This window comes from Enterobacter cloacae complex sp. P12RS, from assembly GCF_014895875.1.
GTDB lineage: Bacteria > Pseudomonadota > Gammaproteobacteria > Enterobacterales > Enterobacteriaceae > Enterobacter > Enterobacter bugandensis.
The window spans coordinates 1-56,402 of record NZ_JADBQO010000041.1 but is presented as its reverse complement, the minus strand read 5'-3'; the positions used below and the strand labels follow the sequence as shown (position 1 = coordinate 56,402).

Annotated in this window: 55 protein-coding genes (1 of these 55 running past the window's edge); 24 read left to right on the top strand and 31 right to left on the bottom strand. The window is 57.1% G+C overall.

Annotated features, from left to right (window positions below):
• Positions 1–375 carry the 3' portion of a poly-beta-1,6-N-acetyl-D-glucosamine synthase gene (gene pgaC / locus IM284_RS19630; RefSeq protein ID WP_047367404.1) on the top strand. Its footprint begins 957 nt before the window's first position, so the window shows 375 of its 1,332 coding nt (coding positions 958–1,332); its start codon lies beyond the left edge, outside the window; the stop codon is at positions 373–375.
• On the top strand, positions 372–806 hold the full coding sequence (gene pgaD / locus IM284_RS19625; protein WP_045260787.1) for a poly-beta-1,6-N-acetyl-D-glucosamine biosynthesis protein PgaD: 435 nt from the start codon (positions 372–374) through the stop codon (positions 804–806). The genes pgaC and pgaD overlap by 4 nt, the downstream gene beginning before the upstream one ends.
• A 54-nt stretch (positions 807–860) precedes the next feature.
• Here pgaD and gss read toward each other — a convergent pair whose 3' ends face one another.
• The 6 genes from gss to IM284_RS19595 form a co-directional block, all read right to left on the bottom strand.
• Positions 861–2,723, bottom strand: a complete 1,863-nt coding sequence (gene gss / locus IM284_RS19620; protein ID WP_047367403.1) for a bifunctional glutathionylspermidine amidase/synthase — start codon at positions 2,721–2,723, stop codon at positions 861–863.
• A gap of 116 nt (positions 2,724–2,839) precedes the next feature.
• On the bottom strand, positions 2,840–3,811 hold the full coding sequence (locus tag IM284_RS19615; protein ID WP_028014402.1) for an ABC transporter ATP-binding protein: 972 nt from the start codon (positions 3,809–3,811) through the stop codon (positions 2,840–2,842).
• Positions 3,808–4,782: an ABC transporter ATP-binding protein gene (locus IM284_RS19610; protein ID WP_047367402.1), complete on the bottom strand. Its 975-nt coding sequence runs from the start codon at positions 4,780–4,782 to the stop codon at positions 3,808–3,810. The genes IM284_RS19615 and IM284_RS19610 overlap by 4 nt, the downstream gene beginning before the upstream one ends.
• Positions 4,775–5,620, bottom strand: coding sequence for an ABC transporter permease (locus IM284_RS19605; protein ID WP_045630648.1), 846 nt, complete (start codon positions 5,618–5,620; stop codon positions 4,775–4,777). Before IM284_RS19605 ends, IM284_RS19610 begins: the two co-directional genes overlap by 8 nt.
• A 4-nt stretch (positions 5,621–5,624) precedes the next feature.
• Positions 5,625–6,578, bottom strand: a complete 954-nt coding sequence (locus tag IM284_RS19600; RefSeq protein ID WP_082131796.1) for an ABC transporter permease — start codon at positions 6,576–6,578, stop codon at positions 5,625–5,627.
• Positions 6,579–6,622: 44 nt separating this feature from the next.
• Positions 6,623–8,212, bottom strand: coding sequence for an ABC transporter substrate-binding protein (locus IM284_RS19595; RefSeq protein ID WP_047367401.1), 1,590 nt, complete (start codon positions 8,210–8,212; stop codon positions 6,623–6,625).
• A 245-nt stretch (positions 8,213–8,457) separates the two neighbouring features.
• Here IM284_RS19595 and yghU point away from each other — a divergent pair, with 245 nt between their 5' ends.
• Both yghU and IM284_RS19585 read left to right on the top strand, forming a co-directional pair.
• Entirely contained in the window at positions 8,458–9,324 is an 867-nt protein-coding gene (gene yghU, locus IM284_RS19590; protein WP_028014407.1) for a glutathione-dependent disulfide-bond oxidoreductase, read from the top strand.
• Between the two features lie 158 nt (positions 9,325–9,482).
• On the top strand, positions 9,483–9,815 hold the full coding sequence (locus IM284_RS19585) for a glycine zipper domain-containing protein (protein ID WP_028014408.1): 333 nt from the start codon (positions 9,483–9,485) through the stop codon (positions 9,813–9,815).
• Between the two features lie 49 nt (positions 9,816–9,864).
• On the opposite strand, the gene IM284_RS19580 is transcribed toward IM284_RS19585, so the two are convergent.
• Positions 9,865–11,412: a methyl-accepting chemotaxis protein gene (locus tag IM284_RS19580; RefSeq protein ID WP_047367400.1), complete on the bottom strand. Its 1,548-nt coding sequence runs from the start codon at positions 11,410–11,412 to the stop codon at positions 9,865–9,867.
• Positions 11,413–11,631: 219 nt separating this feature from the next.
• Between IM284_RS19580 and IM284_RS19575 the strand changes: the two genes are divergently transcribed.
• The gene (locus tag IM284_RS19575; RefSeq protein ID WP_047367399.1) at positions 11,632–12,672 is read left to right on the top strand and encodes an aldo/keto reductase; all 1,041 of its coding nucleotides are present in this window, start codon (positions 11,632–11,634) and stop codon (positions 12,670–12,672) included.
• Between the two features lie 63 nt (positions 12,673–12,735).
• On the opposite strand, the gene IM284_RS19570 is transcribed toward IM284_RS19575, so the two are convergent.
• On the bottom strand, positions 12,736–13,224 hold the full coding sequence (locus IM284_RS19570; RefSeq protein ID WP_006811956.1) for a TIGR00645 family protein: 489 nt from the start codon (positions 13,222–13,224) through the stop codon (positions 12,736–12,738).
• A gap of 81 nt (positions 13,225–13,305) precedes the next feature.
• A complete protein-coding gene (locus tag IM284_RS19565; protein ID WP_028014411.1) occupies positions 13,306–13,809 on the bottom strand; it encodes an ESA_00282 family adhesion-associated protein in 504 nt (167 codons plus the stop codon).
• Positions 13,810–13,912: 103 nt separating this feature from the next.
• Here IM284_RS19565 and IM284_RS19560 point away from each other — a divergent pair, with 103 nt between their 5' ends.
• The 4 genes from IM284_RS19560 to IM284_RS19545 all read left to right on the top strand — a co-directional run bounded on the left by IM284_RS19560 (position 13,913) and on the right by IM284_RS19545 (position 15,708).
• Complete coding sequence (locus IM284_RS19560) at positions 13,913–14,317, top strand: hypothetical protein (RefSeq protein WP_045631553.1); 405 nt, start codon at positions 13,913–13,915, stop codon at positions 14,315–14,317.
• A 1-nt stretch (position 14,318) separates the two neighbouring features.
• Positions 14,319–14,756 (top strand): hypothetical protein, encoded by a 438-nt coding sequence (locus IM284_RS19555; RefSeq protein WP_047367397.1) that lies wholly within the window; start codon positions 14,319–14,321, stop codon positions 14,754–14,756.
• Between the two features lie 120 nt (positions 14,757–14,876).
• Entirely contained in the window at positions 14,877–15,311 is a 435-nt protein-coding gene (locus tag IM284_RS19550) for a polymorphic toxin type 44 domain-containing protein (protein WP_224066002.1), read from the top strand.
• On the top strand, positions 15,289–15,708 hold the full coding sequence (locus IM284_RS19545; protein ID WP_047367396.1) for a hypothetical protein: 420 nt from the start codon (positions 15,289–15,291) through the stop codon (positions 15,706–15,708). The genes IM284_RS19550 and IM284_RS19545 overlap by 23 nt, the downstream gene beginning before the upstream one ends.
• Before the next feature lie 86 nt (positions 15,709–15,794).
• Here the strand turns inward: IM284_RS19545 and exbD are convergent, their stop codons facing one another.
• Both exbD and exbB read right to left on the bottom strand, forming a co-directional pair.
• Positions 15,795–16,220 (bottom strand): TonB system transport protein ExbD, encoded by a 426-nt coding sequence (gene exbD, locus IM284_RS19540; RefSeq protein ID WP_047367395.1) that lies wholly within the window; start codon positions 16,218–16,220, stop codon positions 15,795–15,797.
• Positions 16,221–16,224: 4 nt separating this feature from the next.
• A complete protein-coding gene (gene exbB / locus IM284_RS19535) occupies positions 16,225–16,956 on the bottom strand; it encodes a tol-pal system-associated acyl-CoA thioesterase (protein WP_047367394.1) in 732 nt (243 codons plus the stop codon).
• A gap of 251 nt (positions 16,957–17,207) precedes the next feature.
• Here exbB and metC point away from each other — a divergent pair, with 251 nt between their 5' ends.
• Complete coding sequence (metC, locus tag IM284_RS19530; RefSeq protein WP_045631555.1) at positions 17,208–18,395, top strand: cystathionine beta-lyase; 1,188 nt, start codon at positions 17,208–17,210, stop codon at positions 18,393–18,395.
• Between the two features lie 143 nt (positions 18,396–18,538).
• Positions 18,539–19,198, top strand: coding sequence for a DedA family general envelope maintenance protein YghB (yghB, locus tag IM284_RS19525; protein ID WP_028014419.1), 660 nt, complete (start codon positions 18,539–18,541; stop codon positions 19,196–19,198).
• A 45-nt stretch (positions 19,199–19,243) separates the two neighbouring features.
• Here yghB and IM284_RS19520 read toward each other — a convergent pair whose 3' ends face one another.
• Positions 19,244–20,143 (bottom strand): AraC family transcriptional regulator, encoded by a 900-nt coding sequence (locus IM284_RS19520; protein WP_047367392.1) that lies wholly within the window; start codon positions 20,141–20,143, stop codon positions 19,244–19,246.
• A gap of 195 nt (positions 20,144–20,338) precedes the next feature.
• On the opposite strand from IM284_RS19520, the gene yqhD reads away from it, so the two are divergent.
• Positions 20,339–21,502: an alcohol dehydrogenase gene (yqhD, locus tag IM284_RS19515; RefSeq protein ID WP_041908132.1), complete on the top strand. Its 1,164-nt coding sequence runs from the start codon at positions 20,339–20,341 to the stop codon at positions 21,500–21,502.
• Positions 21,503–21,607: 105 nt separating this feature from the next.
• A complete protein-coding gene (gene dkgA, locus IM284_RS19510) occupies positions 21,608–22,435 on the top strand; it encodes a 2,5-didehydrogluconate reductase DkgA (RefSeq protein WP_021242117.1) in 828 nt (275 codons plus the stop codon).
• 73 nt (positions 22,436–22,508) lie between these two features.
• On the opposite strand, the gene IM284_RS19505 is transcribed toward dkgA, so the two are convergent.
• From IM284_RS19505 to IM284_RS19485, 5 genes are all read right to left on the bottom strand, one after another.
• Positions 22,509–24,680, bottom strand: a complete 2,172-nt coding sequence (locus tag IM284_RS19505) for a YgiQ family radical SAM protein (RefSeq protein ID WP_047367391.1) — start codon at positions 24,678–24,680, stop codon at positions 22,509–22,511.
• Positions 24,681–24,811: 131 nt separating this feature from the next.
• Positions 24,812–26,224 carry a cell division protein FtsP gene (gene ftsP / locus IM284_RS19500; protein ID WP_028014423.1) on the bottom strand — a complete coding sequence of 471 codons (1,413 nt, stop codon included), beginning with the start codon at positions 26,222–26,224 and terminating at the stop codon, positions 24,812–24,814.
• A gap of 58 nt (positions 26,225–26,282) precedes the next feature.
• The gene (plsC, locus tag IM284_RS19495) at positions 26,283–27,020 is read right to left on the bottom strand and encodes a 1-acylglycerol-3-phosphate O-acyltransferase (RefSeq protein ID WP_028014424.1); all 738 of its coding nucleotides are present in this window, start codon (positions 27,018–27,020) and stop codon (positions 26,283–26,285) included.
• A 162-nt stretch (positions 27,021–27,182) separates the two neighbouring features.
• Positions 27,183–29,441 carry a DNA topoisomerase IV subunit A gene (gene parC / locus IM284_RS19490; protein WP_047367390.1) on the bottom strand — a complete coding sequence of 753 codons (2,259 nt, stop codon included), beginning with the start codon at positions 29,439–29,441 and terminating at the stop codon, positions 27,183–27,185.
• 118 nt (positions 29,442–29,559) lie between these two features.
• Positions 29,560–29,961, bottom strand: coding sequence for a YgiW/YdeI family stress tolerance OB fold protein (locus IM284_RS19485; protein WP_023309189.1), 402 nt, complete (start codon positions 29,959–29,961; stop codon positions 29,560–29,562).
• A gap of 139 nt (positions 29,962–30,100) precedes the next feature.
• Between IM284_RS19485 and qseB the strand changes: the two genes are divergently transcribed.
• From qseB to lysM, 5 genes are all read left to right on the top strand, one after another.
• Positions 30,101–30,760 carry a quorum sensing response regulator transcription factor QseB gene (qseB, locus tag IM284_RS19480; protein WP_047364588.1) on the top strand — a complete coding sequence of 220 codons (660 nt, stop codon included), beginning with the start codon at positions 30,101–30,103 and terminating at the stop codon, positions 30,758–30,760.
• On the top strand, positions 30,757–32,094 hold the full coding sequence (qseC, locus tag IM284_RS19475) for a quorum sensing histidine kinase QseC (protein WP_041908123.1): 1,338 nt from the start codon (positions 30,757–30,759) through the stop codon (positions 32,092–32,094). Before qseB ends, qseC begins: the two co-directional genes overlap by 4 nt.
• Positions 32,095–32,199: 105 nt before the next feature.
• Positions 32,200–32,781, top strand: a complete 582-nt coding sequence (locus tag IM284_RS19470) for an NAD(P)H-dependent oxidoreductase (RefSeq protein ID WP_024906501.1) — start codon at positions 32,200–32,202, stop codon at positions 32,779–32,781.
• Between the two features lie 31 nt (positions 32,782–32,812).
• Positions 32,813–33,127 (top strand): putative quinol monooxygenase, encoded by a 315-nt coding sequence (locus IM284_RS19465; protein WP_008502984.1) that lies wholly within the window; start codon positions 32,813–32,815, stop codon positions 33,125–33,127.
• 85 nt (positions 33,128–33,212) lie between these two features.
• Complete coding sequence (gene lysM / locus IM284_RS19460; protein WP_028014428.1) at positions 33,213–33,653, top strand: peptidoglycan-binding protein LysM; 441 nt, start codon at positions 33,213–33,215, stop codon at positions 33,651–33,653.
• 32 nt (positions 33,654–33,685) lie between these two features.
• Here lysM and IM284_RS19455 read toward each other — a convergent pair whose 3' ends face one another.
• Genes IM284_RS19455 through IM284_RS19445 form a run of 3 tightly spaced genes read right to left on the bottom strand, consistent with a single transcriptional unit; the run spans position 33,686 to position 38,004 of the window.
• The gene (locus tag IM284_RS19455) at positions 33,686–34,873 is read right to left on the bottom strand and encodes a glycoside hydrolase family 88 protein (protein ID WP_041908119.1); all 1,188 of its coding nucleotides are present in this window, start codon (positions 34,871–34,873) and stop codon (positions 33,686–33,688) included.
• Positions 34,874–34,890: 17 nt separating this feature from the next.
• Positions 34,891–36,156, bottom strand: coding sequence for an oligosaccharide MFS transporter (locus tag IM284_RS19450; RefSeq protein WP_028014430.1), 1,266 nt, complete (start codon positions 36,154–36,156; stop codon positions 34,891–34,893).
• A 33-nt stretch (positions 36,157–36,189) separates the two neighbouring features.
• The gene (locus IM284_RS19445; RefSeq protein WP_047367389.1) at positions 36,190–38,004 is read right to left on the bottom strand and encodes a DUF2264 domain-containing protein; all 1,815 of its coding nucleotides are present in this window, start codon (positions 38,002–38,004) and stop codon (positions 36,190–36,192) included.
• A 166-nt stretch (positions 38,005–38,170) separates the two neighbouring features.
• Here IM284_RS19445 and IM284_RS19440 point away from each other — a divergent pair, with 166 nt between their 5' ends.
• Positions 38,171–39,010 carry an AraC family transcriptional regulator gene (locus tag IM284_RS19440; RefSeq protein ID WP_041908113.1) on the top strand — a complete coding sequence of 280 codons (840 nt, stop codon included), beginning with the start codon at positions 38,171–38,173 and terminating at the stop codon, positions 39,008–39,010.
• 40 nt (positions 39,011–39,050) lie between these two features.
• On the opposite strand, the gene IM284_RS19435 is transcribed toward IM284_RS19440, so the two are convergent.
• From IM284_RS19435 to IM284_RS19415, 5 genes are read right to left on the bottom strand one after another with little or no spacing between them, the layout of a single operon-like run.
• Complete coding sequence (locus tag IM284_RS19435) at positions 39,051–39,926, bottom strand: MurR/RpiR family transcriptional regulator (protein ID WP_028014433.1); 876 nt, start codon at positions 39,924–39,926, stop codon at positions 39,051–39,053.
• On the bottom strand, positions 39,923–40,873 hold the full coding sequence (locus tag IM284_RS19430) for an iron-siderophore ABC transporter substrate-binding protein (protein WP_047367388.1): 951 nt from the start codon (positions 40,871–40,873) through the stop codon (positions 39,923–39,925). The genes IM284_RS19435 and IM284_RS19430 overlap by 4 nt, the downstream gene beginning before the upstream one ends.
• Before the next feature lie 9 nt (positions 40,874–40,882).
• Positions 40,883–41,923 (bottom strand): iron ABC transporter permease, encoded by a 1,041-nt coding sequence (locus tag IM284_RS19425; RefSeq protein ID WP_047367387.1) that lies wholly within the window; start codon positions 41,921–41,923, stop codon positions 40,883–40,885.
• Positions 41,920–42,903, bottom strand: coding sequence for an iron ABC transporter permease (locus IM284_RS19420; protein ID WP_047367386.1), 984 nt, complete (start codon positions 42,901–42,903; stop codon positions 41,920–41,922). Before IM284_RS19420 ends, IM284_RS19425 begins: the two co-directional genes overlap by 4 nt.
• Positions 42,900–43,712 carry an ABC transporter ATP-binding protein gene (locus IM284_RS19415; RefSeq protein ID WP_047367541.1) on the bottom strand — a complete coding sequence of 271 codons (813 nt, stop codon included), beginning with the start codon at positions 43,710–43,712 and terminating at the stop codon, positions 42,900–42,902. The genes IM284_RS19420 and IM284_RS19415 overlap by 4 nt, the downstream gene beginning before the upstream one ends.
• A gap of 384 nt (positions 43,713–44,096) precedes the next feature.
• On the opposite strand from IM284_RS19415, the gene IM284_RS19410 reads away from it, so the two are divergent.
• Positions 44,097–46,235 (top strand): TonB-dependent siderophore receptor, encoded by a 2,139-nt coding sequence (locus tag IM284_RS19410; RefSeq protein ID WP_047367385.1) that lies wholly within the window; start codon positions 44,097–44,099, stop codon positions 46,233–46,235.
• An 83-nt stretch (positions 46,236–46,318) separates the two neighbouring features.
• Here the strand turns inward: IM284_RS19410 and parE are convergent, their stop codons facing one another.
• Genes parE through nudF form a run of 5 tightly spaced genes read right to left on the bottom strand, consistent with a single transcriptional unit; the run spans position 46,319 to position 50,727 of the window.
• On the bottom strand, positions 46,319–48,211 hold the full coding sequence (parE, locus tag IM284_RS19405) for a DNA topoisomerase IV subunit B (protein WP_028014439.1): 1,893 nt from the start codon (positions 48,209–48,211) through the stop codon (positions 46,319–46,321).
• Between the two features lie 28 nt (positions 48,212–48,239).
• The gene (gene yqiA / locus IM284_RS19400) at positions 48,240–48,821 is read right to left on the bottom strand and encodes an esterase YqiA (protein WP_041908103.1); all 582 of its coding nucleotides are present in this window, start codon (positions 48,819–48,821) and stop codon (positions 48,240–48,242) included.
• Positions 48,821–49,648 carry a 3',5'-cyclic-AMP phosphodiesterase gene (cpdA, locus tag IM284_RS19395; protein ID WP_028014441.1) on the bottom strand — a complete coding sequence of 276 codons (828 nt, stop codon included), beginning with the start codon at positions 49,646–49,648 and terminating at the stop codon, positions 48,821–48,823. Before cpdA ends, yqiA begins: the two co-directional genes overlap by 1 nt.
• 27 nt (positions 49,649–49,675) lie before the next feature.
• The gene (locus IM284_RS19390; RefSeq protein WP_003862516.1) at positions 49,676–50,098 is read right to left on the bottom strand and encodes a DUF1249 family protein; all 423 of its coding nucleotides are present in this window, start codon (positions 50,096–50,098) and stop codon (positions 49,676–49,678) included.
• On the bottom strand, positions 50,095–50,727 hold the full coding sequence (nudF, locus tag IM284_RS19385) for an ADP-ribose diphosphatase (RefSeq protein WP_028014443.1): 633 nt from the start codon (positions 50,725–50,727) through the stop codon (positions 50,095–50,097). Before nudF ends, IM284_RS19390 begins: the two co-directional genes overlap by 4 nt.
• A gap of 204 nt (positions 50,728–50,931) precedes the next feature.
• Here nudF and tolC point away from each other — a divergent pair, with 204 nt between their 5' ends.
• The 3 genes from tolC (at position 50,932) to IM284_RS19370 (ending at position 54,400) form a co-directional block, all read left to right on the top strand.
• The gene (tolC, locus tag IM284_RS19380) at positions 50,932–52,410 is read left to right on the top strand and encodes an outer membrane channel protein TolC (RefSeq protein ID WP_028014444.1); all 1,479 of its coding nucleotides are present in this window, start codon (positions 50,932–50,934) and stop codon (positions 52,408–52,410) included.
• 161 nt (positions 52,411–52,571) lie between these two features.
• Positions 52,572–53,237: a DUF1190 family protein gene (locus IM284_RS19375; RefSeq protein WP_028014445.1), complete on the top strand. Its 666-nt coding sequence runs from the start codon at positions 52,572–52,574 to the stop codon at positions 53,235–53,237.
• Positions 53,238–53,239: 2 nt separating this feature from the next.
• On the top strand, positions 53,240–54,400 hold the full coding sequence (locus IM284_RS19370; protein ID WP_047364600.1) for a glutathionylspermidine synthase family protein: 1,161 nt from the start codon (positions 53,240–53,242) through the stop codon (positions 54,398–54,400).
• A gap of 37 nt (positions 54,401–54,437) precedes the next feature.
• Here IM284_RS19370 and ygiD read toward each other — a convergent pair whose 3' ends face one another.
• Positions 54,438–55,226 (bottom strand): 4,5-DOPA dioxygenase extradiol, encoded by a 789-nt coding sequence (ygiD, locus tag IM284_RS19365; protein ID WP_047367384.1) that lies wholly within the window; start codon positions 55,224–55,226, stop codon positions 54,438–54,440.
• Positions 55,227–55,356: 130 nt separating this feature from the next.
• On the opposite strand from ygiD, the gene zupT reads away from it, so the two are divergent.
• Positions 55,357–56,130 (top strand): zinc transporter ZupT, encoded by a 774-nt coding sequence (gene zupT, locus IM284_RS19360; protein ID WP_047367383.1) that lies wholly within the window; start codon positions 55,357–55,359, stop codon positions 56,128–56,130.
• Positions 56,131–56,402: the final 272 nt, after the last annotated feature.

The following is a 56,402-nucleotide window of genomic DNA, read 5'->3' as shown; positions in this document are numbered from 1 at the left end:
TGGCCCCTGTTTCTGGAGTACGCGCTGTCAACGCTGTGGGCCTTCGCGTATGCGATAACGGTGCTGCTGTACATCATCAGCCACGTCGCGCCCATTCCCGCCAGGCTGACCATTGAAACCCTGTTTCCCCCGGCGTTTACCGGGCTGCTGCTGGGCGTGATGTGCCTGCTGCAGTTCCTGGTCAGCTTGTACATCGAGCGGCGCTATGAGCGCAAGGTGGCCAGCTCGCTTTTCTGGGTGATTTGGTTCCCGATGGTCTACTGGATGATTGGTCTGTTCACCACCCTCGTCGCATTTCCAAAAGTCATGCTTAAACGTCAGCGCGCCCGCGCGCGCTGGATCAGTCCGGACCGGGGAAAAGGAAGCCTTCAATGAACGAAAATACCTTAATTTTGACTGAACATCGGTTGCTGCCACGACTTTTTGATGCCGCGTTAACCGTGGTGGCGTGGGGCGGGTTTCTGTTCTTCCTGTATGCCAGGCTGTGGATGCAGTTAACCGAGGAGAGCGACCACCGGTGGAGCGTGATTATTGCCTCCTTTAATACGGTGTTGATCTATTTACTGTTCGCCGCACTCAACGGCTGGCTGCTGATTTTGTGGTATCAGTACAACCGCCGCCGCGCGAACGTAAGACGACGTCAGCCAGGCTTGTTGCATCATGACGAACTTGCCCGCAGCTTTAACGTCTCACCGCAGCTCATCTCGGAGATGAGCCAGCACAACCTGCTGACGGTTTATCATGACCAGATTGGTCGCATCATCGAATTGAAAACCAGCGCGCAGCAGGACGAGGAAGCGCAGTAACAAAAAGCCCCCACAGAGAATACCCTGCGGGGGCTTTTTTAGCGCAGATGCTCGTTACTTATCCTTCAGTACAATCAGCGGCTCGATATCGCTCTCTTTTTTCACCACCAGCGAGTCATCACCGCGCAGGCAGGTCCCGCCGTAATTTCCGCCCACGGTAAAGGTACAGACCTGAATGTACTTGCCGTCGACGTTTGGCAGGCACCAGAGCTGCTGGTAGATATTTTTGCGGTCAACAAACTTGCCGCTGGATTTATCCAGCAGCTCGTCCTGGGCGCTGATGAGATCGATATTGCTGCCGCAGCGTCCGGCAATCGGCTTGACGGCGTATCCGGTCTGCTTCAGCAGGTCGTTAACCTCAAAATCGGTGTCGAGCAGGTAACGGTGGTTCGGGAACAGCTGCCACAGTACCGGAAGAATCGCCTTGTTGCCGGGAATAACGGTCCACAGCGGTTCAAAGACCAGCACTTCCGGGCGCAGCAGAACATCAATCAGGCGCACTTCGCCCTCAGGATGCCCGGTGCGGATCGGCACGGCGGCGTATTCGGTTTCGCTGACCTCGCGGATCTGCTCTATCGCCGTCTCCCACGCCCAGGTTTTCCACACGCAGTTGACGTGGCGACCCTCGTCGTCAATCAGCTGCCCGGCAGCATCCCAGCTCAGGGCGCCAAGCCCGTGCAGAATTTTGGTTTCAAACCCGGCCTGCATCAGCGAGCGCTGGATAAAGAGCGCGTGATAGTCCTCTTCGACATCGTTGTCCTGCATGATGTGGACGAACGGCCGTGCGTGGCTATGCTTCCATGCGCCGGTCAGCTCTTCCAGCAGCCCTTCTGCCGGGTTATGCCCGCTGCCGCGATAGCCGTTTTTCACCCACTCTTCGAGAATTAGCCCGCCTTCAGTGTGGCAGGACGCGGAATCGGCGTTGTATTCGTAAACCTTAATGCCGCGCTCATCCATGCAAAAATCCATACGACCGGTGATCATATGGTGGCGACGCCATTGCCAGGAGAGGCGCAGGCGCGGCCAGAGGATTTTCGGGATGTCGAACAGCGCCAGCAGATTGTCGTCTTTCAGCACCTTGTCCGTCGCGTGCAGGTACATCAGGTGCAGTTCGTTGGTGGCCTTGATCAGCTCCTGCTCGGCGCTTTCGGTAATGGTGAAGTACTGGCAGGGATCTTTGTTGATCACATGGCCGTTGGCGCGGATATATGCCTGCTGCAGCGCGTCATTTTCGTTCAGCCATTTTCCGTCGAACTGACGTTTGTTTTTCAGCCGCGCACCGCGGATTTTCAGCAGTTCACCGTCCGGTTCAGGCTGGGGAATGCTGTGCTCCGTGTCGTCCGTCTGGATCATCCAGCCGAGAATTTCGGTATCGCTGAAGGTGTCATGAAGGGTATAGCAGCCATTCTCCACGGTCATGCGCAGCTCGCGCGTCCACTGCTGCCCGAGCGGCAGCGGCGAGTGAATCACGTTCTGCTCCGCAATACGCACCTTATCGTCGAGAAGCTGGGTGATCACCGCCACGTGGCCGGTCTCGTGAAACTCGCCGCCTTTTTGCCAGATCAGTAGCGCCCCGGCGCGCGGCGCGCGCTTCGAGCCGTTGGCAAAAGCCTGAAGGGGCAGAATGTTATCGTTCACCACCTGGCGCAAAAAGCGCAGGGAGAAGATTTCCCACGCCATGCCGACATCGGTAAACACGAAGCCATAGTTGAGGAACAGGAAACGGCGGGCGAACTCAACGCACTGCCACTTGTGGCCCATGTATTCATTGCCGATATAGCTGCGGAAATCCGCGTCTTCCGGGTATTTTCGCGGATCCAGACTGCCGTAATTCGATGAGTAAATCGCCACGCCACCCGGCGCATAACCTAACAATGTCCCGAATGGCGCATCACTGCTTAACTTTCCTTTACGCATGTATCCAACCTAAAACAGGCAGGCGGCAATTTTTTATGGGTTGTCGTCGTCTGCACGTTGTAATTAACCTGACAGAGGAGCGTTTATCATACACCTGCGCGACGCGTGAATAACATTTAAAACAACCAGCATGCCGCGAAATGCCCTGGCGCAATCTCCTGCATCGCAGGCTCCTGCGTCTGACAAACCGGCATGGCGTGCGGGCAGCGGCTGCAGAACTTACAGCCCGGCAGCACGGACGTGGGGCCGGGAATGTCGCCGCGCAGGGTGGCGTCTTCGAGATTGCGGATGCGCGGATCGGGCTGGGGAACCGCCGCCAGCAGCGCGCGGGTGTAAGGGTGTGCCGGGCGCTGATACAGTTCATTCGCCGGGGCCACCTCTACCAGTTTGCCGAGATACATCACCCCAATGCGGCTGGAGATATGGCGCACCATGGAGAGATCGTGGGCGATAAACAGATAGGTTAGCCCCAACTCCTGCTGCAGGTCCTGCAAAATATTCACCACCTGCGCCTGCACCGATACGTCCAGCGCCGAGAGCGGCTCATCACACAGCACAAATTCAGGATGCACGGACAACGCGCGGGCAATACTGATGCGCTGACGCTGCCCGCCGCTGAACTCATGCGGGAACCGTTCAAGGTGTTCGTGCTTCAGCCCCACTTTGTAGAGCAGCGTTTCCGTACGTTCTCGCTGTTCTTCGCGGCTGTAGCCGTGGATCTGCATCGGTTCGGCCACCAGCTGTCGTACCGTCATACCGGGGTTGAGCGAGGAGTAAGGATCCTGAAAAATTGCCTGCATCCGCTTACGCAGCGGCTTGAGCTCTCTTTCGCGGGCGTGGGCGATTGCCTGTCCGGCAAAGTGGATCTCGCCAGAGGTAATATCGAAAAGGCGCAGTATGGCGCGCCCGAGGGTGGATTTTCCGCAGCCGGACTCACCCACCAGGCCAAACGTCTCGCCGGGCTGGATATCAAAGCTCACGCCATCAACCGCCTTCACGGCCACGCCTTTACGCAGCAAACCGCCGTTGAGCGGATAGTGCTTGCGCAGATCGCGCACGCTCACTAATGGCGCCTGTTGTTCACTCATGCCTGAATCTCCTCGGCCCATAGCCAGCAGGCGGCGCGATGGCCCTCTCCGGCGGTGTAAAATGCGGGTTGCCGTTCACACTGGGGCATGCGCTTCGGGCAGCGTTCCGCAAATGGACAGCCCGGCGGCGGGTTAAGCAGGCCAGGCGGCGAACCTTCAATGGGCGATAAACGTTGATTCACCTCATCCGGGCGCGGCAGCGAGGCCAGCAGACCCTGGGTGTAAGGATGCGCAGGGCGATAAAAAATGTCCTCCACGCTCCCCTCCTCCATCACCAGGCCGCCGTACATCACCACCACGCGGCTGCAGACCTGCGCCACCACGCCGAGATCGTGGGTGATCAGCAAAATCGCGGTCCGGGTCTGCTGTTGCAGACTTTTCAGCAGGCGCAGGATCTGCGCCTGAATGGTCACGTCCAGCGCGGTGGTCGGCTCATCGGCAATAAGAAGCTTCGGATTACAGGAGAGCGCAATAGCGATCATCACCCGCTGGCGCATCCCGCCGCTGAACTCGTGGGGATACTGGTCGTATCGGCGTTCCGCTTCAGCAATGCCCACCTGATCCAGCATGGCTATTGCTGCCGCTTTGGCCGCTTTTTTCGACAGTTTTTTATTTCGCACCAGGATCTCAGACATCTGCTTGCCGATAGTGAGCACCGGGTTCAGGGCGGTCATCGGATCCTGAAAAATCATCGCGATCTCGTTGCCGCGAATGGCACGCATCTGCGCGGGCGTTTTCTGCGCCAGGTCCTCATTCTGGAAGCGAATGCTGCCGCCGGTTATCCGTCCGTTGCTCCCCAGAAGCTGGATAATCGACTTACAGGTGACGCTTTTCCCGCAGCCCGACTCGCCGACAATACCGACGAGTTCCCCCGGCTGAACCTGAAAGCTCACGCCACGCACCGCGTGAACCTCGCCCTCGCGGGTGCGGAACGTGGTTTGCAGGTTCTCAAGCGCTAATAAGTTACTCATCGCGATTTGCTCCCGGCTCAAAGGCGGTACGGAACACATCGCCCAGCACGTTAAAGCTGAACACCGTCAGCAGGATCAGAATGCCGGGGAACATCGCCAGCCACGACGCTTCGCCAATATAAGACTGGGCGTTGTTAAGCATGCTTCCCCATGATGCCGCCGGTGCCTGCACGCCCAGCCCTAAGAAGCTGAGCGTAGACTCCATCAGAATGGCCGAGGCGATATTCAGCGTGGCCGCCACGATAATGGTCGGCAGCACGCCGGGAATGATGTGGCGCACGATAATACGCAGCGGATGCGCTCCCGACGCGCGGGCATAAAGCACGTACTCGCGCTCTTTCACCGATAGGGTTTCAGCACGCACCAGACGCGACATGTTCATCCACGTCAGCAGGCTGATAATCAGAATGATGTTATCCACGCCCGGCTTGAGGTAAGCATTCACCACCAGCAGCAGGAAGAAGGCCGGAATGGCCATCAGGATATCCACGGCGCGCATCATCAGGTTATCCAGCCAGCCGCCAAAATAGCCGCTCACCGTTCCTACTACCGTGCCGATAAGCGTGGAAAAGAGCATGGCAAGAAAACCGACCATCAGGGAGATCTGGCCGCCATACAGCGCGCGGGTAAAGTAGTCGCGCCCGTATTCGTCGGTGCCGAACCAGTGCGCGGCATCCGGCGGCAACGTGCGCGCGCCGAGCGCCATCCGATCTGGATCGTACGGACTTAACCCCGCACAGAGCGCGGCGACAACGAAAATAAAAAGCACAAACAGGGAGAACTGCGCCGGACGGTTGCGGCGCAGCTGGTGACGAACCTGCTTCCAGCGTCTGCTCATCCGGTTACCTCAGCGTACGAATGCGGGGATCGGCGAAGCGATAAAGCACGTCAGCGATCAGGTTACCGACGATCAGCATTATCGACGAGAGCATGATGATCGCCATAATCAGCGGGTAGTCCAGCGAGGCGATCGACTGGATCCCGAGCAGCCCCATCCCCGGCCAGGAGAAGACGCTCTCGGTCACATAAGCTCCTATAATCAGCTCACCGAACGACAGGCCGAACAGGGTAATCACCGGCAGCAAGACGTTTTTCAGCACGTGGCGGAACAGAATACTGAAATGCGTGGCGCCGTAGGCAAGCTGGGTCTGTACGTAGTCGGCGGAGAGCTGCGAGATGGTGTTAGAACGGATGTAGCGCACGTAGCTGGAGAGGTTATAGAACGTGAGCGCAATACACGGCAGCACGCCGTGGCGCAGCAGATCCAGCCCGTTATCCTCCATGCCGATGGTGCGCATCCCCATGCTGGGGAACCAGTTAAGCTGCACGGCAAAAACGGTGATGAGCAAAATGCCGAACCAGAAAATCGGTACCGAGATGCCGATATAGGCAAACAGGTTCAGCAGGTGATCCAGCCAGCGGTGCTTAAATGCCCCCGCCAGCAGCCCCAGCGGGATCGCCAGCACGATAGCCATCAGCAGCGACGCCCCCATCAGCCCCAGCGTGGCCGGAATGCGTTCGCCGATCATCTCCAGCACCGGGCGGTGGTAAATCAACGAATAGCCGAGATCGCCCTGCAAAACGCTTTTCAGCCACAGGACGTACTGCGTGACCAGCGGCTTATCCAGCCCCAGGCTCTGGCGAATGCGCTCAATATCTTCCGGCGCCATACGCGGCGTGATGTACGCGGCCACGGGGTCGCCGGGCGCGAGCTTGACCAGCAAAAACGCCACCAGCGAAATAAAGAAAAGCATCGGCAACTGCAGCAGCAGCCGACGCGTGAGGAGTGTGTTCACGACGTGCCCTTAAAAGGCCCCGATCTTACGACCGGGGCAACAGCCTATTTTTGATAAATTTTTGACAGATCCTGGAACAGATAAACCGGCTTCGGCTCCGCTTCCTTCGTGCCGCCGAAGCGTTTATCCACGGCGACGGTCGCATTGGTGTAGGCGATCGGGTAGTAGGTCATCTCGTTCGCCACGGTCTGCTGAATTTGCTTGTAGATATCGGCACGTTTCGCGGCGTCGGTTTCCACGGCACCTTTATCCCACAGGGCATCAAACTGCGGATTTTTGTAGTGCGCGTAGTTATAGGCTTCGTTGCTCATGAACAGCGATTTGTAACCGTCCGGCTCTGATCCCATAATGTAGCCGCCCAGGTTCAGTTCCCACGCGGTGTTGTTCATATCAAGACTGCGCTGAGACATGGCGTTGGAGTCCAGCGGCATCAGCTCCACGTTCACCCCAATGCCCTTCAGCGCCTGCTGAATGTAGAGCGCCATGCTCTCCTGGGTTTTGTTGGTGTTCACATACGCCAGGCGCAGCTTGAGATTATCCGGCGCGCCGGACGTCTTCAGCAGGTCTTTGGCTTTTTGCAGATCGAATTTGTACTGTTCAACGTCATCCGTCTTGTAAAGCGTATCTGGCGTCAGGAACGAGGTTGCCGGTTTAGCGTAGTCCAGCGAGGTAAACGCGGTCTGAGTTAGCTCGTCTTTGTTGATGGCGTACGCGATGGCCTGACGCAGCGCTTTGCTCTTCATCACCGCCACGTTCTGGTTGAACGTCATATAGGCCAGGCGGCCCTCCGGATAGACCACGAAGTCGAACTTACCGGTATTTTTCAGGCGTTTCACATCCTGCGGGTCAACCATCTTAAGGTTGATTTCACCGTTTTGCAGCGCCAGGTTGGCGGCGTTGCTGTCTTTGGCGAAACGGTAGGTGACGGAATCGAGCTTCGGTTTGCCGTTCCAGTAATCGTCGAAGCGCGTAAGGGCATAATATTGCCCGGCGCGATACTCTTTAAATTTGAACGGCCCGGAACCGACCGGCGCATCGTTTTTGGTGCTCTTTTCCAGGTCGCCTTCACCGGCGAACACGTGCTGCGGGATCGGGTAGATCTGCACCAGGGTGCCGGTAAAGGCCGCGCTGACCTGCGGTAAGGTGAACTTAACGGTGCGCTCATCAACCTTGCTCACTTCAACAGGCTTGCCGCCGTAGGTAAACATGCTGCGGAAGAAGCTGTGCTGTTTGGCATCCAGCAGCTTATTGAAGGTGAAGACCACGTCGTCCGCCGTCAGCGGCTGGCCGTCCTGCCATTTTAGGTTGGGTTTTAGCGTCAGGGTGTAGCTCAGGTTGTCGGCAGAAGGCGTCAGGCTTTCCGCCAGGCCCCACTCAATGTTGCCGTTATTAAAGCTGTACAGCGGGGCATAAAGCGCCTGCATGATGGTTAATGTTGTGCGGTCGCTGGCGTAGAGCGGATTAACAGCTAACGGGTCGCCGGAGGTAATCCCGATAATGAGCGAACCGCCCTCTTTTGGCGCGTCGCTTTTTGCCGCCGCGGCCGAATTTGTCTCTTTATTTTTCGCATCATCACAGCCCGCCAGGCCTAACGCGAGCGAAACGACCACTGCCGATAACAGAAGCTTGCGCATCTCACTAACTCCTTGCCTTATAAAGTGTTTATTACTGCATCTTTTATTTATGTTGAAGCATCATATTCAGCTTTAGCGGTTTACGCATTAATTATGAAAATGCGATTTTCGATTAAGCTTATGCCGGATTTGATATATATAAGCAGCAGAAGGAATAGCGGTTAATTGCTTGCGCTCACAACGTTAAACGCTTCACAAATCTCCTGCTACACTGCCTCAACACATCACTAAAAAGGCAGGCCAACATGTCAGACAACACATATCAGCCACCAAAAGTATGGGAATGGAAAAAGAACGGCGGCGGCGCGTTCGCCAACATCAACCGTCCAATTTCCGGCGCAACGCATGAGAAGGATTTGCCCGTAGGCTCTCACCCGCTGCAGCTCTACTCGCTGGGCACACCGAACGGCCAGAAGGTGACGATCATGCTCGAAGAGCTATTGGCACTGGGCGTGACGGGCGCGGAATACGATGCGTGGTTGATCCGCATCGGCGAGGGCGATCAGTTCTCCAGCGGGTTTGTCGACGTGAACCCGAACTCGAAAATCCCGGCGCTGCGTGACCACTCCACGAACCCGCCAACGCGCGTCTTTGAATCCGGCAATATCCTGCTCTATCTGGCGGAGAAATTCGGCCACTTCCTGCCGAAAGATCCGGCGGGACGCACCGAGACGCTGAACTGGCTGTTCTGGCTCCAGGGCGCGGCACCGTTCCTCGGCGGCGGCTTTGGCCACTTCTACAACTATGCGCCAGTAAAAATCGAGTACGCGATTGACCGCTTCACCATGGAAGCTAAGCGCCTGTTCGACGTGCTGGATAAACAGCTGGCGCGCGGTCGCTACGTGGCGGGTGAGGAGTACACCATCGCGGATATGGCGATTTGGCCATGGTTCGGCTGCGTGGCGCTGGGCAGCGTTTATAACGCCGCCGAATTCCTGGATGCAGAGAAGTATACCAACGTCCAGCGCTGGGCGAAGGACGTGGCGAACCGCCATGCGGTTAAGCGCGGTCGCATCGTTAACCGCACCAGCGGCGAGCTGAACGAGCAGCTCCACGAACGCCACGCGGCGAGCGACTTCGATACCAATACGGAAGACAAGCGTCAGGCGTAACGTTTCGCCGGGCGGCTCCCCGCCCGGCAGCCGCGATCCTTGCCCAGGGCATGATTAGCCTAAAGGTTGAGTGGCTATTGCTGGCACTATCTGGACGTTTTTCTCACCTCAGAATGAGAAACGCCGTATCAACTGACAGCAGTCACAAAGGATCTGTTATGAGACTTATTAAAACAACGCTGGTTATCAGCGCCCTCATTTTTTCCACCTCTGGAATGGCCATCGACAAAACCGCCGCCGGCGCGGTAGCAGGTGCTGCTATTGGCGCAGCCACGGGCAAAGATCTGAAATCAACTGTGGGTGGTGCCGTGGTTGGCGCAGGCACGGGTGCAATGTTCAAAAACGGCGAAAAAGGCAAAGACGCACGTAAGGGCGGTGCCGTGGGTGCCGTCGTTGGCGCGGGCGCGGCTGCGGTGACGGGCAATAGCGTGCTGAAAGGCGCGGCCGTGGGTGCCGGCACGGGCGCGCTGATTGGTGAAGCGACGCACTAACAGCATCGGGAAAAGAAAGAAGTAAGGCCGCATCAGGCGGCCTGTTGTGTTATGCCGTCAGGCGGAACTTCTGCACCGAGCGTTGAAGCTCTTCGGTCTGGCGTTCCAGCGCCGCGGCTGCTGCGGAAACCTCTTCGACCAGCGAGGCGTTCTGCTGGGTGACGCCGTCCATCTGCGTAATGGCAATCCCGACCTGCGAAATGCCCTTACTTTGCTCCTCAGAAGCCGACGCGATTTGCTTCATAATGGTCGTCACCTCCGTCACGTCACGCAAAATCGCATCCATGGTGGTGCCCGTGTCGCTCACCAGCTGCGCACCCTGCTCTACGCGGGTCACGGAATCGGTAATCAGACCCTCAATTTCTTTTGCCGCATTGGCGCTGCGGCTTGCCAGGTTGCGGACTTCACCCGCTACCACGGCGAACCCACGCCCCTGCTCGCCCGCGCGCGCCGCTTCTACGGCCGCATTGAGCGCCAGAATATTGGTCTGGAAGGCAATGCTGTTGATGACGTTGGTGATTTCAGCAATTTTCTTCGAGCTTTCCGAAATACCGCTCATGGTGGTGACCACCTCTTCCACCAGCGAGCCGCCGCGGCTGGCGGTTATTGAGGCCACATCGGCAAGCTGGCTGGCCTGACGCGCGCTTTCGGCGTTCAGCTTCACGGTAGCGGTCAGCTGTTCCATGCTGGCCGCCGTCTCTTCCAGCGCGGCAGCCTGCTCTTCGGTACGGGAAGAGAGATCGTTGTTGCCGCTGGAGATCTCCGTCGCGCCGCGCCAGATATTCTCACTGCCGGAGCGAATGGTGCTGACCGCTTCACGCAGGCTGTCCTGCATGGCGCTCAGCAGCGGCACCAGCTGTCCCACGCAGTTGCGGCCGAAAGGCGCAATGGGCTGGCTGAGATCGCCCTGGGCAATCTGGCGGAACTGCTGACGAATGCGCTCCAGCGGTTTGACCAGCATCGCCACCAGGTAGCGGTCGGTAAAGAGCAGGATCAGCAGGCCGATAATGGTGGCGACGATAATAACCGTGCGGGTCATGCTGGTCAGGCCGTCGACCACCATGCGGGTGCTGTCGAGCGTCTTCGCGGCGGCATTATTGAACTTCTCGGCGGCGGCACCGAACGCACGGCTTAGCGGCGGCGTAACGTTGTTGGCCTGCTGGCGGTAGCCGTCCAGGGTCGCCTGCTTCGCCTGCTCCATTTGCGGCGTCACACCCTGTTCAAGCAGCGCCTGCCAGGTACCGATCACCTGCGCAGAGACCTGCTCATCCATTGGGCCAGGCGAGATCGCCTTCATTTCGGCCAGTTTCTTACCCATGTTGTCCAGCGCCTGTTGGGCAGAGGACAAATCCGGCGTGCCGCCAGCGGCTTTGACCTCCATGGCGCGGCTCAGACGGGTCACAAAGCGGAAATACTGATCGTTGCCCTGGCTGAGCACCATCATCTGTTTAACCAGCTGGCGATCGACTTCATTGCCGTCTGATACCCGTGACAGGGACCAGGTGCTGTACAGCCCGACGCCCGCCCACATTAAACAAAAAATCCCGAGGATCGTCAGCATAACGAAACGGATCGTGAAATTACGGAGCATATTCATAAGTCTTCCTTGCCGTGAGGGTGAATTCGCCCAGAGGCGAGTGCTACTCTCGTTATCGGCAGGGTGCAGGGAAATTATAACCTTTTGTGATTATTTTTAGTTAGCGTGGCTTCACAGGTCGCACAGCCACCGTTAACCCTTATCTTCGCACGACATGATGTGATAAGTTCAGAATGAAAACGACGTTTCAAAAAATCATCTATAAGATAAGGAGACATCATGTCCTGGTACCCTGACGCTACCCGCTACGAGAATATGCAGTACCGCTACTGTGGCAAGAGCGGCCTGCGCCTGCCCGCGCTGTCGCTGGGCCTGTGGCATAGCTTCGGCCACGTTCAGCCCCTTGACTCCCAGCGCGCGCTGCTGCGTAAAGCCTTCGATCTCGGGATTACCCATTTCGATCTTGCCAACAACTACGGACCGCCTGCGGGAAGCGCGGAAGAGAACTTTGGCCGCCTGCTGCGTGAGGACTTTGCCCGGTATCGCGACGAGCTGATTATCTCCACTAAAGCCGGTTACGACATGTGGCCAGGCCCGTACGGTTCAGGCGGCTCACGCAAGTATCTGCTCGCCAGTCTCGACCAGAGCCTGAAACGTATGGGCATCGAATACGTGGATATTTTCTATTCCCACCGCGTGGATGAAAATACGCCAATGGAAGAGACGGCCTCCGCGCTGGCTCATGCTGTTCAGAGTGGGAAAGCACTGTACGTGGGCATTTCCTCCTACTCTACCGAGCGCACACAAAAAATGGCCGCGCTGCTGCACGAGTGGAAGATCCCGCTGCTGATCCACCAGCCGTCCTATAACCTGCTTAACCGCTGGGTCGATAAGACCGGCTTGCTGGATACGCTGGAAGCAAACGGCACGGGGTGTATTGCCTTTACCCCGCTGGCGCAGGGTCTGCTGACCGGAAAATACCTGAACGGTATTCCGGAAGGTTCTCGCATGCAGCGCGAGGGGAACAAAGTGCGCGGCCTGACGCAGAAAATGCTGACGGAAGCTAACCTGAATAGCCTTCGTCTGCTTAATGAGATGGCGCAGGCGCGCGGGCAGACAATGGCGCAGATGGCGCTGAGCTGGCTGCTGAAAGATGCTCGCGTGACGTCAGTGCTGATTGGCGCGAGCCGCCCGGAACAGCTGGAGGAGAACGTTCAGGCGCTGGGTAATCTGCGCTTTACGGAAGATGAACTGACGCGGATTGACCAGCACGTGGCGGACGGGGAACTGAATTTGTGGCAGGCGTCGTCGGATAAATAGTGTGGTTCGATGCTTTCTCCCCTCACCCTAACCNNGGTTAGGGTGAGGGGAGAAATGTGTACCTTATTTCTTACTGATCTTATCCAGATACCCCATCACAAACGCCGACAGCACAAACGTCAGGTGGATAATCACATACCACATCAGCTTATTATCCGGGACGTTTTTCGCGTCCATAAACACGCGCAACAGGTGGATAGAGGAGATTGCCACTATAGATGCCGCAACTTTATTCTTCAGCGACGAGGCGTCCATTTTCCCCAGCCAGTTGAGCTTTTCTTTATGCTCGGCGATATCAAGCTGAGAGACGAAGTTCTCATAACCGGAGAACATCACCATCACCAGTAAGCCGCCCACCAGCGTCATATCCACCAGCGACAGCAGAACCAGAATTAAATCGGCTTCCGCCACGGAGAAAATGTTAGGCAATACGTGGAAAATCTCCTGGAAGAACTTGATCGTCAGGGCGACCAGCGCCAGGGAAAGACCGAAATAGACGGGTGCGAGCAGCCAGCGAGAGGCATACATTGCGTTTTCAAAGAAGCGTTCCATAAAATCCTGTCTGCAAACGAAACCAGCGCTCAGTATATCTCAACGGCGCTGACTGTTTGCAAGAACTAACCAGTACGCCACTCAGACGTCGTCCGGGTTAACCTCAGGACGCGCATACTCCGGCCAGACCAGCACCACCAGCTCCGGGTAGGCTTCTAGGCTAAACTCGCGAAAACACTGGCGAAGGTTTAATACGTCCAGGTCTGAATACGAAACCTTCTCACCGTTAAGACAGCGCTTTTTGATGTTGTCGTAATATTTATAAACCGCTGAATTCAGATCGCTACAGCGACGCTGCGCCTCAAACAGACCGGGCGTGTCATTAATTTCCGACATTTTCATGCGCTTAATTGTCGCGTGTAAGAAGTCGATATATTCATGATTCACCCGCCAGTACCAGACAGGCGTAACGGAGTTCATCAAAACAGAGAAATGATCTTCTCCTTCCTCTTTTGTCATCAGTTCAGATTGTGGCGGTTCACTGGTGTCTTTCGACACTTTCGTTTTATTGAACTCCTGCATCAATAAAAGCACACCAGCGGTCAGTAATAGTAATGTGATGACCGTAAAAAAGATGCTGTTCATGGGTTGGCTCCATTTTTTTTGATTTTAAAATTGCCTCATGATATTGTCAACGAATCTCACGCCTTTACCAACCCCACCCTGTTGAAATTAAAGGAAATTAAAAATGCTGCCCGACTATCTCGTCCCGGCTAAGTACCACATTACGCCTGTGGAACAGCAACCGACGGAAGAAGAAAAAAAGGCCAGTTTCACTCAGGGGAAAAGAAAGCTCTCTGATTTCGAGCCTGATATATTAATTGGCGTTTCTCACACTGGCAAATCCCGTAATATGCTGCTGGAAGAGCACGATCGCCATATAAAAGACCGCTTATTTCGCGCTATAAAAATTGAAGCCTTCGTCCACCTGCTGAATGACCTGCAGGCAGAAGGCGAAATAGATGCCCAGAAACTAAGTCAAATAATGACTGAAAAAACGAAGGAAATAAATGAGGCCGGCAATGAAATTTGGCTTAATCTAATTACGCGAGAAAAAAACAACCCTATTTTTTATACCCTGGGGGAAGATTAACGTGAAAGAAGTTAAAGACAATAACGTTTATTTGACTTTAGATGATAAAAAAAGTGATGAATTTATCTTAAAGCAAAATATCGAGGCGCTAAGAAATGCCAAAAATGCCGAGATGACGCGTATTACACAAGACCTGGTATCGATCCCGGCAACGCTGGTGCGTCTGAAATGGCAGAATCGCCGCGAGATTTATCCGTTACAGGTTAAAGAAGAAATTTACGGCGCCGTGATGAACGCCATCATCGAACAGCTTCCAGAACTGAAAGAGAAACTGCTGGGACGTCTTGAAGCCAACTATCAGTATCTGCTGGCGAGAGAGACCGCGACGCTGCGCCTGACCCGTAAACTGTCTGAGGGGGATTATCACACCTCAAACGTCACCCACGTCGCGCTTGATGAAGACGCGCTGGCAACCCGCCCCCCCGAAACTAAAAGCTAAATACTCTTTTCTTCTTCCTGTTCGCAGAAAATCACAACTCCTGCGCGCTTGTTGTAATACGATTGCGCGCAGAAAAAATCACCGACTTAAATGATGTGTATCAATGTTCAAGGATTGATCATGGGTAAATATCCCCAAAAATCAAACTGCAAGGATGCAATTATGGCTGTACTGCCTCTCATGCCGACCAGAGGAACGAGCATTGTTTTAGACAACATGCGCGAAGCCAGCACGCATAGCGTGGGACGTAATATGGCGCTACCGCAAACCTATTACTGGTTTTATCAACAGGTCAGAAATCATGGTCCGTGGGATTACAAACAACAGCGCCGTGACCTGGCTAATTTTGGTAATTTTAATTATGGTGCTACCGGGTTTGCAGCGGGTATACCAGAAAAAATGCTTTATATGGGCGCAGGTTTCGCGCAAAGCAGGGCTGGAACATCAAACCCACAGTGGGGAGCATGGTACGGTGAACTACCTTATGGGGATGACCCGCACGACCAGTTTTGGATTAAACAAGGAATTGATTATGCCAGGCAGCACGGTTATTAAATGGTTGCATCGCGCGCTGACTGTCGCACTACTCGTTTTTGTGGTATTTCAGTATTACGCCAGCCAGCCGCCAGATGATGAACTTTATTCAGAACAACAAATTACATCTGATATGTATTTATACATCACTAAGTACAAGGGCGGAGGAGCGACGGTTTCAGACGTGTACCGCTATTATCTTGACGCTAAGCATCAGGTAAACCCGCTTAACCATCTGAAAAAGAGGACACCGTTTATGGTTGCTGATACCGGCAGCGCCAGAATCACTGGGTACGGTTCGCACGTCAACGCAACCATTACCGGACGTATTTATACGTTTACTAATTCAGATCTCTTTTACGCCGGTAATGTGGCTATCATGCCCGTTATCAACCTCAACGCGACCGGAACACGTTGAGAGGAAACCATATACGCTATTACTCGTTAGATTGACCGTGCTCCCTCACACACAATGAAAAAAGCTGGCTTTCGCCAGCTTCCTTATCACTTCGCGGCCGCTTTCTCTTCCCCGACCAGCCCAATCTTCAGATAACCCGCCTGATGCAGCGTGTCCATTACCTTCATCATGGTTTCATAGTCGACGGTTTTGTCCGCCCGGAAGAAGATGGTGGTGTCCTTCTTGCCGCCGGTCAGCTGGTCCAGCGCCGGAATAACGGAGGTATCCGTTACAGGGTCGTTCCCCAGGAACATGGATTTATCCGCTTTCACCGACAAATAAATTGGCTTTTCCGGACGCGGCTGCGGCTGGCTGGAGGAGGCAGGCAGATTCACCTTCACGTCGACCGTCGCCAGGGGTGCTGCCACCATGAAGATAATCAGCAGCACCAGCATGACGTCGATAAACGGCGTCACGTTGATTTCGTGCATTTCGCCGTTATCGTCCAGATTTTCGTTTAGACGCATTGCCATACAATCAACCTACGCGCAGTTTAGACGCCGCATGCACCGGCTTCACGGCGCTGGCATTCAGGTCGAGATCACGGCTTTGCAGCAGCAGAACCTGAGCGGCAACGTCGCCGAGCGTGGCTTTATAGTTGCCGATCATACGCGCGAAAATGTTGTAGATAACCACCGCCGGAATTGCCGCGACCAGACCGATTGCCGTCGCCAGCAGCGCTTCCGCGATCCCCGGGGCCACTACCGCCAGGTTGGTGGTTTGGGTCTGGGCAATGCCGATAAAGCTGTTCATGATACCCCAGACCGTACCGAAAAGACCGATGAACGGTGAAATCGCGCCGATGGTCGCCAGATACCCATTGCCGCGTCCCATGTGTCGGCCAACGGCCGCAACGCGACGCTCCAGACGGAAACCGGTACGCTCTTTAATGCCTTCGTTATCTTCACTGCCGGCGGAGAGTTCCAGCTCGTTCTGAGCTTCATTCACTAACAGGGTGGTCAGGCTTTTCGGGTGGAAGGATGAGGTCATCTCAGAAGCCTGATCCAGAGAGCGGGCGTCTGCCAGCTGCTGCTGTTCCCGCTTGAGGCGACGCTTCTGCGAAAGCAGCTCGGCGCTTTTGCTGAAGAAGATAGCCCAGGTGACAACGGACGCCAGAATCAGGCCGATCATCACAATCTTAACCACGATGTCAGCATGATGATACATGCCCCAAACGGAGAGATCCGTCTGCATCAAATTATTACCCACTCTGTATCTCCAGGACGCAAATCACAAAATCTGAACGTAATAATATCAAAAAGCCGTCGAATTGATAGTCGTTCTCATTAGTATTTACATGGTGCCGTAATTTTCGCTCAGTTTCCTTGCGCTTACGCAGTAAAAATTCCTTATGCGCTTTTTTGCTAATATTTTCTGCTTATTCGATAAGCATGCGGGTGCAGTTTTTTACAATCGTGGTAGTCTGGACGTCCAGACGTATAAAAACAGGGTTAGCGAACATGACGAAGAAGCATCTTGATACCACGCTGGTGCAGGCGGGACGCAGCAAAAAATACACTCAGGGATCGGTCAACAGCGTGATTCAACGCGCCTCCTCGCTGGTGTTTGATACCGTTGAGGAGAAAAAAATCGCCACGCGTAACCGCGCAAAAGGTGGGCTGTTCTACGGTCGCCGCGGCACGCTAACCCATTTTTCGCTGCAGGAAGCGATGTGCGAGCTGGAGGGGGGCGCGGGCTGCGCGCTGTTCCCGTGCGGTGCGGCGGCGGTCGCCAACACCATTCTGGCGTTTGTCGAACAGGGCGACCATATCCTGATGACCAACACCGCCTATGAACCTAGCCAGGATTTCTGCACCAAAATTCTCAGCAAGCTCGGCGTGACCACCAGCTGGTTTGACCCGCTGATTGGTGAAGGCATTGCTGAACTTATCCAGCCAAACACGCGCATTGTGTTCCTGGAATCTCCTGGCTCCATCACCATGGAAGTGCACGACGTTCCGGCTATCGTGAAGGCCGTGCGCAGCAAAGCGCCAGAGGCGATTATCATGATCGACAACACCTGGGCGGCAGGTGTGCTGTTTAAGGCGCTGGAATTCGATATTGATATCTCGATTCAGGCGGCAACGAAATACCTGATTGGACACTCTGACGGGATGATTGGCACCGCGGTTTCCAACGCGCGCTGCTGGGACCAGCTGCGGGAAAATGCCTACCTGATGGGCCAGATGGTGGATGCAGACACGGCATACATGACCAGCCGGGGCATTCGTACGCTCGGCGTGCGTCTGCGTCAGCATCATGAAAGTAGCCTGAAAATCGCTGAATGGCTGGCGCAGCATCCGCAGGTTGAGCGCGTGAACCATCCGGCGCTGCCGGGTAGTAAAGGCCATGAGTTCTGGCAACGTGACTTTACGGGCAGCAGCGGGCTGTTCTCGTTTGTCCTTAAAAAACGGCTGAGTAATGACGAGCTGGCAAGCTATCTGGATAATTTTACCCTCTTTAGCATGGCCTACTCCTGGGGCGGTTTTGAATCTCTGATCCTGCCGAATCAGCCGGAGCAGATCGCGGCCCTGCGCCCCGGCGGAGAAGTGGACTTCAGCGGCACCCTCATTAGATTGCATATCGGTTTAGAAAATGTGGACGATTTAATTGCGGATTTATCTGCAGGCTTTGAACGTATCGTGTAGAGTGCGGGCTGAAAATGTACTCCCCGGACGCTTTTGTGAACACTGCATGCAGAAAAGTCTGCATGAGTTGCGCCTGCGATCAATCCCGACAGGTGAAATTGGGAGTACAATAGCGTTATCTCTGCTGTTCCACAGGAAAGTCCATGGCTGTTATTCAAGATATTATCGCGGCGCTCTGGCAACATGATTTTGCCGCCCTGGCGGATCCCCACGTTGTAGGCGTCGTCTATTTCGTGATGTTCGCGACGCTGTTTCTGGAAAATGGATTACTGCCAGCCTCGTTTTTACCCGGTGACAGTTTGCTTTTGCTTGCCGGGGCGTTGATCGGCAAAGGCGTCATGGACTTTACGCCAACGATGGTTATCCTTACCTCCGCCGCGAGCCTGGGCTGCTGGCTGAGCTATCTGCAGGGCCGCTGGCTGGGGAACACGCGCGTGGTGAAGGGCTGGCTGGCGCAGTTACCGCATAAATACCATCAGCGTGCGACCTGCATGTTTGACCGCCACGGCCTGCTGGCGCTGCTCGCCGGGCGTTTCCTGGCGTTTGTGCGCACCCTTCTGCCCACCATGGCGGGTATTTCCGGGCTGTCTAACCGCCGCTTCCAGTTCTTCAACTGGCTGAGCGCCCTGCTGTGGGTTGGCGTGGTAACCACCCTCGGCTACGCGCTGAACATGATCCCCTTTGTGAAGCACCATGAAGATCAGGTGATGACCTTCCTGATGATCCTGCCGATATTCCTGCTGGTTGCTGGGCTGGTGGGTACCATTGCGGTGGTGATTAAGAAAAAGTATTGCAGTGCATAAACAAAAGCCGGGTGGCGCTACCGCTTACCCGGCCTACGTTTCCCCTCAGGCGCCCTGCATCGTTCTTATACGTGACGCATCTTCTCCCGGCGTGACGCCGAAATAGCGCTTAAACTCCCGACTGAACTGCGACGCACTTTCATAGCCGACGCGCATGGCCGCCGCGCTGGCCTTCATGCCGTCGTGAATCATCAGCATCCGTGCCTTATGCAAACGGTAGGTTTTGAGGTACTGCAGCGGCGAGGTGCTGGTCACCGACTTAAAGTTGTGGTGAAACGCCGAAACGCTCATGTTCGCTTCCGCCGCCAGCTGGTCAACGCTGAGGTTCTCCGTGTACTGGCTTTCAATACGCTTGAGCACGCGGCTGATCAGGCTGAAGTGGGTCTGTCGGCTCACCAGCGCGAGTAACGCCCCGCCGCCCGGCCCCAGCAGCACGTGGTAAAGAATTTCGCGGATAATCTGCTTGCCGAGAATACGCGCGTCCAGCGGCCTTTCCATGACGTCCAGCAGGCGCTCAATGGCGCAGAGGATCTCTTCCGACAGCGTCGCCGAGTTAATCCCGCTGGAGGCCATCGACGGCTGGAAAAGCTCGTCTTCGCCAATCTCCATCAGCAGCTCCTGCAGCTGAAGAATATCGACGTTGACGCGAATACCCGCCAGCGGGACCGCCTCTGTCGCGAAGGTTTCACATTCGAAGGGTAAAGGTACCGTCAGGAGCAGATATTCATTGGTGTCGTAGCGGAACACCCGCTCGTTGATATAGCCAATCTTATGGCCTGAAAAGAGAAAAACGATGCCCGGCTGGTACATCACCGGCGTGCGCGTCCCGGGCTGCGTGCCGTAGAGCAGGCGAATGTCCGGCAGCAGGTCGCCAACATTATTTTCTTTATCTATCAGCCTCTTAATCTGCGAGGTAAGCTGAAGGCAGATCGCTTCACGGTTCATTTTACGTTACTCCGGGTACGGTTTCCGACCCTCACAGTCTGCGCATTTTTACGAAGTTTCTCCAGCGTTCTGTAGAAATGGGCAAGACATCGGCAGGAATGTGCATTGAGAGCCTGGCCCCGGACGGCCACAATGAGCAGCATCAGGTAGCCATCAGCGCCACCACGGTTTTTCACCCACTAAAGGGAACGAGCAATGAACAATTTTAATCTTCACACCCCAACCCGCATTCTGTTTGGTAAAGACGCTATCGCCGACCTGCGCGCGCAGATCCCTGCTGACGCCCGCGTGCTGATCACCTACGGTGGCGGCAGCGTGAAAAAAACCGGCGTGCTGGATCAAGTTTACAGCGCTCTGGACGGACTGGACGTGCGTGAGTTCGGCGGCATTGAGCCAAACCCGTCTTACGAAACGCTGATGAACGCGGTGAAAATCGCCCGCGAAGAAAACATCACCTTCCTGCTGGCTGTCGGCGGCGGCTCCGTGCTGGACGGTACCAAATTCATCGCGGCAGCAGCGCACTACGCTGATGGAATCGATCCGTGGCACATCCTGGAAACCCGCGGCAGCGACATCAAAAGCGCGATCCCGATGGGATCCGTATTGACCCTGCCAGCGACGGGTTCTGAATCCAACAAGGGCGCGGTGATCTCCCGCAAAACTACCGGCGACAAGCAGGCCTTTATGAACGAACACGTTCAGCCTGTCTTTGCCATCCTGGATCCGGTTTACACCTATACCCTGCCCGCGCGTCAGGTGGCGAACGGCGTGGTCGACGCCTTTGTACACACCGTCGAGCAGTACGTGACCTACCCTGTTAATGCCAAAATTCAGGATCGCTTCGCGGAAGGCATTCTGCTGACGCTGATTGAAGACGGCCCGAAAGCGCTGAAAGAGCCGGAAAACTACGACGTGCGTGCCAACGTCATGTGGGCCGCGACGCAGGCGCTGAACGGCCTGATCGGCGCTGGCGTGCCGCAGGACTGGGCAACCCATATGCTGGGCCACGAGCTGACGGCGATGCACGGCCTGGACCACGCCCAGACGCTGGCCGTTGTGCTGCCTGCGCTGTGGAACGAAAAACGGGATACCAAGCGTGCCAAGCTACTGCAGTACGCCGAGCGCGTGTGGAACATCACCGAGGGTTCTGACGATGCGCGTATTGATGCCGCCATTGCAGCGACCCGTAACTTCTTTGAAAGCCTGGGCGTGCCAACGCGTCTGTCCGGCTACGGCCTGGACGGCAGCTCCATCCCTGCCCTGCTGGCAAAACTTGAAGAGCACGGCATGACCCAGTTGGGCGAGCATGGCGACATTACGCTGGACGTCAGCCGTCGAATCTACGAAGCGGCACGCTAAGCGTTTTTGGCATCCTGACTTTCGTTTTTTGACATTTCGTCCAGACTTAATGCACACCCCATCGCCGGAGTCCCCCTCCGGCGATGCGCACCTGAAGGAGGAAAAATGGCAAACCAAACCGTAATCAAGCTGCAGGACGGCAACGTGATGCCCCAGCTGGGGCTAGGTGTATGGAAAGCCGGTAACGACGAGGTCGTCTCCGCCATTCATAAAGCACTCGAAGTCGGCTATCGGTCGATTGATACCGCCGCCGCGTACAAAAACGAGGACGGCGTGGGGACCGCGCTGGCCAGCGCCGGCGTCCCTCGCGATGAGCTGTTCATCACCACTAAACTGTGGAACGACGATCAAAAGCGCCCCCGCGAAGCGTTGCAGGAGAGCCTGGAGAAACTCCAGCTTGATTTCGTCGATCTGTACCTGATGCACTGGCCGGTTCCGGCCATCGACCATTACGTTGACGCCTGGAAAGGGATGATTGAACTGCAGAAAGAGGGGCTGGTGAAAAGCATCGGCGTCTGTAACTTCCAGGTGCATCACCTGCAGCGCCTGATTGACGAAACGGGCGTCGCTCCGGTGATTAACCAGATCGAGCTGCACCCGCTGCTGCAGCAGCGCCAGCTTCACGCCTGGAACGCCACCCACAAGATCCAGACCGAGTCCTGGAGCCCGCTGGCGCAGGGCGGTGAAGGCGTGTTCGATCAGAAAATTATCCGCGACCTGGCGGATAAATACGGCAAAACCCCGGCGCAGATCGTCATTCGCTGGCATCTGGACAACGGCCTGGTGGTGATCCCGAAATCGGTCACGCCGTCGCGCATTGCCGAGAACTTCGACGTCTGGGATTTCCGACTGGACAAAGACGAGCTGGGTGAAATTGCGAAGCTGGATAAAGGTAAGCGGCTTGGGCCGGACCCGGATCAGTTTGGCGGGTAATCGCGTTAAAACGCCGGGTGGCGGCTTCGCCTTACCCGACCTACAAAAAACCCCGGCAAGCCGGGGTTTTCTTTTACGCTTTACGCTTCACAGGTTTCTTCACACTGGAATTACCGTTCGAACGCTGATGCACAATCGGCGTATGTTTGGTCAGCGCCGGGCGCGTATTGCGGTTCTGGCGACGCGCTTCGCGCATCTCATCCAGCGTAGGAGCCGGAACCAGGCAGTCGCGGCGCGAGCCAATAAGGTGTTTTTTACCCATCTCTTCCAGCGCCTGGCGGATCAGCGGCCAGTTTTTCGGATCGTGGTAACGCAGCAGCGCCTTATGCAGACGACGCTGTTTATCCCCTTTCGGCACCACCACCTCTTCACTCTTGTAGCCAATCTTACTCAGCGGGTTTTTGCCGGTGTAATACATGGTCGTCGAGTTGGCGAGCGGTGAAGGATAGAAGTTCTGCACCTGATCCAGACGGAAGCGACGCTGCTTCAGCCACAGCGCCAGGTTCACCATGTCTTCATCGCGCGTGCCAGGATGCGCGGAGATGAAGTACGGGATCAAATACTGCTCTTTGCCCGCCTGCTTCGAGTAGGTGTCGAACAGCTGCTTAAAGCGATCGTAGCTGCCCATGCCCGGCTTCATCATCTTCGACAGCGGGCCTTCTTCGGTGTGCTCCGGCGCAATCTTCAGATAACCGCCGACGTGGTGCGTGGCCAGCTCTTTGATATAGCGCGGATCTTCCACGGCGATGTCGTAACGCACCCCGGAGGCGATGAGGATCTTTTTGATGCCCTTCAGGTCGCGCGCGCGGCGGTAGAGGTTGATCGTCGGCTCGTGGTTAGTATCCATGTGCTCGCAAATGCTCGGGTAGACGCAGGAGAGACGACGGCAGGTCTGCTCCGCGCGCGGCGACTTGCAGCGCAGCATATACATGTTCGCGGTTGGGCCGCCGAGATCGGAGATCACGCCAGTAAAGCCCGGCACCGTGTCGCGAATGGCTTCGATCTCATTGATGATCGAATCCTCAGAGCGGCTCTGGATAATACGGCCTTCGTGTTCGGTAATGGAGCAGAAGGAGCAGCCGCCGAAGCAGCCGCGCATGATGTTGATCGAGAAGCGGATCATCTCATACGCCGGGATACGGGCGTTGCCGTACGCCGGGTGTGGCACGCGCTTGTACGGCAGCGCAAAGACGCTGTCCATCTCTTCGGTGGAGAGCGGGATCGCCGGTGGGTTGATCCAGATGAAGCGCTCGCCGTGCTTCTGCATTAGCGCGCGGGCGCAGCCCGGGTTGGTTTCATGGTGCAGAATACGGGACGCGTGCGCGTAGAGCACCTTGTCGGCTTTCACCTTCTCGTAGGACGGCAGCAGCACGTAGGTCTTTTCCCACGGCTTCGGACGCGACGGCTGCACAACGATAGCCTTCGCTTCCGCTTTCTTCGGTTCAACCGGCTTGTTATCGGCACACGGCAGATCTTCACCGTACGGGTGCGGGATCGGGTCGATTTTGCCCGGCATATCAATAATGCGTGAATCCACCCCGCTCCAGCCCGGCAGCGCTTCTTTCACCATGATCGCAGTATTGCGCACGTCGCGGATGCTGCTTACCGGCTCGCCCTGCGACAGACGGTGCGCCACTTCCACCAGCGGACGCTCGCCGTTACCGTAAATCAGCATGTCGGCCTTGGAGTCCACCAGCACCGAGCGGCGCACGGTATCTGACCAGTAGTCGTAGTGCGCGGTGCGGCGCAGGCTCGCCTCGATGCCGCCGAGGATCACCGGCACGTCTTTCCAGGCTTCTTTGCAGCGCTGGGTATAAACCAGGGTCGCGCGGTCCGGACGTTTGCCCGCCACGTTATCCGGCGTGTAGGCATCGTCATGGCGCAGCTTACGGTCGGCGGTATAGCGGTTGATCATCGAGTCCATGTTGCCGGCGGTCACGCCGAAGAACAGGTTTGGTTTCCCCAGACGCATAAAGTCGTCTTTGCTGTTCCAGTCGGGCTGGGAGATGATCCCCACGCGGAAGCCCTGCGCTTCGAGCATACGGCCACAGATGGCCATGCCGAAGCTCGGGTGGTCAACGTAGGCATCGCCCGTGACCAGAATGATATCGCAGCTGTCCCAGCCCAGTTGGTCCATCTCTTCCCGGGACATCGGCAGGAACGGCGCCGGTCCAAAGCAGGCCGCCCAGTACTGGGGCCAGGAGAAGAGGTCACGATCCGGCTGGATCAGGGAAATTGCGCTCATAGTGCTTCCGAAGAAAAAATAGACAAAAGGGCGGGGATTATACGCTGGAACATTGTGGGAAATGAAGGGGTATTATGCGGGCTGTTGCCCTCACCCCAACCCTCTCCCACAGGGAGAGGGAGAAAAGCACGTTACGGCGCCGGATTCACCAGCATCTGCCCTACCGAGCCCCTGTCCATCATCTCCAGCGTCTGGCTGTGGAACAGGAACGGGAAGTGCGGCCACGAAGGCTGACCGTAGTAGACGAGCAGTTCAACCTGGCCGTCCACCCACACGGTATCTTTCCAGCCGCGATCTTCCGGGAACGGCATCGCGCCATTAACGTTGCGGATCAGGAATGACACACCTTCAATATGGAACGACTGCGGCATGTCTGACCGGACCGTCCAGCGCTCCCAGGTGCCCTGCTGAGCGGTGATATCAATGCGATTTACATCCCACAGCGCGCCGTTGATGCCCGGATCGTCGCCCAGGCTGATATCACGGCTGCGCACCGGCGAGCCGCTCATGATCTCCTGCGGCAGCAGGCGCATCGGCAGGCTATCGGTGACCAACGGCAGCAGGCCGGTTGGACGCAGAGTAAGCACCAGCGTGGAGACCAGAATGCTCGACGGCTCAAAGAACCCGCGAATACGGTCAACGATGCTCGCGGCTTCACCACAGGTGACGGAGACTTCGTCCCCGTTGGTCATATCCACCAGAATTTCACGACGTTCACCCGGCGCCAGCGCCAGCTGTTTAACGGAGACCGGCGCGGGTAAAAAGCCCTGGTCACCGGAGATCACGTGCAGCGGGCGGCCATCGCTCATCTGCAGTTGATAGCGACGCGAGTTAGAGGCGTTGAGCAGGCGCAGGCGCACCCAGCCGCGGGACACTTCCACGTACGGGCTCTGCGCGCCGTTAACCAGCAAGGTATCGCCGACAAAGCCACCGCTGCCCGGCTCGCTGTACTCCGGCGTACCGAAGTTATCCAGACGTTTGTCCTGAATAATGACCGGGAAATCGTCCACGCCGTAGTGGTTCGGTATCGGCAGAGATTTACTGACCTCATCTTCCACCAGCCACATGCCGGCCAGACCGTTATAGACCTGCTGCGCCGTACGGTTAGGGGTATTGGCGTGATACCACAGGGTTGCCGCGCTCTGGCGAATCGGCAGGACGGGCGCCCAGTCGGCGTTGGGGGACATCATTCGCGCCGCGCCGCCAATCAAAGGGCCAGGAACCTGTAAGCCGCTGATGGTCATGGCGACATTTTCAGCCGTACGGTTGCTGTAAATGAGCTTAACGTCATCGCCGTTCCAAACGCGGATGGTCGGCCCGAGGTAGCGCCCGTTAATGCCCCACACCGGCGCGCGCGTGCCCTGGGTAAAGGACCAGTGGCTGCGCTGAAGCGTGAGGAAAAGCGGCTGCCCGCGACGGGATTCAATCAACGGCGGAATGGGCAGCGGCTGCTGCTGCCCGGCGGCGCTGGCTGTCAGCGGCATCGCACCCGCACAAAGGGCAATCCCCGAAGCCTGAATAAACTGACGCCGACTGAGTGACATATAAGCTCCATCTGAAACGACTAACAACGCGGGAATTCTTTTTCCCTTTAACGCCGAATTAAACCTTACCGGCGGCTTCTCTTTCTGCGACTTCTTTATCCAGCAGCGCAATATGCTGAGCCATGAGCTCGCGGCAGTGTGCTGCCAGTTCGCGCACCTGGTCTTTACCGTATTTGCTGGTATCGACGGGTGGCAGCATTTCGACAATCACCAGACCATTATTCAGGCGGTTAAGATTAATCTTATTAGAAGTATTGGAAACGCACACGGGAATAATTGGAACACCTGCCGCAATTGCGGCATGAAACGCGCCGGTTTTAAACGGCAGCAGGCCGCGGCCGCGGCTACGTGTCCCTTCCGGGAACATCCAGATAGAGATCCGGCGCTTTTTAAAATGATTCACCACTTCTGCAATCGTGCCGTGCGCTTTTGCACGGTTGTTACGGTCGATCAGCAGGTTACCGGTCAGCCAGTACAGCTGGCCAAAAAACGGGATCCACAGCAGGCTTTTTTTCCCCACCGTCACGGTCGGAGGCAGAACAATATTGGAGGCCGTCACCATATCGTAGTTGTTCTGATGGTTGGCGATATAGATGGCGTTACCGAAGTTCTCCGCTCCTTCAGGCAGGCGTTTTTCAACCTTCAGACCAAACAGCGGCGCAAGGCGACCGAACATATGGCCAAAGGTGGCAACATGCTTCGGATTACGCGGGCTGAACAGGCAGTAAATAGAGCCGAAAATACAGACCAGAATGCAGTAAATAACGGTAAGAATGAGACGAACAATGTATAGCATAGCGACCTCTGAAGCCCTGACAGCTGACAATTATACTTCACCTGTGGCCAGGTAAGGACTTTATTACGAGCGCGTATTGTTAATCGCAACGCACGAATTAACAACGATTTTACGGGAAATTTTATTGAAATACCCCCTCCGGACAGAGGGGGTGTCATGACATTACTCTTCGCTGTCGCCCGCGCCGCTGCGCGCAGGCGAATCAATCTCCACGCGGTCGATACGCTGCAGGCCGCGCATCAGCGAACCGCGGCGACCGCGCTCGCCCACCACTTTCTGCAGCTCTTCCGGGCGAAGCTTGATTTTACGCTTGCCAACGTGGATGGTCAGCGTGCTCTGCGGCGGCAGCAGGAAGAGGTGCGCCAGGCCATCTTCACCTTTCGCGGCTTCCGCCGACGGGATGTTGATGATCTTGTTGCCCTTACCTTTCGACAGCTCCGGCAGGTCGCTGACCGGGAACATCAGCATGCGTCCGGCAGAGGTGATCGCCAGCAGCATGTCGCTCTCGTTCTCAATCACCAGCGGTGTCATCACGCGGGCATTGTCCGGCAGGCTGATCAGCGCTTTACCGGCACGGTTACGCGACACGAGGTCGTTAAAGGTACAGATAAAGCCGTAGCCCGCATCGGACGCCATCAGCAGCTTCTGGTCGTCGGCCTCCATCAGCATGTGGTCAACCGTTGCGCCCGGCGGCAGCGTCAACTTACCGGTGAGCGGTTCGCCCTGGCCGCGCGCGGAAGGCAGCGTGATCGGGTCGATAGCGTAGCTGCGGCCCGTGGAGTCGATAAACGCCACCGGCTGGTTGCTCTTGCCTTTCACCGCCGCTTTAAAGCTATCGCCCGCTTTATAGCTTAGGCCCGGCGCGTCGATATCGTGGCCTTTGGCGCTGCGCACCCAGCCGCTCTGCGACAGCACAATGGTCACCGGCTCGGACGGCTGCATGTCGTGCTCGTTCATCGCCTTCGCTTCTTCGCGCTCGTGCAGCGGAGAACGACGGTCGTCACCGAAGGCATCGGCATCCGCCTGCAGCTCTTTCTTCAGCAAGGTGTTCATCTTGCGCTCGGAGGCGAGGATCGCCTGCAGCTGATCGCGCTCTTTTTCCAGCTCGCTTTGCTCGCCGCGGATCTTCATCTCTTCCAGCTTAGCGAGATGGCGCAGCTTCAGTTCGAGGATCGCTTCGGCCTGGGTTTCGCTGATGCCAAAGCGCGACATCAGCGCAGGCTTCGGCTCGTCCTCGGTACGGATGATCTCAATCACTTCATCGATATTGAGGAACGCCACCAGCAAACCTTCGAGGATATGCAGGCGCTTAAGCACTTTCTCCAGACGATGGTTCAGACGACGGCGCACCGTATCGCGGCGGAACGTCAGCCACTCGCTGAGGATCTCCAGCAGGTTTTTCACCGCCGGACGACCGTCGAGGCCAATCATATTCAGGTTGATGCGGTAGCTTTTTTCCAGATCGGTAGTGGCGAACAGGTGGTTCATCACCTGCTCCATGTCCACGCGGTTAGAGCGCGGCACGATCACCAGACGAGTCGGGTTCTCGTGGTCGGATTCGTCGCGCAGATCGTCCACCATCGGCAGCTTTTTATTGCGCATCTGGGCGGCGATCTGCTCCAGCACTTTGGCACCGGAAACCTGGTGCGGCAGCGCGGTGATCACCACGGCGCCGTCCTCTTTATTCCACACCGCGCGCATGCGCACGGAGCCGCGACCGTTCTGGTAGATTTTGCGGATTTCTGCACGCGAGGTGATGATCTCGGCTTCGGTCGGGTAATCCGGCCCCTGCACGATATCCAGCAGGTCGTCCAGCGAGGTTTTTGGCTGCTCGATCAGGGTGATGGCGGCTTTCGCCACTTCACGCAGGTTGTGCGGCGGAATGTCCGTCGCCATGCCGACCGCAATACCGGTGGTGCCGTTCAGCAGGATGTTCGGCAGACGCGCAGGCAGCATCTTCGGCTCCTGCAGCGTACCGTCGAAGTTTGGCACCCAGTCAACGGTTCCCTGACCCAGCTCGCCCAGCAGCACTTCGGCGTATTTGGACAGGCGGGATTCGGTATAACGCATCGCTGCGAAGGATTTCGGATCGTCCGGCGCACCCCAGTTTCCCTGCCCGTCCACCAGCGGATATCGGTAAGAGAACGGCTGGGCCATCAGCACCATCGCTTCATAGCAGGCGCTGTCGCCGTGCGGATGGTATTTACCCAGTACGTCACCGACGGTACGGGCGGATTTCTTGAACTTAGCGGTGGCGTTCAGCCCCAGTTCGGACATCGCATAGACGATGCGGCGCTGAACGGGCTTCAGGCCATCCCCGATAAACGGCAACGCCCTGTCCATGATGACGTACATGGAGTAGTTCAGGTAGGCGTTTTCCGTGAATTCATGTAGCGCGAGGCGCTCTGCCATATCGCTCATTACGTGTGATTCCTCAACTCAGAAACCGAAGGGTTTCAGGCAATATTGCCGCAGATACTACCTCATCTGACGAATTGAGTCACAAAGAAAAAGGGCCGCATAAGCGGCCCTTTTCGGGTTATTTGTTCAGCTTGATAACCTGCTTCACGTCGATTTCAAACTCGTTCCAGTCTTTGTCGACTTTACCCTGCAGCTCCACTTTATCCTGCGGGGTGACGGTCACGCCGTTCCAGCGCTTGTGGTCAATCTCAACCACCACCGTGCCGGACTCGTCGCGGAAGGTGTAGCGGTCATCGGACAGGCGCTCGGTAATGTTCCCGCGCAGCTTCACCCAGGCATCGTCCTTCAGATCTTTCACTTTAGCCGCGGTGGTGAGGTTGGCGTTGTTATCGACAAAACCGCCCTGCTGGGTTTGCGTCTGGGTCTGTGTCGCGGATGGGCCAGTAAAGCCGCCCTGTGCAGCAAAGACCGGCGCGGTGGTCATCATCATGATGGCAGCAATTGCAGCGAATTTTTTCATCTTCATCTCTCCCTTTAATGTCGTTTCGCAGTCCATTAAACAGGGTAAACCTTAACAACTTCTTAAGGGAAAAATTTATTTATTTTTACTGTACAGCAGGCGCTTGCAGAGGGTTTACTGACGGCATCAAGGAGGGAACATGCGCATTTTACTGGTAGAAGACGACAGGTTAATCGGCGATGGCATCAAAGCAGGCTTAAGCAAACTGGGCTTTAGCGTGGACTGGTTTACCGACGGGAAAACCGGGCAGGCCGCGCTCGCCTCAGCGCCCTATGATGCCGTGGTGCTTGACTTGACTCTACCGGGAATTGACGGTCTGGAGATCCTGCGCGCCTGGCGCGAAAGCGGCCGCAGCGAGCCGGTACTGATCCTGACCGCGCGGGATGCGCTGAACCAGCGCGTTGAAGGGCTGCGCCTCGGTGCGGACGATTATCTCTGTAAGCCGTTCGCGCTGATAGAGGTGGCCGCCCGTCTGGAAGCACTGGTGCGCCGCAGCCACGGTCAGACCCGCAGCGAGCTGCGCCACGGCAAGGTGACGCTCGATCCGGCAAGCCTCGTCGCCACGCTGGAGGGCGAAACGCTGACGCTTAAACCCAAAGAGTTCGCCCTGCTGGAGCTGCTGATGCGCAACGCGGGCCGGGTGCTGCCGCGCAAGCTGATCGAGGAAAAGCTTTATACCTGGGACGATGACGTCTCCAGCAACGCCGTCGAAGTCCATGTCCATCATTTACGCCGCAAGCTCGGGAGCGAGTTTATCCGCACCGTGCACGGCATCGGCTACACCCTGGGTGACGCATGAAGCTGAGCCTGAAGCTGCGCCTGACGCTCCTCTTTTTAGCGCTGTCTCTGACGGCCTGGTTTGCCGCCAGCCTGGTGGCGTGGCAGCAGACCACCCACAAGCTCGATAAGCTGTTCGACACCCAGCAGATGCTGTTTGCCAAACGGCTGCTGACGATGGATCTGGACGAGATCCGCGCGCCGGAGCGCATGCGCGAGGTGCCGAAAAAGGCCAAACACGGGCATCTGGACGATGACGCGCTGGCCTTCGCTATTTACGCTTCAGACGGCACGATGATCCTTAACGACGGCGAAAACGGGCGCGATATCCCGTATCACTATCGTCGTGACGGCTTTGATGACGGACGGCTTCAGGATGACAACGATGAATGGCGCTTTTTATGGCTGACGTCGCCAGACGGAAAATACCGCGTGGTGGTCGGCCAGGAGTGGGAGTACCGGCAGGATATGGCGCTGGACGTGGTCAGCTCGCAGCTGACGCCGTGGCTGGTGGCGCTGCCGGTGATGCTGCTGTTGCTGATCGTCCTGCTGAGCCGGGAACTGAAGCCCCTGAAAAAGCTGGCCCAGACCCTGCGTTCCCGCTCGCCGGACGCCACCGACGCCCTGCCCACTCAGGGCGTGCCGGCGGAAGTGCGCCCCCTGCTCGACTCGCTGAACCATCTTTTTACCCGTACCCAGGAGATGATGACCCGCGAGCGCCGCTTCACCTCCGACGCCGCCCACGAGCTGCGCAGCCCACTGGCGGCGCTGAAGGTGCAAACCGATGTGGCACAGCTTTCTCAGGACGATCCGCAGGCGCAGGAAAAAGCGCTGGCGCAGCTGCACGCGGGTATCGACCGCGCCTCCCGGCTGGTGGATCAGCTCCTCACCCTGTCGCGCCTGGACTCGCTGGACAGCCTGGACGGCGTAGAACAGATAGCGATGGCCGACCTGCTGCAGTCTGCGGTAATGGATATTTATCCTTCTGCACAGCAGGCGGGTATTGATATTCGCCTGCACATCAACGCGCCGGAGGTGACCCGAACGGGTCAGCAGCTGCTTCTGAGCCTGCTGGCGCGCAACCTGCTGGATAACGCCACCCGCTACAGCCCGCGCGGCAGCGTGGTAGACGTGACGCTGAACACCCGTAGCGTTACCGTGCGCGACAATGGCCCGGGCATTTCGCCCGATGCGCTGGCGCGTCTCGGCGAGCGCTTTTATCGTCCACCGGGTCAGGACGCCACGGGCAGCGGGCTGGGGCTATCCATTGTGAAACGCATTGCCGCGCTGCACGGCATGCGCGTCTCGCTGGGCAATGCGCCAGAAGGCGGCTTTGAAGTGAAGGTTAACTGGTAAGGGATTATTGCATTTAGCGCAAAAGACTTTGCACATTTTGCTTATTTTTCCGCTCCGTCCTCGCGCGTAGAATACCCGGCATACTCTCATCACCGAGGACAAATAATGAGCAATATTCTGATTATCAACGGCGCGAAAGAGTTCGCGCACTCTAAAGGCCAGCTGAATGACACCCTGACCGAGGTCGCGGACGGTTTCCTGCGCGACGCCGGGCATGATGTTAAGGTCGTGCGCGCGGACAGCAACTATGACGTGAAGGCCGAAGTGCAGAACTTCCTGTGGGCCGATGTGGTTATCTGGCAGATGCCGGGCTGGTGGATGGGCGCGCCGTGGACCGTGAAAAAATACATGGACGACGTCTTCACCGAAGGTCACGGTTCGCTGTATGCCAGCGACGGACGCACCCGCTCAGACGCCTCTAAAAAATACGGCTCCGGCGGTCTGATTCAGGGCAAAAAATATATGCTCTCCCTGACCTGGAACGCCCCTCTGGAAGCCTTCACCGAAAAAGATCAGTTCTTCGAAGGCGTGGGCGTAGACGGCGCGTATCTGCCGTTCCACAAGGCGAACCAGTTCCTGGGGATGGATCCGCTGCCGACCTTTATCGTCAACGACGTGATTAAAATGCCTGACGTCCCGAGCTATATCGCAGAATATCGCAAGCATCTCGCGAAAATTTTTGCTTAACTGGTAGCCTGGAATTAAAGGAGTAGTAACCATGCTTACAGTAATCGCAGAAATCCGTACTCGTCCAGGTCAACATCACCGCCAGGCGGTGCTGGATCAGTTCGCGAAAATCATCCCAACCGTACTGAAAGAAGAAGGCTGCCACGGCTACGCGCCGATGGTGGACGCCGCTACCGACGCAAGCTTCCAGGCCACTGCGCCAGACTCCATTATCATGGTTGAGCAGTGGGAAACCGTCGCGCACCTCGAAGCACACCTGCAGACCGCGCACATGAAAGCGTGGAGCGATGCGGTGAAGGGTGACGTGCTGGAGACCCACATCCGTATTCTGGAGCAAGGGGTTTAAAACCTGCCTTCCCTCTCCTTCCGGGGAGGGAATTCTCTCTGACCTGCTATGCTTATTCTGACTTCATGATTAACAGGAGGATGGAATGGGTCTTTTTAACTTCGTGAAAGAAGCAGGCGAAAAGCTATGGGATAACCTGACCGACCACAAAGGTCAGAGCGACAAAATCACCGAGCACCTCAAGAAACTCAACATTCCCGGTTCAGACAAAGTTCAGGTTAACGTTACCGACGGCAAGGCCAGCGTGACGGGTGACGGGCTGACCCAGGAGCAGAAAGAAAAAATCCAGGTCGCCGTCGGCAACATCGCGGGCGTCAGCGAGGTGGAGAACAACATCACCACGACCGATGCCAAAGATGAAGCCACCTACTACACGGTAAAATCCGGCGACACCCTGAGCGCTATCTCCAAAACCGTGTACGGCGATGCCAACCAGTACAACAAGATTTTTGAGGCTAACCGCCCGATGCTCTCCAGCCCGGATAAAATCTACCCCGGCCAGACGCTGCGTATTCCTAAAGCGTGATCCGCGAGTCGGGGGTCGCCCCCCGACCGTTTTTACCAGTACAGTTTCCAGCTCTGCGTAAAGCGCACCAGCGCCTCCACGTAGAAGTAATCTCCCCAGCTCGCACACTCGTCCACCCCTTTGTTGCTCGCCAGGTGATAGACCGAGTGCTTCAGCAGCCCGGTGCCCTTCTCCTCTTTGCCCATCAGGTAGTGCTTCGTCAGTGACGACATAATGCCTTTGGCCCACTCCAGATACCGCTCCCGGTCTGGATCCGTCACGGGCAGGTGCTTCACCAGCTCCAGCAGCCCGCACACCGCAATCGCCGCCGAGGACGAATCGCGCAGCGCGTCGGTCCCCACCAGCGCCAGATCCCAGTGGCAGACGTAGTCTTCCGGGAGGCGGTTGAGGAAGTAGTTCGCCAGCCGCTTCGACAGGGCAATCATCGTCTCGTCGCCGGTATAGATATAGCTCAGCAGGAAGCCGTAAATCCCCCACGCCTGCCCGCGCGACCAGCAGGAGTCATCGGCATAGCCCTGCTGGGTATTGCCGTAGCGCGGCGCGCCGGTTACCACGTCCATATAATAGGTGTGGAACGTGGAGGCATCGTCGCGGATGAGATAGTTTGCCGCCTGCATGACGTGCGCTTTTGCGGCGTCAGCAAAGCGCGGATCCCCCGTCTGCTCCGTCGCCCAGTAGAGCAGCGGCAGGTTCATGTTGCAGTCGATGATCATCCGTCCGGCCTGCTCCGGGTCTGAAAGATCGCCCCACGCCTGAATGATTTTCGCCTTCTCATGAAAGCGCTCCAGCAGGGCTTCAGCCGCCAGCAGGGAGAAACCGCGCGCCTCGCGGCTGCCGGTGAGTCTCCAGGCCGCCACGCAGGAGAGCGTGTACAGGAAGCCCAGATCGTGAGTGTTGGTGTCGCTGCGCCCGGCGATGCGCAGGCCGAATGAGCGCACGTGTTTTTCCGCCATCGAGCGGAATTTCTCCTCGCCGCTCATCTCCCACGCCAGCCACAGCTGGCCGGTCCAGAAGCTGGTTGTCCACTCTACGTTGTCGGTCAGCGGGTAATAACCGTTCCGGCAGGTTTCCGCCGGGAACTGCTCTCCGAATGCCGTTAAATGACGGCTAATCAACTCGAGGACGTGGCTACGCGCAGAGATCAGTTCATCGCTAAACAGGCGCGAGTCTACGGGAGCAGGAATGGCAGACAGGCGTTCCTCTCTGATACGACTTAACATATTTCGGTTCCTTGTGGTCAGCGTGATGAAGGTTCTGCTACGTTCAGCGGGCGGGGGCCGCGCCATTTACTCTGGCAGGCGGATAACGTAAAAGCAGAAATAAGGGTAAAGATCAGCGCGGTCGCCCCCATGATGATATAGGTCTGTTCAAAGCCGATGCGGTCATACATATATCCGGCAGGCGAGGAAACCACCACGTTCCCCACGTACAGCATCGCCTGATAGCCCAGTAAATACATGGTGGCGTTCACGCGCTTGTCGAAATGCTCCGCAATATATTTAAAGACCGACACCAGCAGCAGGCAAATTTCTATACCGTATAGCGGCTTGAGCACGGAAATTAACAGATGCGAGTCGCACATCCCGGAAATAATCAAACGCGCCCCGACGATCAGCCCGACAATTAATAGCCCGCGCCTGGCGCCAATAAAGTTAACGAACAGCGGGACAACCATATACATGACGAATTCTATGCCCGACTGCACGGTGCCGAGATAGCCAAACACCGCGTTGCCCTCATGAATATCGTCAAAGAAGGTGACGAAATAGCGCGAGAACTGCTGCTCGGCGATAAACATCATCCACGCCACGCCCGCCACGTACAGGCAAAAAGCCCAGAATTTACGGTTACGCAGCAGGGCGTACACATCTGCCGGGGCGATTTTCTCTTTGGTCAGTACCGCATCGGCATGAACGGAGTTAGTGTTCACTTTCAGGCTGAGCAGGACAACCAGCATCACGATCGACGTCACGCTGCCCATAATGAAGTTATAGGTCGGTGAGAGGTTGAACAGCAGGCCGGAGAAGGACGATGCCACCGCCCAGCCGAGCGAGCCCCACATACGAATTTGCCCGAACTCCATGCCGTTTAAGCGGCTGAAGCGGTCGGAATAAGATTCACACGCCGCCACGCCCGCATACCAGGCAAAGCTTAAATAGAGCGCGCCGATAATAATCCCCAGCAAGGTGCTGGACATTAACAGCGGCTGATAGACGTAAATAAAAAACGGCGCCATCAGGGCCGACATGGCGACCACAAAATAGAGCAGGTATTTGCTCATGCCGATTTTATCGAGAATATAGCCGTAGATGGGTTTGAGGATAACGGAAAATATTCCGTTCACCGCGAACACGGTTCCAATTACCGTCCCGCTGAGATTCGCTTTTTGACCCAGCCAGATTGCCAGCAGGCCAATACTCGCGGACCAGGTAAAGAAATAGAGAAAAATAAAGCTGCTGATTTTGTAATATTCGGTTCTGTTGGTTGTCGATGTATTTTTCATACCATCCTCGCCGAGGTGTAGGGTCAGAATTTTTTATAACGTGAACGACAGCAGACGTTCGCCTCCAGGGTCGCGGATTACGACCCGGTTATGGTTCATATCCAGCTGCGGCGCGGCCGCAACGTTCTGTTTTTCACTGGCAATGACGGCGCAGCAGAGCCAGCGCTCTCCCGGTTGGAGATCGGTTTTTAACAGCGGAATGGAGGCGCACTCCGGGAACATGATGCTGCTGTTCGGCGGCGTGACGATGCTGTCCGGGGTGCGTTCAATGAAAGGCGACAGATCGACAATCGCACTGCTGCCGTTCACTACCGCCAGATAGCTGCCGCGCGCGCGGATTTGGTGCTCCGTTTTCATCACGGCGAAACCGCCCTCCGCCGTTTGCAGCGTGCGCGCGCTGTTGATGCGGTGCAGGCGCAAATGCCACTCGCCGAAGGGGATTTGCCAGGTCTCGATGTGCACGTCGTGCCAAGGCGACCAGCGTGAATAGATGTAGTTTTCATCCACCCGCACCGCGTCGCACTCGCGACGGCCGCGGAAATAGTTATCCCCGTCCGCCAGCAGCAGCATGGAATCACAGGCCGCATGCTTCAGGCCAAAGCGCCCGCGCTCAATGGTGAAGCCAAAGCGGCTGGAGTAGGCAAATTTGGTGTATTTCGCTTCGGTGTTGACGTAGTTGTTCAGCTCCAGCTGACCGGCGGTGAGCATGGTGACGTGCTGAGAGTTCGTCGAATGCATCAGGATCTGCTGCGCGTGCGGGATGACGTGCTTCTCCGCCAGCGTGGGCAGCGGCTGTTCTTCTGCCTGCCAGAACGGATGCGTCTCCGGCAGCGCCAGAATCAGGTAGCTTTTTAGCGCCCAGTAGGGCGAGCCGGGAGAGTTATAGTCCTCACACATGGCGAGGTTCGGACAGGCAAAACCGAGGGTCAAAATGCCGTCCCGATCGGTAATCGTCTGCTGCTGCCACCAGCGGAGGTGGCGCAGGATAATGCCTTTCACAATACCCGGCGTGAACACGTCAAGTTCAGAGAAGGCAACCGCGCTCCAGAAGGCGACCATCGCAAAGCGGTAGGTCAGGCTGCGGCCAAACGGTACCGACGCGCCGTCCGCGGCGGACCAGTAGATAAAGTCCTCCGCAAACAGACGCGAGCGCTCGCGCAGCACTTCTGCCCTCGCCTCATCGCCGCTTAAAGTGGCGTAAATCAGGCCGTAGAAGTGGAACGCCATGGAGATGTAGTAATCTTTCGGGCGACCCGCGCCGTCGGAATACCAGCCGTCACCCAGGTAATAGGCCTCCATCAGCGCAAACCGATGGTCGATGGCGGCCTGGTCGTACGGCAGCCCGGCGCGTTTGAAGCCCAGCTGGACCATAATGGCAAAGTAGTTCCAGTTGCTGTCGGGCATCTGCGCGTCGGCAATCTGATTCAGCCACGCGTGCAGGTTCATCACCTCGCGCTCGCTGAAGCAATCGGTGAGTTTATTCCCCAGCAGGGAAAGCCCCAGACCGTAGGATGCCATCTCGACCAGACGCTGATCGTACGGACCGGTTTCGCCCCAGTAGCCCGGACTTTGCGGATCGGTGCCGATCCTGATGGCCTGCATGTACTTCTCGCTAAACGGCGAAGCATCGCCCGAAGCCAACAGCGGAAACAGCCCCCATAGCGCGCGGGAGAGCCCCTCCATCTGCGCGATATCCGTCGCGTAGTGCGCGCAGGTATCACCCAGCGAGAACCGCGAATGATTTACCGGAAACTGCTTATCCAGCGCGCCAAGTAAGGTATTCAGAGACGCCACGACGTCCTGGCGTGAAGACAACAGATTTGATTTTTCTTCGCTTTCCGCCCGCATAGTTCCACCCTCGTCATCAACTGCGGCCAAGCATAGTGAATGCGTAAGGTGGAGAAATGTTAGCCACGTCACAGGTGAGAACGTTCGATAAACCTGCGGTTGATAAAATTTAAAAAGGTGGTTTATAAATCTCTTCTGACGGGGAAAAGTTGAGTTTTATTGCACTATGCATGACGCGCCCATAACCGATCGTCTTGAGCTCATTACCTTAAACGACACCGTAGCGTCGTTCAGCCGCCTGTTTGCTAACACGGTGCGTTACCACCACTGGCATCAGTGTCTTGAAATTCTCTATGTGGAAGAAGGGTTTGGCGTCGCGATTGTCGATAACCGTCACTACACCATGCGCCCCGGACGCCTGTTTTTCTTTCCGCCGTTCACCCTGCATAAAGTCAGGGTGGACGAACAGGCGGAAGCGATTTACCGGCGCACGATTATTCACCTCGACCACCACGCGGTGCTGAAGTGTCTGCGTGATTTTCCGCACACGCAGCAGCGGCTGGAGAAACTCTCGCGTCGCGGCTCAGAGGCGTGGGTGGTTGACCTGGCACACTGCCACAGCCATGTCGATCATCTGTTCAGCTGTTATCCGCCGCCGATGAGCAGCGAAAGCATCGCCGGGCTGCTGATTAGCCTGTTTGCTATGTTGCCTGACGATCGTACCGGCGCACCGGGCAGCAGCACGGGGATCGCCAGCCAGGTGATGTTCTGGCTGGACGAGCATTATCAGGAGAAATTCCGCCTCGACGCACTGGCAGCGGAACTGGGCAGATCGCGCAGCTACGTGTCGCGAAAATTTCATGCGGAGACGGGGGAGAAAATCCACCACTACCTGAACACGCTCCGCCTGCGTAAGGCGTGCGAATGCCTGTTGCACAGTGACGCGAGCGTGCGGGAGATTGCCGCGCGGGTGGGATTTTCTGACGTGACCTGGTTTATCAGCGCGTTTAAGAAGGGGATTGGTGAGACGCCGCTGCAGTACCGGAAGAACCATCGTGCGGTATGACACCCTCACCCGCCCCTCTCCCGCGGGAAGAGGGAGACAATCAACTGCTTTTCTTGCCCGGCTTTAGCCCACGGTGAAGCTCGTTGATGCGCTTCATCGACTTGATGGTGCGCTGCGGCTCGGTGGAGGCGACGGATAAAACAATCATCTCCAGGCACAGCAGCACCGTGCCGTGGAGCGGGATTTTGCCCTTCTCGCCGCCGCGCGGAACGTGGATCACCACGCTGGCCTCTTTGCTAAATCGGGAGTCGGTGGCATTGGTGAGCAAAATGGTGGGGATCCCCAGCCGTTTCGCTTCGCGCAGCGTGGTCTGTCCTTCCCGATGCGCGGATTTTTGCGCCATCATGATCAGCACATCCCCGCGCTGGAGACCTATCAGCTGCTCGGCCAGCCCTATTCCGGTGCGGTTAAGCGGCGTGGCGGGTAGCCCCATCCGGCTGAACAGCCTGGCGGTGTAGTCGGCCAAAATCCCGGACGCGCCAATCCCAAATATGGCAACCTGCCTCGCCTGCGCAAGCAGCGAGACCGCCTGCGCCATCGCGAAGCGGTTGTGGGGTTCAGACAACACCTCACAGGTGTGCTGATGCCCCTCCAGCACGAAATCAATGCTCGCATTGACGTCGCTGGTCAGCGTATTCACCGTGGTGGAGATCTTTTCGCTGGAGGTCACGACCGGGCCAAACCACTGCTCCAGCGTCTGCTTGAGATCGCGCAGCCCGGCGAAACCCAGCGCCTGGATGGCGCGAACGACGGTAGCGTCCGACGTTTTCAGCAGCGTCGCGATCTCCATTGCCGTCTGCTCCATCACCGCTTCACGATTTTCATTGATATAGCGCGCCACCTGCAGCAGGCGCGGCGTGAGCTGGTGCGACCGGGAGCGGAGGCGGTCGCCGAAGAGATCAACTTTACGGCTCATCGTGACGCCTCCGGCAGCGGACGTCCGGCAATCTGCGACTGGACCTGCGCGGCCATCAGCCCTAACGAGACGAACGAGTTCGAGATGGCCTCTTCACGCGAGATCAGCACGTAATGTCCGGTCCGACAGGCATTCAGGAACTGACACCAGCCCGGCATCACCGCATCCATCGCCGCCAGCTCATCCTGCGGTTTGCCGCCCGTATCCCCGCGCCAGGTGGCGAAAACGAAATCCGCATCCAGCTCCGGCAGCCGCTCGGCGCTGACGTCAATGCGTCCCCCTTCCGGGATAGACTCAATCAGCGGCGGGAAGGTGAACCCGGCATCACGCAGCACGCGGCCCAGCGAGTGATAGCTGTGCATGGCGTTGATTTTCCCCTGATTGGCCTGAATCACCGACACGCTCACTTTGCGGGTATCAATAGTCGCTTTCAGCGCCTTAATTTGCTCCTGATAGCGCCGCTCCAGAACCTTGAGCCGCGCCTGCGTGCCCGTCAGCTGCGCCAGCTTGCGGTAGATCTCCGGCGCGCCGCCGTCGAGATGATCGATACTCACCGTCGGGGCAATTTTCTCCAGCTGTTCCACCGGGGTATTTCGCGTCGGCTCGGTAATGATCAGGTCAGGCTTTGCGGCGGCGATGGCTTCAATGTCGATATCCGCAGTGCCGATAAACTTGATGTCGGAATTATCGAAGTCGACGCCGGTCAACATGCCGCTGGAGCGCAGAAAATGGCTGCCGTCCGGCCGGGTGCGGCCATGGCTCGCCACCGGCGGTACGCCAAGTTCAATCAGCGGAATAGTAATGTCCAGGTCGTGTAGCGAGACGATCCGTTTCGGATGCACCGGCACCACCACCTTACGGTTCAGATCGTCAGTAAACGTCTGCGTCGGCTCGGTCGCGCTCGCCGCAAACCCCACCAGCAACAGCAATGAAAACAGTATGCGCATGTTAATCCCCTAAAATCTGTCCCGACGCTGCCAGAGCAGCAGCAGGAAAAACGGTCCGCCAATCAGTGAAATCACAATTCCCGCCGGCAGCTGCAGCGGGAGGAATGCCAGCCGCCCGACGTTATCCGCCAGTAGCACCAGCAGCGCCCCCAGCACGGCGCTACCCGTCAGGAGCGCCGTTTGCCCGCCGCGGAGCAGCAGGCGCGCCATGTGCGGCGCAATCAGCCCGACAAAACCAATGCTGCCCACGCAGGAGACGCAGGCCGCCGTCAGCACTACCGGGGCGAGAACCCTTAGAAGCGCCAGCCGGTTTGTGCGCACGCCAAGGCCCGCTGCGGTGTGGTTACCAAGCAGCGCCACGTCCGCAGCGCGGGCGGTAAACAGCAGCAGCGCAAACGCCGGAAGCGCCCAGGCAGCGGCAATGCAGACCAGCGTCCAGTTTGCCGCGTGGAGGCTGCCCGCCAGCCACAGCATCGCCGTCTGCACGTCGCGCACGTCCGCCGTGGTCATAAAGACGCCCATTGCGGCGGCAAAGACCCACGACACGCCGATGCCGATCAGGATGAATCGCGGACGTGAGATATCGCGCGCCAGGGCCACCACCAGCAGCGCGGTGAGCAGCCCCCCGGCCATGCCAACCAGCGGCCGCCAGGCCAGGCCCAGCGCCGGGAACTGAAATATCAGCAGCAGTACCGCCGCGCTACAGCCCTCTTTCACCCCGATAAGCCCCGGATCGGCCAGGCCATTGCGGGTAATGGACTGCATTGCCGCCCCCGCCATGCCGAGCATCCCACCGCACAGCGCCGCCATCAGCAGGCGCGGCAGGCGGATATCCATCACGATGTAGCGCGTCTCTGACGTCAGGGTTTCTGGATAAAACAGCGCGCGCCCGATGGCGGAAGTGGGGATGAGCAGAGAGCCGTGCGTCAGGCCAAACCCCGTCAGCAGGCAGGCGGCCAGCGTCAGGATGACCAGACATACCAGCGCCTTTGGGCGGACCAGCGCCGAGAAGGCGCCAACGCGTAGCGCACGCAGTCCGGCGCGGTTCATTTAAACATCCTCGAGGCCATGAAGATAAAGACCGGGGCGCCAACCAGCGCGGTCATGATGCCGGTTGCCAGCTCCCAGGGCGAAAACAGCGTGCGGGCAGCGATATCCGCCAGCAGCAGAACCAGCGCCCCGCACAGGGCGGACAGCGGCACCATCACGCGCAGATCGACCGACACCAGACGGCGAACGAGCTGAGGCACCACGAGCCCAATAAAGCCGATCGGCCCGGCGAGGGAGACCGCCGCACCGCAGAGCAGCGCGATGGTCATCAGGGCAAGCAGCCGGGTTTTCAGCAGCGATACGCCAAGCCCCTGCGCCATTCTGTCGCCCAGCGCCAGCATGTTGAGCGAGGGCGACAGCCAGAGCGCCAGCGCAAAGCCCACGCCAGCCACCCACAGGGCAGCGGCAATCGTTTCACCGCTGACCCCCGCTAAATCCCCCGCCAGCCAGGTGCGCATGGCGAGCAGCGTCTGTTCATCGAGGATGAGCACCGTGGCGGTAATCGACGAGGCAAACGCCGACATCGCCACGCCGCACAGCGTGACCTTCATCGGCGTAAGCCCGGTGCGTCCGGACGAGGAGAACGTGAGCACCAGCAGAAACAGCGCCGCGGCTCCGGCGGCGGCAATCAGCGGGCGCCCAAACGGCAGCGTCATCCCCAGCGCGCTCGTCAGCACCACCGCGAGCGCCGCCCCGGCGTTGAGCCCCAGAATATGCGGTTCGCCGAGCGGGTTGCGGATCGTGGATTGCAGCAGCACGCCCGCCACGCCGAGCGCGGCCCCCGCCACCATCGCGGCGCAGAGGCGCAGCAGTCTGAGCTTGATGATGATGTTATGGTCGAAATTGCGCGGATCGAAGTGGAGGATGGCCTCCACCACCGTTTGCGGGGCGATAAAGCGGGCGCCGATCCCCAGATGGGCAATCGCGCCCGTTGCCAGCAGCAGGGCGAACATCAGGAAAGCCAGAGAGGTGCGCATCATGGCTGTTTTGCGATCTGGCGAAACGGCATAAAGAACGGTTTACCGGTCAGCGGATTGATGGACATATGCACGTCGACATCAAACACCGCTTTAATCAGCTCCGGCGTGCAGGCGTCCCCTTCATGCAGTACGCCCTCGACTTTTCCCTGGCGTAAAAAGACCAGCGAATCGCCGTAGCTCACGGCGAAGTTGAGATCGTGCAGCACCACCACCACGGTACGTCCGTGCTCGCGCGTCAGCGTATGCAGCAGTTCGAGGATCTCCACCTGGTAGCGGAGATCGAGGAACGAGGTGGGTTCATCCAGCAGGATATAGGGCGTTTGCTGCGCCAGCGCCATGGCGATCCAGCAGCGCTGACGCTGGCCGCCGGACAGGCTTTCGACGGGCATGTGGGCAAACTCGGCCGTGCCGGTCAGGCGCAGGGCCTCCTCCACCGCCTGCTCGTCCTCGTCGCTCCACTGGCGCATAACGTTCTGCCAGGGAAAACGCCCGCGCGAGACCAGTTCAAAGACGGTTAACCCTTCCGGCAGCAGCGGAGACTGCGGCAGGATGCCAAGCTGGCGGGCGACGGCTTTCGTCGGCTGCGCGTGGATCGCCTTGCCGTCGAGAACCGCCGCGCCGCCAAGCGGCTGAAGCAAACGCGCGATGGTACTCAGCAGCGTGGATTTTCCGCAGCCGTTCGCCCCCACCAGAACGGTGATTTTCTGCTGGGGGATCGCAAGGGAAATATCATCAACGATGATTTTTTTCTGATAACCGGCAGAAAGATTCTCCAGAACCAGACCCGGTTTTGTCGTGTTGTGAGCCACGTGCATGCCAACGTAATAAAAAAGGGAAACAAATATAAATAAAAATCATTCTCTTTTGAGAGTTTGAGGCCGCGCCATGTAGTAGTCAAGGGAAGAAACACCCTGAAAAAACCAGGGGTAACGGTGTGCTACTACACTGGCCGGTAAAACAATAAAGACTTAATTTTCAATTCATTAATTGATTACCCCTGTGCTTTTCCGTTACGTTTCAGAGATGTAGCCGATTTTTAGCTTTTTTCATTTACTACTACATTTCCGCATGATTGAATGATTCTCAATTACATGTTCGATGCCAGTTCTGGCTAACGGGCAGACCATAAAGGGCAATGACTCACAGGTTCTTCCGTGAAGCACCTTCACGGATATTTTGGGATAACAGTTGTAATGGCTACGTTCACACCTTCACTCTCTGGGATAAAAGGGCGCGCGCTCTTTTCACTGCTGTTTATGGCACCGCTGTCGCAGGCAGCAGACACCACGGCTAAAGACGGCGAAACGCTTACCGTCACCGCCGATCCAAATGCTACGGCGGAGGCCACCAACGGCTACCAGCCGCTGAATACCTCCACCGCCACGTTGACCAACATGCCGATGCTGGATATCCCGCAGGTGGTGAATACCGTCAGCGATAAGGTGCTGGCGGATCAGCACGCCACCACGCTGGATGAAGCGCTCTATAACGTCAGCAACGTGGTGCAGACCAACACCCTGGGCGGTACGCAGGATGCCTTCGTACGCCGCGGGTTTGGCGCAAACCGCGACGGCTCGATCATGACCAACGGCCTGCGCACCGTGCTGCCGCGCAGCTTTAACGCCGCAACCGAACGCGTGGAGGTGCTGAAAGGCCCGGCCTCAACGCTGTACGGCATTCTCGATCCGGGCGGCCTGATTAACGTCGTCACGAAGCGCCCGGAGAAAATCTTCGGTGGCTCGATTTCGGCCACCTCTTCCAGCTTTGGCGGCGGCACCGGACAGGTCGATGTCACCGGTCCGATTGAGGGCACGCGCCTGGCGTATCGCCTCACGGGCGAGTATCAGGACGAGGATTACTGGCGCAACTTCGGCAACGAACGCAGCACCTTTATCGCCCCGTCGCTCACCTGGTTCGGCGACGATGCCACCGTGACCGTGCTCTATTCGCATCGCGACTATAAGACGCCGTTCGATCGCGGAACGATCTTCGATCTCAACACTAAAAAGGCCGTCGACGTCGATCGCAAAACCCGCTTTGACGAGCCCTTCAACGTGACTGACGGGCAGTCCGATCTCGCTCAGCTTAACGCGGAATACCGCCTCAACAGCCAGTGGACCGCGAAGTTCGACTACAGCTACAGCCAGGATAAATACAGCGACAACCAGGCCCGCGTCATGGCCTACGATTCAAAAACCGGCACCCTGACCCGCCGGGTGGATGCAACCCAGGGCTCGACCCAGCGCATGCACAGCACCCGTGCGGATCTGCAGGGCAACGTGGATATCGCGGGCTTTTATAATGAGATCCTCACCGGCGTGTCGTATGAAAATTACGATCTGCTGCGCACGGACATGATGCGCTGTAAGAACGTTAAAGGTTTCAATATCTATAATCCGGTTTACGGCAAACTCGACGAGTGTACAACCGTCTCCGCCGCTGACAGCGACCAGACGCTCAAGCAGGAGAGCTACTCGGCCTACGCCCAGGATGCCCTGTACCTGACGGATAAATGGATTGCCGTCGCCGGGCTGCGCTACCAGTATTACACCCAGTACGCGGGCAAAGGTCGTCCGTTTAACGTCAATACCGATAGCCGCGACGAGCAGTGGACGCCGAAGCTGGGGCTGGTTTACAAACTGACGCCCGCGGTCTCGCTGTTTGCCAACTATTCGCAGACGTTTATGCCGCAGTCATCCATTGCGAGCTACATTGGCGACCTGCCGCCGGAAACCTCAAACGCGTACGAAGTAGGGGCAAAGTTCGATCTGTTCGACGGCATTACCGCCAATATCGCGCTGTTTGATATTCACAAACGCAACGTGCTGTACACCGAAAGCATCGGGGGCGAAACCATCGCCAAAACCGCGGGCCGCGTGCGCTCTCAGGGCGTGGAGGTGGATCTTGCCGGGTCACTGACCGAGAACACCAATATTATCGCCAGCTACGGCTATACAGACGCGAAGGTGCTTGAAGACCCGGACTACGCGGGCAAACCGCTGCCGAACGTGCCGCGCCACACCGGCTCACTCTTCCTCACCTACGATATTCACAATGCGTTTGCCGGGAATACCCTGACGCTCGGCGGCGGCGGGCACGGCGTAAGCCGCCGCTCGGCGACCAACGGTGCGGATTATTATCTGCCGGGCTATTTCGTGGCGGATGCGTTTGCGGCGTATAAGATGAAGCTGCAGTATCCGGTGACGCTGCAGGTGAACGTGAAGAACCTGTTTGATAAGACCTACTACACGTCGTCGATTGCGACCAACAACCTGGGCAACCAGATTGGCGACCCGCGCGAAGTGCAGTTTACGGTGAAGATGGAGTTTTGATGTAAAAAAGCCCGGTGGCGCTAATGCTTACCGGGCCTACGATCCATTCCCTCTCCCTGTGGGAGAGGGTTAGGGTGAGGGCATCAGGCCTCAATATCCGCCATATCCCCTTTCTCCTGCAGCCAGTTACGTCGGTCTTCCGAACGTTTCTTGGCGAGGAGCATATCCATCACGGCGTTGGTTTGCTGTTCGTCTTCGTCGCTGATCGTCAGCTGCACCAGGCGGCGCGTGTTCGGATCCAGCGTCGTTTCGCGCAGCTGCATCGGGTTCATTTCGCCCAGCCCTTTAAAGCGCTGCACATTTGGTTTGCCCTTCTTACGCTTAAGCTGCTCCAGCACGCCCGCCTTCTCTTCTTCCGTCAGCGCGTAGTAAACCTCTTTGCCGAGGTCGATACGGTAGAGCGGCGGCAGCGCCACGTGGACGTGACCGTTTTTCACCAGCGTGCGGAAGTGCTTCACAAAAAGCGCGCACAGCAGCGTGGCGATGTGCAGACCATCGGAGTCCGCATCCGCGAGAATACAGATCTTGCCGTAGCGCAGCTGACTCAGATCCTCGCTGTCCGGATCGATGCCGATCGCAACGGAGATGTCGTGCACTTCCTGCGAGGCCAGCACTTCGTCTGAAGAGACTTCCCAGGTGTTCAGGATCTTACCCTTGAGTGGCATGATCGCCTGATATTCACGATCGCGCGCCTGTTTGGCCGACCCACCCGCCGAATCCCCTTCCACGAGGAACAGCTCGGTGCGGTTGAGATCCTGCGCGGTACAGTCCGCCAGCTTGCCCGGCAGCGCAGGGCCGCTGGTCAGCTTTTTACGCACCACTTTCTTCGCGGCACGCAGACGACGCTGGGCGCTGGAGATGGCCATTTCAGCCAGCATCTCAGCCGCCTGAACGTTCTGGTTCAGCCACAGGGTAAACGCATCTTTCACCACGCCGGAGACGAACGCCGCGCACTGGCGCGATGACAGACGTTCTTTGGTCTGACCGGCAAACTGCGGATCCTGCATTTTCACGGAGAGCACGTAGGCGCAGCGGTCCCAGATATCTTCCGCCGAGAGCTTCACGCCGCGCGGCAGAATGTTGCGGTATTCGCAGAACTCACGCATCGCGTCCAGCAGTCCCTGACGCAGGCCGTTGACGTGGGTACCGCCGAGCATGGTTGGGATCAGGTTGACGTAGCTTTCGGTCAGCAGCTCGCCGCCTTCCGGCAGCCACAGCAGCGCCCAGTCCACCGCTTCGGTATCACCGCTAAAGTTACCGACAAACGGTTTTTCCGGCAGCGTCGGCAGGCCGTTTACCGCTTCGCACAGGTAGTCGTTCAGACCATCGGCGTAGCACCAGGTCTGCTCGGTGTTGTTAACGTGATCTTTAAAGGTAATTTCCACGCCCGGGCACAATACCGCTTTGGCTTTCAGCAGGTGCGTCAGGCGAGAAACGGAAAAGCGCGGGCTGTCGAAGAAGCTTTCGTCAGGCCAGAAGTGGACGCTTGTGCCGGTGTTGCGTTTAGCGCACGTGCCGACAACCTGCAGATCCTGCACCTTCTCGCCGTTTTCAAACGCGATGTTGTAGACCTGACCGTCGCGACGGACGTTCACTTCCACGCGTTTGGACAGGGCGTTCACCACGGAAATCCCCACGCCGTGCAGACCACCGGAGAACTGATAGTTCTTGTTGGAGAACTTACCGCCCGCGTGCAGACGGCAGAGAATCAGCTCAACGGCAGGCACGCCCTCTTCCGGGTGGATGTCCACCGGCATGCCGCGACCGTCGTCGATGACCTCCAGCGACTGATCGGCGTGCAGGATGACGTCAACGCGTTTGGCATGGCCCGCCAGCGCTTCGTCCACACTGTTATCAATAACTTCCTGGCCCAGATGGTTCGGGCGCGTCGTATCGGTATACATCCCCGGGCGGCGGCGAACCGGCTCAAGCCCGGTGAGTACCTCAATGGCATCAGCGTTATAGGTTTGCGTCATGATTTAAACTAGCAATTCGCATTGATTGTCAGTGGCTGTGCAGTCCAAGAAAATCGACAATCTGGGTGAAATGATCCTCAAAGCCCGTGAAAGCATGGTTTCCGCCCTCTTCTATAGTCTGGCGGCAGGAGGCGTAATACGCCACTGCCTGGCGGTAATCCAGCACTTCATCACCCGTCTGCTGCAGCAGCCAGATGAGATCCGGCGCTTCAAGCGGGTCGACCTGCATAACTTTGAGATCGTAAATATGGCGTGACTCTAGCACATATTGCTGCCCGGTGTAGGGGTTCTCGTTTTCGCCAAGAAAGTCCCTCAGCAGCTCAAATGGCCGTACCGCCGGATTAACCACAACGGCGGGCAGCATAAAGCATTGTGAGAGCCAGGTGGCATAGTACCCGCCCAGCGATGAGCCGACTACGCCAAAGGATTCACCGCCGTGTTCAAGCACTATCGATTCGAGCATTTCCGCCGCCTCCGCCGGGTACGGCGGCAGCTGCGGGATAATCATCTCAACGTGGGGGTGATGCTCGCTCAGCCACTGGCGAAACTGCGTCGCTTTTGCGGAGCGCGGCGAGCTGTTGAATCCGTGCAGATAAAGGAGCGTAGACATCAGTAGCCTTCTGAAGCGGTATCCGGGCGGAACTCTGCGCCTGCCAGACGGCAGACTTCCGTGGTCAGCGTGCCGTCGGCATGCAGTTCCAGCCAGCGCCAGCCTGGCGCGATGGTATCCAGCGTAAAGTTGGCGCAGTGCGGCTTAAACTGCACACAGGTTGACGGCGTCGCCAGCATGCGGCGTCCGTTCCAGTCGAGATCCTGCTCCTGATGGATGTGTCCGCACAGCAGGTGTTTCACGCGCGGGTATTTCGCCAGCACGCTATCCAGCGCCGCGGAGTTACGCAGGCTGTGCTGATCCAGCCAGCTGCAGCCCGCCGGCAGCGGATGATGATGGAGCAACAGCAGCGTATGACGTTCAGGTTCGGCAGCCAGTTTGGTCTCCAGCCAGTCGAGTTGAAACTCGCTTAATTCACCGTGCGGGACGCCAAATACCTGGCTGTCCAGCAGCAGGATCTGCCACTGTTCACCCGCAAATACGCACTTCGCCGGAGAAATCCCCGCATCCTGAAGGGAGCTGTACATTGCGGGCTGGAAATCGTGGTTTCCGGGCAGCCAGACGCAAGGCACGCTAAAGCTCGCGATGCCTTCAGCAAAATGCTGGTAGGCCGCGGAGGACTGGTCCTGCGCCAGATCGCCCGTTGCGACAATCAGGTCGCAGTCGCGATGTTCAGCGTGAATGGCGCTCAGTACCGCCTGATAACTCTCCCAGGTATTAACCCCCAGCAAAGTTTCATGCTTTTCGGCAAAAAGGTGGGTATCGGTGATTTGTAATATCCTGACTGGCGCCCCACCAGCAACAGTCAGGTTCAACAGGCTTTCCAAATGGTGTCCTTAGGTAGGTTTATGACGCTAACAAACCGGAATCGCCATTGCTCCATGTGCTAAACAATATCTTAGCCAGTCGGCTAAAAACTGGTTAATTTGATGCTTTTCGTCGCGTTGATGCAACTTTTTATTCGGATAATCATACCGCGCCTTGAAGCGAAAGATCTGCTGACTTGAACACACTTCAGCGACCATCGCGTCATGATAGAGACGCACCGTCATCGACGGCAGGCTCCAGTAGCTGATGCTGGGCGCTGTTTGTTCTATTTCCACCAGCGTAGTGTAGCGCGTTGATTCTGTTATCGTTAACCGATACTGCGCGTTGCTCACCTGATAGCTTACCGTTTCGCCGGGTGCGTCGTTTCTCGGCAGCAGGCGGCGCAGCTGTGCGAAATTGGTTTCGCACAGGCGCATCATTTCTGGGAAGTCAGGCGTATAGCGCTTCATTTTTTCCACTCGTTTCGTAATGTCTGATAATGCAGCTGCAGCCATTGCAGGGCGATGACAGACGCTGCGTTGTCGATTTTCCCCTCTTCTACCCACTGATAAGCCTGTTCCCGGCTCACCACATGAACCCGAATATCTTCGTTTTCATCAGCCAGACCGTGAATACCTTCTGCGGTCGTGGCGTCCACTTCGCCCACCATAATGGATAAGCGTTCGCTGGTGCCACCCGGACTCGCCAGATAGCTCAACACCGGTTTTGTGCGGCCTACCACCAGCCCGGCCTCTTCCAGCGCCTCGCGACGGGCGACGTCTTCAACCGACTCGCCCTCTTCGATCATCCCTGCCACCATCTCCAGCAGCCACGGGCTTTCACTGGTGTCATACGCGGCAATGCGGATCTGCTCCACCAGCACGACTTCGTCACGCACTGGGTCAAAGGGTAGCAAGACAGCCGCATGCCCGCGCTCAAAAATTTCACGTCTGATTTCGCCGCTCATTTCACCGTTGAACAGGCGATGCCTGAAACGGTAAAGATCCATCGAAAAAAAACCGCTATAAAGCGTTTCTCGTGCAATAATTTCTACATCGTTTTTGGCGAATGTCACGGGCAACTTTTCTGGTTTTTGCATGAGTCGAGTCCTGGTAGCAATGGTGATGAAATTGTGAATTTCAAGGCTGTTTGGCTGCCGTTTGTAAGGCTATATGGTAGATTGGTGCAAATTACCGCCAGATGGCACGTAACGCCAACCTTTTGGTGTGGATGATTCTGTTAGAATCGGCAATTATTTTTTAATTAGATCAGCGCTAATACTGCTTCACAACAAGGAATGCAAATGAAGAAATTGCTCCCCATCCTTATCGGCCTGAGCCTGACGGGCTTCAGTGCAATGAGCCAGGCGGAAAACCTGTTACAGGTCTACCAGCAGGCACGTCTGGGCAACCCTGATTTACGTAAATCAGCGGCCGATCGTGATGCTGCGTTTGAAAAGATTAACGAAGCGCGTAGCCCACTGCTGCCGCAGTTAGGTTTAGGTGCAGATTATACCTACAGCAACGGTTTCCGCGACGCTAACGGCGTTAACTCCAATGCTACCAGCGCCTCACTGCAATTAACACAGACGCTGTTTGATATGTCCAAATGGCGCGCCCTGACCCTGCAGGAAAAGAGCGCAGGCATCCAGGATGTGACCTATCAGACCGACCAGCAAACGCTGATCCTGAATACTGCCACCGCGTACTTCAACGTGCTGAGCGCCATTGACGCGCTCTCCTACACCGAAGCGCAGAAACAGGCGATCTACCGCCAGTTGGATCAAACCACCCAGCGCTTCAACGTGGGTCTGGTGGCGATCACCGACGTGCAGAACGCCCGTTCACAGTACGACACCGTGCTGGCCAACGAAGTGACCGCGCGTAACAACCTCGACAACGCGCTGGAATCCCTGCGCCAGGTGACAGGGAATTACTATCCTGAGCTGGCTTCCCTGAACGTCGACAGCTTCAAAACGGATAAGCCGCAGGCCGTTAACGCCCTGCTGAAAGAGGCGGAAAACCGCAACCTGACGTTGCTGCAGGCGCGTCTGAGCCAGGACCTGGCCCGCGAGCAAATTCGTCAGGCGCAGGACGGCCATCTGCCAACCCTGAGCCTGAGCGCGTCCACCGGCGTTTCTGACACGACCTACAGCGGCTCTAAAACAAATTCTGCCCAGTATGACGACAGCAATATGGGTCAGAACAAAGTGGGCCTGAGCTTCTCTCTGCCGCTGTACCAGGGCGGTCAGGTAAACTCTCAGGTGAAACAGGCGCAGTACAACTTTGTTGGCGCGAGCGAGCAGCTGGAAAGCGCGCACCGCAACGTGGTGCAGACCGTGCGTTCGTCCTTCAACAACGTGAACGCGTCTATCAGTAGCATCAACGCCTATAAACAGGCCGTTGTGTCTGCACAGAGCTCCCTGGACGCGATGGAAGCGGGTTACTCGGTCGGTACACGTACTATCGTTGACGTGCTCGACGCGACCACCACGCTGTACAACGCGAAACAGCAGCTCTCCAGCGCGCGTTATCAGTACCTGATTAACCAGCTGAACATTAAGCAGGCTCTGGGTACGCTGAACGAGCAAGACCTGCAGATGCTGAACAGCGCGCTGGGCAAACCGGTCTCTACCTCTCCGGACAGCGTTGCGCCGGAGAACCCGGAGCAGGTTGCCGCCGTTGATAACTTCAACGCTAACGGCAGCGCCCCTGCCGCACAGCCAGCGGCCGCGCGTAGCACGGCACCTGCAAGCAGCGGTTCTAACCCGTTCCGTAACTAAGAGTGTTATCACGCCCTCTCTCACCGGGAGAGGGCGCAGCTGAATCACACCCGAACGTAAGCCAACGTAAAGATCCCCCTGATTCCGCCCCTCTTCGCTTCATTTTCAACCACTCATCCACTATCCTGAGCGTTATTACCACTGGGTCCTGGAAGACAAACATGAAACGGACAAAAACGATTAACCACGCGTCGTTCCGCAAAAGCTGGAACGCACGTCATCTCACCCCTGTTGCGCTGGCAGTAACCGCGGTCTTTATGCTGGCAGGCTGTGAGAAAAACGACGAAACGGTTTCGCTGTATCAAAACGCGGACGACTGCTCCGCCGCAACCGGCCAGGCAGCAGAATGTAAAACCGCCTACACCAACGCCCTGAAAGAAGCGGAACGCACCGCGCCGAAATACGCCTCGCGCGAAGACTGCGTGGCGGAATTTGGTGAAGGACAGTGTCAGCAGACGCCAGCTCAGGCAGGTACTGCGCCGGAGAATCAGGCGCAGGCGCAGTCCAGCGGCAGCTTCTGGATGCCATTAATGGCAGGCTACATGATGGGCCGCCTGATGGGCGGCGGTGCGGGCTATCAGCAGCAACCGCTGTTTAGCTCGAAAAACCCGGCCAGCCCGGCTTATGGTCAATATACCGATGCCAGCGGCAAAGGTTATGGCGCAGCGACCCCGGGCCGCACCGTGACCGTCCCGAAAACCGCGATGGCGCCGAAGCCTGCGACCACCAGCACCATCACCCGCGGTGGGTTCGGTGAGTCTGTGGCGAAACAGACCAGCATGCAGCGTAGTGCAACAGGCACTTCCACTCGCTCAATGGGCGGCTGATCATGGAACGAGTCGGTATTACCGAGCGCCCGGACTGGCGCGAAAAAGCCACTGAATACGGTTTTAACTTCCACACCATGTACGGCGAGCCGTACTGGTGTGAAGATGCTTACTACAAACTGACGCTCGACCAGGTGGAAAAACTGGAAGAGGTGACGGCCGAGCTGCACCAGATGTGCCTGAAGGTGGTGGATAAAGTCATCGACAGCGACGAGCTGATGACTAAATTCCGTATTCCGAAGCACACCTGGAGTTTCGTTCGTCAGTCGTGGAAAACGAATCAGCCTTCGCTTTACTCTCGCCTCGATCTGGCGTGGGATGGCGTGGGTGAGCCGAAGCTTCTAGAAAACAACGCGGATACGCCGACCTCTCTTTACGAAGCGGCATTCTTCCAGTGGATTTGGCTGGAAGATCAGATGAACGCCGGAAACCTGCCGGAAGGTAGCGACCAGTTCAACAGCCTGCAGGAAAAGCTGATTGAGCGTTTCGCCGAACTGCGGGAGCAGTTTGGCTTCAATCTGCTGCATCTTGCCTGCTGTCGCGACACGGAAGAAGACAGGGGCACGGTTCAGTATCTGCAGGACTGCGCGGCCGAAGCGGAAGTGGCGACTGAATTCCTCTATATCGAGGATATCGGCCTGGGTGAAAAAGGTCAGTTTACGGATATGCAGGATCAGGTGATCAGCAACCTGTTCAAGCTCTATCCGTGGGAATACATGCTGCGTGAAATGTTCTCCACCAAGCTGGAAGACGCGGGCGTGCGCTGGCTGGAACCGGCGTGGAAGAGCATTATCTCCAACAAAGCCCTGCTGCCGATGCTGTGGGAGATGTTCCCGAACCACCCGAACCTGTTGCCAGCTTACTTTGCCGAAGATGAGTTCCCGCCGATGGAGAAATACGTCGTTAAGCCTATCTTTTCCCGCGAAGGCGCGAACGTCTCCATTATCGAAAACGGTAAAACGCTGGAAGCGGTTGAAGGGCCATACGGTGAAGAAGGGATGATCGTCCAGGAGTTTTATCAACTGCCGAAATTTGGCGACAGTTATACGCTGATCGGCAGCTGGCTTATTAACGATCAACCTGCCGGGATTGGTATTCGCGAAGATCGCGCGTTGATTACGCAGGATCTGTCACGGTTCTATCCGCATATTTTTGTTGAATAAAACTTGCCCGGTGGCGCTACGCTTACCGGGCATGTTTTTACCCCACCTGCACCGACAGCATACTCAAACTGCCCATCTCAATGCCGTCAACCGGAATGGTAACCGGCTCCTGACCGTCCCATGCACCTAACACATACAGCAGCGGCAGGAAGTGTTCCGACGTCGGGTTAGAGAGCGAACCGCCTTCGTGATCCAGATAGTTCACTAACGGATGCTTCTCAACCGGGCCTTGCCAGGTCAGGTTCGCTTTGACGTAGGCGTTAAAAGCGCTCGCCCACGGGTATGGCGTGTTCTCACCGTGCCAGCGCGCCGTACGCAGGTTATGCACCACGTTGCCGCTTGCCACCAGCATGATGCCCTCATCACGCAGGGTCGCCAGTTTGCGGCCCATTTCCAGATGCCAGGCCGCCGGTTTAGTGCTGTCGATGCTTAACTGCACCATCGGAATATCTGCATCAGGGTACATCTTAATCAGTACGCCCCACGAGCCGTGGTCAAATCCCCAGGCTTCTTTATCCAGCGTCACTGGAACAGGTGCGAGCAACTCTACCAGCCGCTGTGCCAGCGCAGGCGAGCCGGGAGCCGGATAATGCGTATCATACAGCGCCTGCGGGAAGCCGCCGAAATCATGAATGGTTTTAGGCGCTTCCATGGCCGTCACGCCGGTACCACGGGTAAACCAGTGCGCAGACACCACCACAATCGCCTTCGGACGCGGCAATGTCTCCCCCAGATGACGCCAGGCGCGGGTATAAACGTTGTCTTCCAGAACGTTCATTGGGCTGCCGTGGCCTAAAAACAGTGCAGGCATACGAGAAGAAGACATGGTGGTATCCTTAGAGAAGGTGTCAATTTGATGGTTCTACATTACGCGCATTCAGGTGAAGATAAACGCAGATAACCGTGAAGATCATCATCAGGAAATTTGAACGTAAGATATCGCTTAAGGAGAGTGCATGTCAGTACCCTTAATTTTGACCGTGCTTGCGGGTGCCGCGACCTTTATCGGTGCGTTCCTCGGCGTGCTCGGGCAAAAACCGTCTAATCGTCTTCTGGCGTTCTCGCTGGGCTTCGCCGCTGGGATCATGCTGCTTATCTCGCTGATGGAGATGCTGCCAGCAGCGCTTCACACCGAGGGAATGTCTCCGGTTCTGGGCTACGGCATGTTCATCGTTGGTCTGCTGGGCTATTTTGCGCTCGACCGTATGATGCCCCACGCCCACCCTCAGGATTTGATGCAAAAAAGCGTTACTCCAATCCCCGGCAACATCAAGCGCACGGCGATCCTGCTGACGCTGGGTATCAGCCTGCACAACTTCCCGGAAGGTGTCGCCACGTATGTCACGGCCAGCAGCAATCTGGAAATGGGATTTGGTGTCGCGCTGGCGGTAGCCTTACACAATATTCCTGAAGGACTTGCCGTGGCCGGGCCGGTTTATGCCGCAACGGGTTCAAAACGTACTGCCGTCTTCTGGGCGGGGATTTCCGGGATGGCCGAAATTCTCGGCGGCGTACTGGCGTGGCTGATCCTTGGAAGCCTCGTCTCCCCTGTCGTGATGGCGGCGATTATGGCTGCCGTGGCCGGGATTATGGTTGCGCTCTCCGTAGATGAGCTGATGCCGCTGGCGAAAGAGATCGATCCTAACAATAATCCCAGCTATGGCGTGCTGTGCGGCATGTCGGTGATGGGGCTAAGCCTGGTTCTGCTGCAAACGGCAGGTATAGGCTGACACGGATGCCCTCATCGATGAGGGCAATTCTTTGATGCGCCCCAGCGTAGCCGTTGCATTTTACACTGTCTGCGGCTCTGTATTTACAATTGGAAAATCAAGAGTTTTTATGAATATTTTTAATCGCAATATTTCCCAATTAAATTGCGCTTAAAAAGCCGCTGCTGCATGAAATATTAATCGGTTACGATAGTAATAAATTATATATTAACCTCCTCTAAAAATATCTTTAAGCCTCATTAATCGTAAAAGCCGCCCTCAACCCGTTATAC

Bases quoted from the DNA above. Each gene is read 5' to 3' on its own strand.
- dkgA (WP_021242117.1), top strand. From the start codon at position 21,608: ATGGCAAACCAAACCGTAATCAAGCTGCAGGACGGCAACGTGATGCCC.
- IM284_RS19410 (WP_047367385.1), top strand. From the start codon at position 44,097: ATGGCTACGTTCACACCTTCACTCTCTGGGATAAAAGGGCGCGCGCTC.
- IM284_RS19545 (WP_047367396.1), top strand. From the start codon at position 15,289: ATGCCAGGCAGCACGGTTATTAAATGGTTGCATCGCGCGCTGACTGTC.
- ftsP (WP_028014423.1), bottom strand. From the start codon at position 26,224: ATGTCACTCAGTCGGCGTCAGTTTATTCAGGCTTCGGGGATTGCCCTT.
- gss (WP_047367403.1), bottom strand. From the start codon at position 2,723: ATGCGTAAAGGAAAGTTAAGCAGTGATGCGCCATTCGGGACATTGTTA.
- IM284_RS19440 (WP_041908113.1), top strand. From the start codon at position 38,171: ATGCATGACGCGCCCATAACCGATCGTCTTGAGCTCATTACCTTAAAC.
- IM284_RS19520 (WP_047367392.1), bottom strand. From the start codon at position 20,143: ATGAACCGTGAAGCGATCTGCCTTCAGCTTACCTCGCAGATTAAGAGG.
- IM284_RS19605 (WP_045630648.1), bottom strand. From the start codon at position 5,620: ATGAGCAGACGCTGGAAGCAGGTTCGTCACCAGCTGCGCCGCAACCGT.
- IM284_RS19430 (WP_047367388.1), bottom strand. From the start codon at position 40,873: ATGCGCATACTGTTTTCATTGCTGTTGCTGGTGGGGTTTGCGGCGAGC.
- lysM (WP_028014428.1), top strand. From the start codon at position 33,213: ATGGGTCTTTTTAACTTCGTGAAAGAAGCAGGCGAAAAGCTATGGGAT.
- IM284_RS19585 (WP_028014408.1), top strand. From the start codon at position 9,483: ATGAGACTTATTAAAACAACGCTGGTTATCAGCGCCCTCATTTTTTCC.
- IM284_RS19370 (WP_047364600.1), top strand. From the start codon at position 53,240: ATGGAACGAGTCGGTATTACCGAGCGCCCGGACTGGCGCGAAAAAGCC.
- IM284_RS19455 (WP_041908119.1), bottom strand. From the start codon at position 34,873: ATGTTAAGTCGTATCAGAGAGGAACGCCTGTCTGCCATTCCTGCTCCC.
- IM284_RS19420 (WP_047367386.1), bottom strand. From the start codon at position 42,903: ATGATGCGCACCTCTCTGGCTTTCCTGATGTTCGCCCTGCTGCTGGCA.
- parE (WP_028014439.1), bottom strand. From the start codon at position 48,211: ATGACGCAAACCTATAACGCTGATGCCATTGAGGTACTCACCGGGCTT.
- plsC (WP_028014424.1), bottom strand. From the start codon at position 27,020: ATGCTATACATTGTTCGTCTCATTCTTACCGTTATTTACTGCATTCTG.
- IM284_RS19445 (WP_047367389.1), bottom strand. From the start codon at position 38,004: ATGCGGGCGGAAAGCGAAGAAAAATCAAATCTGTTGTCTTCACGCCAG.
- IM284_RS19465 (WP_008502984.1), top strand. From the start codon at position 32,813: ATGCTTACAGTAATCGCAGAAATCCGTACTCGTCCAGGTCAACATCAC.
- IM284_RS19595 (WP_047367401.1), bottom strand. From the start codon at position 8,212: ATGCGCAAGCTTCTGTTATCGGCAGTGGTCGTTTCGCTCGCGTTAGGC.
- ygiD (WP_047367384.1), bottom strand. From the start codon at position 55,226: ATGTCTTCTTCTCGTATGCCTGCACTGTTTTTAGGCCACGGCAGCCCA.
- qseB (WP_047364588.1), top strand. From the start codon at position 30,101: ATGCGCATTTTACTGGTAGAAGACGACAGGTTAATCGGCGATGGCATC.
- IM284_RS19485 (WP_023309189.1), bottom strand. From the start codon at position 29,961: ATGAAAAAATTCGCTGCAATTGCTGCCATCATGATGATGACCACCGCG.
- IM284_RS19565 (WP_028014411.1), bottom strand. From the start codon at position 13,809: ATGAACAGCATCTTTTTTACGGTCATCACATTACTATTACTGACCGCT.
- IM284_RS19375 (WP_028014445.1), top strand. From the start codon at position 52,572: ATGAAACGGACAAAAACGATTAACCACGCGTCGTTCCGCAAAAGCTGG.
- IM284_RS19610 (WP_047367402.1), bottom strand. From the start codon at position 4,782: ATGAGTAACTTATTAGCGCTTGAGAACCTGCAAACCACGTTCCGCACC.
- exbD (WP_047367395.1), bottom strand. From the start codon at position 16,220: ATGGCAATGCGTCTAAACGAAAATCTGGACGATAACGGCGAAATGCAC.
- zupT (WP_047367383.1), top strand. From the start codon at position 55,357: ATGTCAGTACCCTTAATTTTGACCGTGCTTGCGGGTGCCGCGACCTTT.
- IM284_RS19570 (WP_006811956.1), bottom strand. From the start codon at position 13,224: ATGGAACGCTTCTTTGAAAACGCAATGTATGCCTCTCGCTGGCTGCTC.
- nudF (WP_028014443.1), bottom strand. From the start codon at position 50,727: ATGCAAAAACCAGAAAAGTTGCCCGTGACATTCGCCAAAAACGATGTA.
- IM284_RS19615 (WP_028014402.1), bottom strand. From the start codon at position 3,811: ATGAGTGAACAACAGGCGCCATTAGTGAGCGTGCGCGATCTGCGCAAG.
- parC (WP_047367390.1), bottom strand. From the start codon at position 29,441: ATGAGCGATATGGCAGAGCGCCTCGCGCTACATGAATTCACGGAAAAC.
- metC (WP_045631555.1), top strand. From the start codon at position 17,208: ATGACGAAGAAGCATCTTGATACCACGCTGGTGCAGGCGGGACGCAGC.
- IM284_RS19575 (WP_047367399.1), top strand. From the start codon at position 11,632: ATGTCCTGGTACCCTGACGCTACCCGCTACGAGAATATGCAGTACCGC.
- IM284_RS19470 (WP_024906501.1), top strand. From the start codon at position 32,200: ATGAGCAATATTCTGATTATCAACGGCGCGAAAGAGTTCGCGCACTCT.
- IM284_RS19550 (WP_224066002.1), top strand. From the start codon at position 14,877: ATGGGTAAATATCCCCAAAAATCAAACTGCAAGGATGCAATTATGGCT.
- IM284_RS19560 (WP_045631553.1), top strand. From the start codon at position 13,913: ATGCTGCCCGACTATCTCGTCCCGGCTAAGTACCACATTACGCCTGTG.
- IM284_RS19435 (WP_028014433.1), bottom strand. From the start codon at position 39,926: ATGAGCCGTAAAGTTGATCTCTTCGGCGACCGCCTCCGCTCCCGGTCG.
- yghB (WP_028014419.1), top strand. From the start codon at position 18,539: ATGGCTGTTATTCAAGATATTATCGCGGCGCTCTGGCAACATGATTTT.
- yqiA (WP_041908103.1), bottom strand. From the start codon at position 48,821: ATGTCTACGCTCCTTTATCTGCACGGATTCAACAGCTCGCCGCGCTCC.
- IM284_RS19450 (WP_028014430.1), bottom strand. From the start codon at position 36,156: ATGAAAAATACATCGACAACCAACAGAACCGAATATTACAAAATCAGC.
- qseC (WP_041908123.1), top strand. From the start codon at position 30,757: ATGAAGCTGAGCCTGAAGCTGCGCCTGACGCTCCTCTTTTTAGCGCTG.
- yqhD (WP_041908132.1), top strand. From the start codon at position 20,339: ATGAACAATTTTAATCTTCACACCCCAACCCGCATTCTGTTTGGTAAA.
- IM284_RS19425 (WP_047367387.1), bottom strand. From the start codon at position 41,923: ATGAACCGCGCCGGACTGCGTGCGCTACGCGTTGGCGCCTTCTCGGCG.
- pgaD (WP_045260787.1), top strand. From the start codon at position 372: ATGAACGAAAATACCTTAATTTTGACTGAACATCGGTTGCTGCCACGA.
- tolC (WP_028014444.1), top strand. From the start codon at position 50,932: ATGAAGAAATTGCTCCCCATCCTTATCGGCCTGAGCCTGACGGGCTTC.
- IM284_RS19580 (WP_047367400.1), bottom strand. From the start codon at position 11,412: ATGAATATGCTCCGTAATTTCACGATCCGTTTCGTTATGCTGACGATC.
- IM284_RS19390 (WP_003862516.1), bottom strand. From the start codon at position 50,098: ATGAAGCGCTATACGCCTGACTTCCCAGAAATGATGCGCCTGTGCGAA.
- yghU (WP_028014407.1), top strand. From the start codon at position 8,458: ATGTCAGACAACACATATCAGCCACCAAAAGTATGGGAATGGAAAAAG.
- IM284_RS19505 (WP_047367391.1), bottom strand. From the start codon at position 24,680: ATGAGCGCAATTTCCCTGATCCAGCCGGATCGTGACCTCTTCTCCTGG.